A 47,640-nucleotide genomic window follows, 5' to 3' on the forward strand; every position below is an offset into this window, starting at 1 on the left:
GGTAATCGTATAGTGTTAGATCACGGTAAAGGCTATCAAACACTTTATGCTCACTTAAATGGCTTTGCGAACGGCCTCAAGGCTGGGACGCGAGTAAAGCAAGGCGATGTGATTGGTTATCTTGGTAATACCGGCCTGTCGCAGGCGCGTCACTTACATTATGAGGTGCATAAAGACGGAAAAGCCATCAATCCACTCACCCTAAAACAACCAAAAAACACTAAGCTAAGTGACACGCAATTTGATGAATTTAGCGCGCAGGTTGCACAAATTACCACACTGCTCGATAGCGAAAACACAAAGCTTGCTCACCATGATGGACAGTCGGGCCGCATAGGTAATGCCGATGACTAGTCCTGAAAGAAATCGTATTAACAGCCTCGACTTTATTCGCGGGATAGCAATCCTATGTATTTTACTTATCAACATCGAAAGCTTTGCCTATCCCAATCCATGGGGCAGTTACCAATATGGCTTTATGGCAGATATAGACAGTGAGGTAAGGTACTGGGTTTACGTGTTTGCTCAGGGCAAGTTTTACGGGCTGCTGGCGATGTTATTTGGCGCTGGCCTTACGATTATTCTTCAAAAACAGCCATTTGAATTTGCTATTAAATTAAGTGCGGCAAGGCTAGTGGCTTTATTTATACTCGGCCTTGTTCATGCCTATTGTATTTGGAGTGGCGACATTCTCTATCACTATGCCGTGATAGGAATGATTGCCACCACCGTCATATTACTTGGCATCCGGGCCATCAAAGTCAGCATAGCAATTTGTTTGGCGTTTATGTTAGTTGCAGGTTTTGGCAGAGCAGAACGCACCAACGCCCAATACGATGCTTACCAAGCAGCGCTCAATGTTGACGAAGCGTCTCGCACACGAGACCAGCAAAAAGCGATTAATCGGTGGCAGAATAAAACCGAACCACGGACACCCAGCCATCGTACTTTGGAAGAAACGCTAAACTTAACTGAGTATTGGCAGGAAAACTTTGACAGCCCGCAGGTCCATAAAGGTAAGCTGTTTTATTCAAGTATTTTTTGGTCCACGTTGATGATGATGCTGATAGGCTCACAGTTGTTTCAATGGGGATTGTTCTCAAAGACTAAACTTAGCCCTTTTGCGGTTGTGGCACTGCTTTGCTTGATTGCGGTGTCGTGTTATGCCACTCAAGCTCGCTATTTTCATTGGCTACACAGTTCACATATCCCAGTGTTATCTTACGCTAAACAAATGGTCATCGTACTTAACCGGGAGCTGCAAGCGATTGTTTACTTGGTTTTGTTATCTTTGCTATATAACCGTTGGTTGCATCGCTTCAAATCCCTTGAGGCGATAAATCAAGTGGGTCGATTTGCGCTTAGCAATTACATTGGACAGTCACTGTTATTGGTGGTGATATTTTATGGCTTTGGATTACATAATACGCTAAGTCGCAGTGAGCTCTTACTCTTATGGCTTGTGATTATGGCAGTGCAGCTGCTGTTAAATGTGATTTACGGGCGATTCTTTAAGGTGGGTCCCGTTGAACGAGTATGGCGCAAACTAACAATTAAGTTACACACATAATCAACTCGAATTTTTTACAAATTCGAACTTCATACCTAAGCTAATTTTGACCTAATATTGAAGTCGACACGTTAGCTTGAGGTAAGGTATGGAAATAGAAATAACACAAGGATGGGACATTGAGCATGCGCAAGCGGCTGCTGAGCTTTATGTTGACGCGTTTGGTAGCAAATTCAAAGCCGCAGTGCCGGATCGCAATAAGCTGATCACTATTATCGCGAAGAGCTTCATCTCAGAATACTCCTTTGCTGCCTTTGCAGACGGCAAGTTAGTGGGGGTTGCGGGCTTTCAATATGGCAAAAGCGGTTTTACATCAAATATGGGCTTTACTGGACTCATTGATGAATTAGGCTTGCTAGGCGGGGTTAAAGCCGCAGCGGTGTTTACCCTATTTGAGCGAAAGCCTGCGCCCAATGAAGTGGTGATGGACGGCATCGCAGTTGCAGAATCGGTCAGAGGACAAGGTGTTGGCACTGCGCTTTTAGTGGCACTGCAGCGCTATACCAAACAAAGCGGGTTTCACGCTTTACGACTTGATGTCATTGATTCTAATCCCCTGGCAAAAAAGCTTTATATGAGAATGGGCTTTGTTGCCTCCCATCATGAAGATTTTTCTTATCTAAATTGGTTAATCGGTTTTAGCGGGGCAACAACGATGTTGTGGCGTCCATAGGACCTGTTTTCTGTGCTGCAAAAAATAAACGTGAAAGATAAGCAGACCTTAGGCATTTGCTTTTGCTATGAAGTAACAAGTAAAATGCCGAACTTTACGCATAACCAGACACCGACATGACAGCAATAAACCCTGTATCGACCCTCCTTAATCATTTGCAAACCCAAGCCGTACCAAACGAGCTTAGGCGTCTATTTCATGGACGTGGTCGTTGCTATGAAGGGCTTGAACAAATCACAGTAGATTGGTTACAAGGTCAGCTTTTAGTCTCTTTATTCAAGGAGCACGACGTTGACTTGGTAGCGTCGTTAAAGCAGGCATTATTATCGCTTGTGGAGACCGAAGCGTTTAACGGAAAACTCTCTGCTATTTTGCTGCAACATCGTTATTTGCCTGACTCAGATCTTGAGGTTTTGTATGGTGAATTAACTGCTATGCCCATCGTCGAAGAAAATGGACTTAAATATGGCTTAAAGCTTGGCGTAAAGCAGAACATGGGACTGTTTTTAGATATGCGTTTGGGTCGTGAGTTTGTTAAAGCTCAGTCTTCGAGGGCTCGGGTACTTAATCTGTTCTCTTATACTTGTGGGTTTTCCGTCGCGGCGATTGCGGGCGGTGCTGCCCATGTTGTGAATCTAGATATGGCAAAAGCGGCGCTCAAGCAAGGCCGAGTCAACCATCAACTCAATGAACACGACCTCAGTAAGGTGTCTTTTTTAGGCCATGATTTATTCAAATCTTGGGGAAAAGTGCGTAAATATGGGCCGTACGACCTTATCGTAATTGATCCGCCAAGCTTTCAAAAAGGCAGCTTTGCATTGACCAAAGACTATCAACGTATTTTAAGAAAGCTTCCTGAGTTACTTACGCCAAATGCCCAAGTGTTGGCGTGTGTGAATTCTCCCGATGTTTCAAGCCAATTTCTGATTGATGAAATGACCAGAGAGGCACCAACGCTCACATTTGTTGAACGTTTACAAAACCCACCTGAATTTAAAGACATTGATGAGCAAAGCAGCCTCAAGTGTTTAAGATTTAAAGCAAGTTAATCTATTTTTTAGCACTTTAACTTGGATGTAAAAGTGTGGACTAATACAGATAACCATTTAGCATTGAAAAGCGACCATTCAGCAATATTCAGAGTGCTTTTCGACGCTAAATGCGTACCATGAACGTATTCAGTCACTATTTGTATTGATTATGGTCAATCTCACATTGCAGCGAAATGAACAATTCGCAATTTTAGCCATCGTTGCCGCAATAAGTTTTGCTATCAGTCTTACCGATTGGGTGCAGCGGGGCATGTTGTTGTCGGCAAATATCGCGCTTTCTTCTATTTTGGCGGTTGTGTTCCTCTACTGGTTACCTATGGTGATAAGTTACGTACTCATCATCCGTTTCAAGATAGGCAATTGGCCGCTGCAATATATCGGCTTTTATGGACTGATGGTAATGGGCTGTTTATGTTGGGGTGTACTCAGAAGTGGAATGTTAAATACCCATGCATTTTCACTGTTTGAGGCGCTAACCATCGCACTGCCTTGGTCTAGCGGTATTTTTGTGGTGATTAAGTTCTACCTTTCCCAAAAGTTGTTAAAACAAGAAAAACAGCTTCGCCAACTCGCTGAAATTAAGCTATTACACAGTCAGTTAAACCCGCACTTTATGTTCAACAGCCTCAACACAATAGCAGCCTTTGTACCAAATCAACCAGAAGCAGCACGGTCTTTGGTTCATAATCTCGCTGCGGTATTAAGATATTCATTAACGCATTCTGTGACAAGCGGAAAAATACCGAGCAAAGTGTCCGTTGCCGATGAGCTAATTGCACTAAATCAATGGTGCGAGATAGAGCAAAGCCGGTTTGGGGATGCGCTTATCATCGACTTTGATATCGACGATGCATTATTGAGCGAAGTAATACCGCCAATGATTTTACAGCCGCTTTTGGAAAATGCAGTGAAACATGGCAACAGAAGGCCGCTTCACATTGACGTATTAATCAAAAAGTTAGCGAACCAGTTAATGTTTAAAATCAGTGACAACGGGGTGGGCTTTAAGGAGCAGGACATATTGGGTTCGTCAGATGCGGGACTCGGTCTTTCGATCACGCGCTCACGGTTAAAGTTAGAAGAAAATGCTGAACTTAGGCTTGGTAACGACATGCACACAGGTGGTGCGGTTGTCAGCTTTTCACTCACACGAGGAGCAAAGGAATGTTGAACATTGCCATTGTGGAAGATGAGCAACCAGCCATTGATAAATTAACGGAACAACTTAGCCAGATCACCAAGCACAACTTGGTACTGACTTGTAACACGCCATTAGTATTTCTTGATACATATCGAGAACTGGCGATAGATATTGTCTTTGTCGATATTAACTTGCCAGAATGCAATGGTGTTACTCTCGTCGAGAAACTTCAAGGGGCGGGGTTTGCAGGTGCGATAATTTTTACCACGGCCTACAGTGAGTTTGCGGTTGAGGCCTTTACGCTCGGCGCGGTTGATTATTTGCTCAAACCGTATAGTACTGAACGCTTAGCCCTGGCACTATCAAGAGTTAATCGTGTTATCACGACAGGATTAGCAGCTACTTTAACGAGTAAGGTGGCGGGGAAAACCTCACTAATTGATGTCAGCAGTATCGAACTTATCAAGCTAGAATACGGTCAAGCCATTGCGTTTAGTAATGGACAGCAATATCCCATTGATGGCTCCCTTGAGGAGATCCAACAGCAATTGCCAACACATTTCGTAAGAGTTCACCGTAATGCCATTGTAAACCAAAGCGCGATAACTGCGTTTGAACGCTGGGTTACAGGGGGTTACCTTGTCAAGTTGCGAGATTGCAATTTACAAGTTGTGACTAGCCGGGGCGGTGCAAAACTACTCAAACAACAACTGAGCAACATAGGGCTCAGCTAACTCAAAAAGGTAATAAAATGATGAAAACTATAATGCCATTTTCTTTGGTAGGACTTCTTGCGGCCTGTTCAAACACGACTATACCAGATGTTAAACGTCAGTTTATCGATGATGGTCAGACTCATCCATTGGTTGTGGTGTTAGGTGGCAGCGAGGGGGGGAATACACTCGCTAATCCTCAGTGGAAACCATTTTTAGATGGGTTTAATGATATTGGTGTCTCAGTAGCGGCACTTGGTTATTATGGCACTGAAAATACATCGAGCAGTGCAGCTGAATTATCTTTGAATGATATAGCCAAACGGATAAAAGCATTGAGTGCAGATCCAAAGATAAACCCAAATTGCGTAGCGGTGTATGGTTTTTCTAAAGGAGCGGAGCTTGCGTTATTACTCGGTGCGCACTTTGATGAGATAAACCATGTAGTGTCCGTTATGCCTAGTCACGTAAGCTGGAATGCTGTTAAGACCTTGTCTTCTCGCTCGAGCTGGACACTTAGCGGCAATGCTCTGGACTACATTGATGCACCCCTGTTGTCATGGAAAATGCAAAAAGGGAACGTAACGGGAGAGTTTACACCTGCCTTTGAGGCTGCATTGGCAGAGGCAACGCCTGAAGCAATTGCAACCGCTCGCATCCCGGTTGAAAACACCAATGGGCCAGTGCTGCTGGTCTCTGCCAAACACGATGAAATTTGGCCATCGTACAAAATGGCCGGATATATTGAAGCTGATTTACGCGAAGCTAGTTTTTCTCATCCATTTAAACATATCGCACTTAACTCGGGTCACTACAGCTTTAACAAAAAAGTGCAAACTGAGGTAAATCAATTTTTAAGCGAAACCTTGGTAGCACGTTGCGCGAATAAATAGTAATGAATTCACCTTGCTTTTATATTCTTGGTCGTTGAAAAATTTACCGAGCTGCAGGTAACGTTGTGTCTGCAGCTTTTAGTCGCTTTGTGTATTTTGTCGGTGTGATCTGAAAGATAGTTTTAAACTCGCGAATAAGATGAGATTGATCAGCGTAGCCGCAATCTAGCGCGAGTTGAGCGATGTTAATGTCAGGCGTTTCTCTCAGTTTTTGTTTAGCCAATCGAACTCTATAAATGCGAGCTAAATGTTTAGGGGTGATCCCACAATGTGTTTTAACTTGTCTCTCTAATTGCCGTTTTCCGATCGGAGTTTGAGCATATGCTTGCTCTAAAGGGGTCATTGAAACAATATGCTCAAGGAGTATTTGGGTATGTAGAATAGAGTTCTGTCGAGGAATTGGCATATTCAATATCGGCTCTAGAAGTCGAAGTAATGCTGTCAGGTTGGCACTAGTTTGTAGCGTGTTCAACAAGGGCAATATATTATTGGGATTTGCTATAGGGTGTTGCAGCGTTTTCAGAAATGCCAGTCCCGCGGGTTTAAAGCGGATCCCGAAAAAACATGCCTGTTCAGAATAGTTGACTTTGCTAGACTGAATGGCAATTGGTTGCAGATAAAAGGGGGCTGTGAGCTGATTGTCATTGAAGCTAACGAGTCCACGAAGAGGGAAAATAAATCCAGTTGCCCCGTCGCTTGGAAGCCAAGTTTCTCCGCGCTTATGTGATTGTGCAAACCAGATAGCTTGCACATAGTTAGCGATTTCACCTGTTGGGTTTATTAATTCAAGCGTTAGTTCTGTGCTCATTGAACTCTACATTCGGCTTAAACATTTTCACGATCCGATTCCAGCTGTTGATGGCATTAATAGCGATAGTTAACGTGGTCAATTCTTTATCATCAAATTCTACATTAAGTGTTTGATAAAAAGCATCATCAATCACTTGTGCGTTTGTCAGCTTTTCACAAAGCGCTAATGCCAGTTTTTCTTTATTGGTGTATAACGGCATGTCTTGCCATGCACTTAATCCAATAATTCGATTAGTGGTTTCACCATACTCTAGTGCCTGTTTAGTGTGCATTGCAATACAAAAAGCGCATTGATTGATTTGTGATGCTCTAAGTTTAACGAGCTCCCATATTGTGACTCCAAAAGTTGCATGTGCCTGCTGTTTTAATAATTCCTCTTGTCCCAATAAGTGCTGAATAAGCTCAGGTGCCTGATTGAAGTAGTCTGCTCTTTTCATTTCTGGATCCTCATGTTTAGTAATACGTGTAGTGTAATGAGGTGTAAGCGGTAAAAATTGAAAAAAAACGTCTTTGTAATAAAATTTTAAGGAAGGAACACACAACTCTAATTTAAAGGATGGTTGTAAAATAATGTGCGATGTAAACCTTGCTCTAGCGCTTTATCATTTATCCACACTCAAAAAAATCTGGCTTCAGGCCAACGGCACTTTTACAAATAAACAGCAGCAGGTAGAGCCAGTTAGTTTCGAATTATATAAAGCGACTTTTGACATACTGGGTCTAAGTTTGTCTCAAGCACATCAATTACAGTTTCAATATGCTCATGATTACGATAGCTTTATTGATGCAATTGTAACAATTGCTCAGCCGAGTGGTGAAAAAATAGCATTGTTAAAACATGTCACCTGCCACTTACCTTGCCCCGACAGTTATCAAGAAAAAATAGCTGCTGTTCAGAATATGCCGGATGTACTCACTGAGGACGACCTGAAATGCTGGCAGGACAACGGCTATGTCATCGTTAAGAATGCAGTGAGTGCTGAAGGCTGCGCCAATGCGAGAAACGCCATCCAAGACTATTTGGAGATTGAGTTAGCAGACCCAAAGACTTGGTATAAGGTTAACCAAGAAAAAATGAGTCGCAGTATGGTGCATTTGGTACAACATAAAGCACTGGAAGACAATCGGAATTCAATGAGAATTCATAAGGCCTTTAGTCAGTTATGGCAAAGCGAACAACTGATAGTTTCAGCCGATCAGTGTGGGTTCAACCCGCCTGAAACTGCGCAATCTAGTTTTCAAGGTCCTGATCTACATTGGGATTTAGATTTCTCTAAGCAACTCAAGTTTGGTACGCAAGGGATTTTGTATCTATCAGACACTGAAGAAAAACAGGGTGCAACAACGGTTGTACCAGGATTTCACACAAAGCTAGAGTCATGGCTTGCAACAGCTCCATGGGATCCATGTGTTCCAAACACAGAATACTTACATCAACTGGGTTCCAAAGCACTTGCAGCCAATGCCGGAGATATGGTGATTTGGCACCAGTTTTTACCTCATGGTGGTAGCGCGAATACAGCAAACGCACCTCGTATAGTGCAATACATCAATATGCATCCATTCCCCGAAATGTAGAAGGTGAAAAAATCTCTATTTGGTTAAATCTTGTCTTAACTTGGCGGCGAGTAAACAGTAGTATGATTGTGAAGTTTGGGAGAATGTAGCAACTCACCACAAGGAAAAGCCGTCGATGCAATTAGCACAACTCAATATAGCCACCGCTAAATACCAAATGGATGCGCCAGAAATTCAATACTTTGTAGAAAGTTTAGACCGCATTAATTTACTCGCAGAGCAAAGCCCTGGCTTTATTTGGCGCTTAAAAGATGAAACCGGTAATGCAACAGAGATTAAGGCGTTTGATGATCCAAATATTATCGTGAACATGTCTGTATGGCAGTCGGAGCAAGCGCTCAAGGATTTTATGTTTAAAACCGCGCATAAGGAATTTTTGGCGCGTAAAAAGGAATGGTTTCACCGCGCTGAACAGGAAACCTACGTGTTATGGTGGGTTGAAGAGGGCCATATTCCGACGCTAGATGAGGCCAAAGAAAGACTCGATTACCTGCGTCGTTTTGGAGATTCGGCTTATGCCTTTACGTTTAGAAATAGTTTCACCGAACTAGACGTAAGGGAGAGGGAGGCTTGTGAAGAAGATTAATCTTGTGCACTGATGAAATGATAATCAACTGTAAAGGTGTAGAGCCGCGTGGAGTGGTGAATACTGATGATGTTGGTGGTACACTTATCGCAGATCATTATGTATGGATTTAACCAAAAATGCGCTCAGCACTAAGAAGCAAGATAATAGAAGTATGTGATAAAAAAATCGCACAAAAAGGGGATAACGTTGGCGTATCATTTTACGCTTTTTTTGCCAATAAAAACACGGACCCTGCACTACTTATGGAAGCGGCGACTTGGTGGATACAAACTCACGAACTAGACCACTTCGAAAAGGCGTTAAAGATAAAAGCAATGGTTGAAAGTGGAAAATAGGCCTTAAAGGACATGCTCTTGGGCCATCAATCGAGATGACCCAACTGGCAGTTACAGCGTGTAAAACGACACAAAAAATACTGCAACAGATGCAAGTGCAAACATAGTGTACTCGGTGATAGTTTGTTTGCGTTTCTCATCATCAGTTTTAGGGGCTGTTGCTATCATTAGCAGGCTGGTGACAAACATTGCTAATGAATATAAGCATAAGATTGATAAAGTAGCATCTGTAAACATATAAGCCTCGACTTGGTTCTACTCATTTTAACTACGTGCATCATGGTCACACAGATCAACCTCAATACACGTTTATTTAAGTTGTATTCGCTTCTAATTACAGTAAATTATACTGTGTTTTTAGGTGTTTCTGAAAGGAGTAAAAGATGCAAGTTGAGTATTTTGTGGTTGACGCATTTACGCGTAAACGTTTCGGTGGCAATAACGCTGCAATCGTTGAGGTTGAAAATTGGCTTAGCGACGCCCTAATGCAGCAGATAGCCACCGAAAATAACCTTTCCGAAACCGCCTTTTTGAAGCCAACTGGTAACAATCATTATGAGATCCGGTGGTTTTCTCCAATTACTGAAATTGACTTTTGTGGTCATGCCACGCTTGCCGCGGCGTATGTACTTCTTAATCACAAGGGAAAGTCCGGAGAGATAAAATTTCAAACCCAAGAAGTCGGGACACTCACTGTTAAGCAAGTGGCTGATGGTCGCATTGTGATGGAATTTCCGAAATTAGCCCCTGAGTTAACTAAAGCCCCCGACGCATTGCTGGAAGGGCTTAACGTAACACCGACGCGGGTACTTAAAAATCGCCAAGCGTACTTTGTGATTGTTGAGACTGAGCAGCAAGTACGCAGCTGTGAGTACGACAGCGATAAACTGAAAACCCTTGCGCCTTTTGATGTTGTGGTGACAGCAAAAGGCGATGACGTTGATTTTGTGTCTCGTTACTTTTGGCCTGCAAATGGGGGCGATGAAGATCCGGTTACCGGTTCAATTCATGCCGGGTTAGCGCCATATTGGGCAAAGGCGCTAAACAAACAAAAACTTCATGCACATCAGGCTTCAAAACGTGGCGGTGAGCTATTTTGTGAAGTGACGGATACGAATGTCATCGTATCTGGGTTTGGTGTACTTTACGCAAAAGGAATATTCGAAATTGAGGACGAATAAGATTCACTTCATACCGGCAAAAGAAAGTGACTTTGATTACCTAGTGGCACTGCGTAAAGCGACCATGGTGCCGCACTTAGAAAGTGCCGGACTGTTTTTGACTGAAGCTGAGCATAAAGCCCGAGTATTATACGAATACCCAAGCTCACATTTGATATACGTGAACGAAAAGTGTGTTGGCTTGGCTAAGTTTAAACAACGTGAACATGACTATTACCTGTTTCAACTGCAAATAGAGCCCCAGCAACAAGGAAAGGGGCTCGGTGCGCAAGTCATCAAAAGCTTGATAGAATCCTACTCAACATTGCCTTGGGTATTGACGGTGCTTAAAGCGAATCCCGCGAAGCGTTTATACGAAAAGTTGGGATTTGTGCAGTTTGCTGACGATGAATATGAGTTTCATTTTAGGCGTGAACCTAATCCCTAAATTTAGTATTCTCTAGCCAATTTAAATTTAAAAGAGTTGTTATGGCAAAACAAATATGGGTAGATGCCGATGCCTGTCCCGTGGTGATAAAAGAAATGCTGTTTCGCGCTGCAGTGCGTACTTCTACCACGGTTACATTGGTTGCAAATCAATATCTAAAAACGCCTCCGTCTCCTTTTATTCAAAAGCTTCAAGTCCCAAAGGGATTTGATATTGCGGATAACGAAATCGTGAAGCGCGTGAATGAAGGTGATTTGGTTATTACGGGCGACATTCCACTTGCAGATGAAGTCATTGAGAAAAAGTGCACCGCACTCAACACGCGCGGTGAATTGCTGACAAAAGAAAATATAAAATCTCGCTTAAATATTCGTGACTTTATGGACACGATGCGTGCCAGCGGCGTACAAACTCAAGGGCCACCGCCTTTGTCTCAAGCTGATAAGCAAAATTTCGCAAATCAATTGGATACTTGGATCACCAGAAACACAAAGGGGTAGGTATGGCTTATAAGGCAAGTTGTTTGTGTAAAGCGATTCAAGTTGAGATCCGTGGACCAATCAGCGATATCATTCACTGTCATTGCTCCTTGTGTCGTAAGTCTACAGGCACAGCTTATGCGACTAATGGCTTTGTGCTGTGGAGTGATTTTGTGATTCTCAGTGGCGAAGAGGCACTAAACATCTTCGAGTTTAAACCTGGAAGAAAGCGCCATTTTTGCAAACATTGTGCAAGTCCAATTTTTAGTTCGAACGAAAGCGAGCCAAAGCGGGTGAGGTTAAGACTTGGCATTTTGGACTCGGATATCAAAGAGCGGCCAATATCACATAATTTTGTCTCTTCAAAAGCCAATTGGGACGACTTAGACGCGCCGCTTCCTCGTTACGATGCATTTGAGCCTAGTCGCGATTTATCAACAACATCGGGAGGTAACTTGTGACGGGTATTAGTGATTTATCGCAATTATTAAAAGACATTTCCCCGACGCTTGATGAAACACCTTATGTATTTTGTACAGTGCAAAAAAGCCTTGCTGAGTGCGTAATTTTCAATCCAATTGCGACCCTTATGGAGCGCGAGGGGTTAACGCTGGTAGTCACCAAGCAAATGGCAGACGAGCATGGATTGGATTACAGCTGTGTGATGAATAAAATTACTTTGCAAGTGCATTCGAGCTTAGAAGCCGTAGGGTTAACTGCTGCATTTTCCAATGCGCTAAAAGGTGCAGATATTAGCGCGAATGTAATTGCGGGCTTCTATCATGATCATATTTTTGTGCCCGTAAATGATGCTAAGCGGGCGGTACTCGCGATACAAACGTTGGCAAAATGACATTGATAAATCTCGAAGGTTATTAGGTAGCATGAAAGTTTACTTTAAAAGAATGGCCTCTAAAGGTGTGTGTCCTCCGAGAAAACCGCTTAAGAAAATCCTTTGGTCATGGGTTGGTGCAATGGTGGGGATCTTGTTGATTACGGTGATTTCTAACCTCGCTTTACCATATGGTGTTGGCAGCGCATTGCTCATTGGCTCTTTTGGTGCAACTGCTGTTTTACTCTATGGCGCTCCTATGGCAGAGTTCTCTCAACCGAGGAATTTACTGGGCGGGCATTTCTTTTCAGCTTTACTCGGCGTCAGCATTTTTATTTTGCTTGGAGAAGAGAGTCTGTTTGCAGCACCGCTTGCGGTATCGCTCTCAATTGTTGTAATGCACTTTACTCGAACCTTGCATCCACCCGGTGGAGCGACCGCGCTAATCGCCATTATTGGTGGTGAGTCGGTTCATAACTTGGGATATATGTATGCATTTTATCCCGTGTTGATGGGGGCTCTGCTGATGTTATTGGTCGCGCTGTCTGTGAACAATATATCGCGCAACCCCAAGCGGCATTACCCAGTTTATTGGTTCTAACTATTTTATATAAAAATTTAAAAGGACAGGCATGTCAAAAATTGAATTCGTCCCTTACCAATTAGTCCCAGCTAGCTTTAATCCATGGCGTGAAATATTTGTTGAAGTGGCAGAAGAAGTGATGGTGGCATTAGCACACCCTGAGCTTGAATTTCTACACTTTGGTTCTAGCTCTTTTAAGGTTGCCGGCAAAGGGATCATCGATATATCTGTGTTATACAAACCTGGGAAACTAACGCAAGCTGTTGAACATCTTAAAAATGTAGGCTTTAAAGATCAGCACAGCGATAATCCATTTCCTGATACTCGTCCTAGAAAAGACATCGCGGTGATGTATCAAGGTGAGTTGTTTCAAGTGCATGCTCATGCTATTGAAAAAGGGAGTGAAGAACATATCAAGCAAGAAAAGTTTAAAGCTTTTATGCTCAGTAATCCTGACGCGCGTGCGGAGTATGAAACTCAGAAACAATTAGTAATAGCGCAAGGTATAGCCTCCCAAGATGAGTATGGAAAAGCTAAAGCGCCATTTGTAAAGCGCACTTTAAAGGACATCCACTTTAATTAACTAAAGCCTGATTAATCATATCTTTATAGCTGTTAGTGTTAGGACAACGACTAAGACCTAACGCTAACAGCTTGCCATTTACTTTATTTAGATACCGTAGTCATTGCAGGATGTGAAATTGGTGTTTATCTAGTTATAAGTTTTAAGGGACAGGGACTTAAGCTTAACCTATGTCGTTTTAGATAATTGCATAATCTTTCGTCGTTTGATTCTAGATATCTGTTTTTATATACAGTATTATTTTGTTTTGCTTGTACACCAACATTAAACCGTAAAATAAAGGAATAGCAGATATGATCCCAACGATTGAAACGAATCGATTAAGATTGGTCGCACCCAATAAAGACGCTTTTGAAACCTATAAAAAATTTTATACAGACGGATCTGCTTCGAAAATGTATGGTGGTCCAATAGGCATAGAGCAAACTTGGGCTAGGCTTAAAGCTGATGTAGGCTCTTGGTATTTACTTGGTTTTGGTGTGTGGGTTATTCAACTAAAGTCGAATGATAGCTATGTTGGTACATGTGGTTTTTGGCAAGGCAAAGAATGGCCAAAAGAATTAACATGGTGGGTGCTACCCGAGGCGAGAGGCCAAGGAGTTGCAACGGAAGCTTCGCTCGCTGTATTAAAACACGCTTACAATGTATTTAATTGGGAAGCTGTCGAGACTTACATGAATGATGATAATGGAGTTGCTCGAGCTTTGGTTGAAAAGCTAGGTGGCGTTAAGGTAAGACGGCAACAATTTAACGATGGCCTGAGCCGAGATATTTATTTTCTTCCAAAACCTTAGCGGTAAATCGTGGTGTTGAGCACAGCTCTGAAAGTTGCAGATTCACCCCATTTTTCGGAATAAAAAGTAACGAATAACTATGGACAGGTACATTTATGTTGATGTTTACAAATTGAAGGTATGTGCCTAAGCTTTAATTTCTTCAATTAGTATTTGCATGTTCAAGGAGTGAACAATGGGATTAGCAAGGAAGTATCAAATCAACTTGTCAAATACACATTATTATCATTGTGTGTCACGTTGCGTCCGCCGCGCCTTTTTGTGCGGTGAAGACATGCTGACTGGCAAGTCTTATGAGCATCGACGGGCCTGGGTTGAAGTGCGATTACTTTTTCTATCCAAAATATTTTGCTTGGATGTTTGCGCTTACGCGGTAATGCCTAATCACACCCATGTGGTGTTGTATATCGATGATAAAAAAGCACAAAGACTCAATGATAAAGCCATTTTACTGCGCTGGAGCAAGCTTTATAAGATATCTTCGCGCGCTCGGCAGTTCCTCCAAGGTGACTGCTTAAATGAGGGGCAAAAAGGTGTGTTGAGCAAAGAAATAAATGAATATAGAAGCCGCTTAGCGAGTATTAGCTGGTTTATGAGAGGGCTCAATGAGCACATCGCTCGACGCGCCAATCAAGAGGATGAATGTACCGGACACTTTTGGGAAGGGAGATTTAAATCTCAGGCCTTGCTTGATGCTTCAGCCTTGTTGGCATGTATGGCTTACGTGGACTTAAACCCCATTCGTGCAAAATTAGCTAGTAACCCCGAAGATTCAGAACACACTAGTATAAAACTTAGGTGTGAGTTTGCAAAAAGATGCAAACAGCCAAAGTATCTAGCGCGGTTTTTAGGAAATACCAAAAAACATATGCACAAAGGTATATCCTTTGAATTACGGTCATATCTAGACTTAGTTGATTCTACTGGAAGATGCATTCGTGCTGATAAAGCGGGATTTATCGATCCGCGTCAAAAACCCATTTTGGAACAATTAGGTCTAGAAGCATGTAATTGGTTTAAACTTACTACCCAGCTTGAGCAAACTTTTCACGGCGCGATCGGTAGAGCAGATTCGATCGAGTCTTATTGTGAGCAACGCAATTTAAGGCGACGCAGTAATATTTCGCAAAGCCAGCGACTTTTTACGTAATATAAACTAACGTAAATGGCCAATTTAATATGGATTGTAAGTGTCTAACTGCTCACTCAGGTTGAGGGAGCAGTTAGTCGTGTATGTTGTATAAAACACTCAATCTTATTTGCACAAAACCGTCGTTTCTACTTTATTTGGCTTTGCAGATTTCCAATTAATTGTTTCTACAAATTGACTATTTTAACCAGCCTAATTGGTTCCCCATCAACGTCAAACTCACCCTTAATCTCAAGTAATCCATTTTTTAATCCTTGTAACTTATCTATTTCAATTACTTGTGTTTGATAAGGTAAGAAAGTAACAGGCCGCTGCCAAAGTGAACCTTCATTTTGAAATGATTGAAATGGAGTAAAATCGACGCGTAATATGCCACTCGATGCACCTGAATAGGGACCGGTTAGCGTAATGGTTATATTGTCTCGAATAGTTACTTCCATTTTTACCCCATCAAAAGGTTTCTCTGGCGTTCGAAGAGGCTTTTGTTGTGTTAATCCGTTCCAACTAATCACTAAGTTCTGAAAGGTATGTTTTGGCAATAGAACACGGTGTTCACCTGAAGCTAGAATTTTTTTGTAGTTACCGTAAGTTAGCGCAATATCATGGATACTGGGATTGTTGACGTAAAGATAGTGCAATCCATCAGAAAAGTAGTCCTGGATGTTGATACCACTTAGCGTAAAGAGCGCATCGTCGCCAAGGGTTGATTGCCATTGCTGCATCAAGCGCTTGAGGGTTTTATTCTCAGTTTGAGTGACTGTCCTTGATTTCTGCTTGCTAAATATTTCGCGAAGTGGGGTCATACAGTCACTTAACTGAGCACTATATTCCACACAGGTGTTAAAGGCTCTGCGAAGTAGCGATGCACCTTTAAAGTGCCAAGGATTAGCGGTTTGTTCATTCGTGATCAAGTAATCATGCGCGGCAAAGTAGGGCGCTACTCTGTGATTATTATTTCGGCCAAGAAGACTTATTTTTTGCAAGCTAAGCGCTGAAATGTCGATTTGGCTCAATTGTAACCTAGCCAGTTGCTCATGGTGTTGTGTTTTCATTTTAATAACTAGCGCATCGTCCTGCTTTGAAAGCGTGAGCGCAAGTTGATGATATTGCTTGATATCCATGCGTAATTGCGGCAGCAATGCGATAGATTTTGCGGAAAACAATGCTTGATTGCTTGAGACCGTTAACTTTACTCCTTCTTGAAGGGTAAATTGCAGTAAGTTGTCTTTACTAAAGTCAACTTCTTCAACTTCAGAGCGTCCAAGACGCGCATCTAAGCTTTGGTTTGTTAAATCAGCGATTAACGCAAAGCCAATTTCCCCACGTCTAATCTGCTCCGGCTCGAAGTCGATTAGTGCTGCAACACTATTCTCATCAAGTGAGTTGATTAGAGGTGTTTTATCTGATGCGGGAAAATCCATCACGACATGTGTAGAAGAAAAGTTTGGATGAATGTCAAGACGATTAAGTGCTTTGCTTTCGGTATTTCTGAGCCAATATGCAGCACCGTTTTGCTCCCAAGGCCCATCGACAATATAAAAACTTGGCGTGGCAGAGCGCACAAACGCTGCAAACTGCTGTTCAAGCTGGGGCCAATTGGGGAAGGTCTGTTTTAAGAGTGCATTGGCAGTTGGCAAGGTGTTTTCAGAGTGCGGGTTTGCGTCCATTAATTTGCCGATAAAGCGTTCAAAATATTGATATCGCTCAGGGTCGCTCAATAAAAAATGTACGATAAAAAAGTTGAGCCCGCGTTTGAGTGATGGATCATCATTGATTGCTTCGAAAGATGGCTGTCCATTTTGGTGATATTGCTGTAAACCTAAGTACAGATAATTCATTGGAGCGCGGTCGAAAACCATCACAGTTAGCTGCTTTTTATTTGGATCATATACGTGGCTTGCAATGGCATCTGCCATCCCCTCAGTGATCCAATTGGGTGCCCAAGTTGAGTGACCGTTCAGAGCCATATGAAACGCATGCATGGTTTCATGGATCACGATGTAGCGCTGGTGATGCTGACGATGACTCGGAAAGTTGTACCCTGCGCGGTTATAAAACATGGTTTCGCCACCAGCCGTTTTATGTACGCCTCGCAAAAAGCCGTCGTCCAGCATGGCTTCTTTTGTACGTTGGCGTGAACTGCCATAAACGACAGCAATTCTCTTTTTATCAATCGCTGCGGGCGCCATACCAAACAATTCAACATAGTGAGGGTAAGACATTTCTAGTAATTCTAAATAGAGTTTTACTTTGTCCTCAGGAAAGTCACTTTTTAGCGCAAAATGCTTACTCACCCACCAGTCATAGCCCCGCGAATTAGCTATTTTTCCATCGCTATAAGTCAGCGGAATTTGTTTACCAACATGTTGGATATCAATGTGTCTCAACGTGCTGACTCGACCATTAACGCTTATTTCAGAGCGCATATCAGCGGGGCTTGGAATAGCGGCAATATCGCTTCTCGTAGTTTTACATCCGCTGAGTAAAGCAAGTATTGCAATTAGAGGAGCAAATACTAGCCGGGGCTTTTGCATAGAGGGTATTCGCCAATAAAAGGTATGGAATAGATAAAATAAAGACATGATACTTTTCTCTCGTTATTATTTGTGTATATTGTATGCAATATAAAATAACAAAGATAACAGGTATTGTCATTATGCAAAATCAGCAGCAGTGGTGTGAACCAGATCTCAATGAGGCAAATCGGTCAACGTCGCCGTCTGGGTTTGGTCGAACTTTTTACATTGCGAATATCATGGAAATATTTGAGCGGCTCGCTTGGTATGGCTTCTTCGCCGTGTCATCAATTTATATGACAACACCGAAGTTGCAAGGTGGTATTGGCTTTACTGATATAGAGCGTGGCGCGGTACAGGGTATTATTCCCTTCTTTTTATATCTTTTGCCGGTTGTAACTGGTGCGCTAGGAGATCGCGTTGGGTATAAAAGGATGTTCTTTTTTGCATTTTTGATCATGACGCCAAGCTATTATTTATTGGGACAGGCACAGAGTTTTTGGCCGTTCTTTACCGCGCTGAGCTTTGTTGCCCTAGGTGCCGCCTGCTTTAAACCTGTGGTCGTTGGCACCGTAAGCCACAGCACAAACGATGGTAATCGTGGTCTTGGGTTTGGGATCTTTTATACCATGGTGAATATTGGTGGATTTTTAGGTCCATTGGTTGCGGGATATATGCGAGCCATTAGCTGGGATGCGGTATTTATGATGTCGGCGATTTGGATTGCCATAAACTTTATTCCCTTGATGTTATTTTACAAAGATCCGCAAACATTACCTAAAACCAAGCAATCTTTTACTCAAGTATTAAAAACCGCGCAGTCGGTGCTGGGTAATACGCGTTTAGCACTTACGCTGTTTGTCGCACTGGCGCTATTGATGTCAGCAGGAGTTGGATTTTCTAACTACAGTCAAGCGTTTACTTGGATTGCAATATGGTTAGTAGCTAACTGGGTGTGGGACAGAGTGCTCATAAATCGAGCACCGACTAAAGCATGGTGGCAACAACCGATGAAGGTGAGTAACCTGCCGTTTGCGTTATATTTGCTGATCCTTGCAGGCTTTTGGACTGTTTATAATCAGCTTTTTTATACTTTACCTGTGTATATCCGTGATTATGCAGATACCCGAGATATATTGGCGTGGTTTGGCGATTCTGGCGTCGCGTTTTTAGCACATGTTGATATTGATAAGTTAACTGCTGCCATTTTTGCGCTGTTCAACGAGCTTAAGGAAAGCGGCGCAGTATCCATTGAAACCATTAGGCTTGAATGGGTTCATCTCAAAGTGAATGTCCCGCATGAGCAAATACAGTTGATATTACAAACGCTAAATGCGCTTCACGATAATGGACAGGCACTTTCACAGCACCAAGCGCAAGCCCTTGCTGAACAACTCGTACAATATCGTCAAATCAACCCTGAGTATCTCATTAATTTAGACTTTGCAGCGATCGTAGTCGCACAAATTTTGGTGAGCTTTCTCTGTCAGCGATTTAGACCATTTTATGTGTTAGTCACTGGCTTACTGGTGATGGCGGTTGCGTTTATCGCATTACTTAGCGATAGCGACTGGTTAAGCGGTCAGCTCATTGTCACTGTCATATTGCTTATCGCGCTTGGTGAAATGCTTGCCTCTCCTAAAAGCCAAGAGTATGTCGCGAGTATCGCGCCTCAATCTCAAGCTGCGTTGTATATGGGATACTACTTTGTTTCTATGGCGCTGGGCTTCTTATTTGCTGGATTTTTATCTGGTTGGAGCTATAAAGTGTTGGTGCAAGAAATGGCGGCACCAGAGTTAATGTGGGGGCTATTTGCCGCTATCGCACTTATAACCGCCATTGCATTATTCTGGTTTAACAAAGTGATAATAGACAGAAAAACATAGTTTTTTGAAATGGGAACAGTTATTGGTCGCGATCGGTTTGTTTGCAAGCCATATTCTTTCTACACTCAAGCAAAAAATGAGGAAGTAACATGAATAAAAAAATATGGATGAGTACGGCACTCTTTGTTTCAAGTAGTGTGTACGCGCAAACGTATGTTTTAAATGCTGACTCTGCGATTGATGTGGTGTCAGGCAAGCTTATCTCACCTGCAACTGTGGTCGTTGAAGACAATAAGATTATCTCAGTCGGAAAATCAAATCGTAAAGCCTATCCAAAAGGTGCTGAGGTGATAGACCTAAGTGGCCACACATTATTACCCGGTCTATTTGATATGCATGTCCACTTAACTTCAGACGCACATGTTCATGGCTACAAAAGGTTGCAACGCACTGCACCTCGTGCGGCAATTACTGGTGTTAGAAACGCCAAGCGCACACTAGATGCGGGCTTTACGTCAGTTCGTAACCTTGGTGCTGCTGGCTATGCTGACATCGCGCTGCGCGATGCCATTATTGATGGTGACGTATCAGGCCCACGTGTAAACGCAGCAGGTCCTTCACTTGGGATCACTGGCGGCCATTGTGACAACAACCTCCTAACCCATGAGCATAAAGTATTTTCAGAAGGGGTGGCTGATGGACCTTGGGCAGTAAGGCAAAAGGTACGTGAAAATATTAAATATGGCGCTAACTTAATCAAGTTCTGTGCAACGGGTGGCGTACTATCTAAAGGCACTAAAGTGGGTGCTCAGCAATATTCCCAAGAGGAAATGACAGCGATTGTGACCGAAGCACACTTACGCGGTTTAACGGTTGCTGCCCACGCGCACGGCACGGATGGTATCAAGTCTGCAATTAAAGCAGGAGTGAACTCAGTAGAGCATGTAAGTTTTGTGGATGATGAAGCCATTCAGCTAGCCAAAGACAAAGGCACGTACTTCTCTATGGATATCTACAATACGGAATATATCCTTGGTGAGGGCGAAAAGGCAGGAATTTTACCAGAGAGTTTAGATAAAGAGCGTAAAGTGGGTGCTACTCAGCGTACCAGTTTCACAAAAGCGGTAAAAGCAGGCGTGAATATGGTGTTTGGCTCTGACGCTGGCGTTTATCCTCACGGTGACAATGGTAAGCAGTTTAGCCGCATGGTGAAATTTGGCATGACTGAACTACAAGCCTTACAGGCTGCCACTATTAACTCGGCGACGTTACTCAAGCAAAATACACAATTAGGCTCGCTTGAGGCGGGGAAACTTGCTGATATTATTGCGGTTAAAGGCAACCCACTAAAAGACATTAGTGTGATGGAAAACGTCACCTTTGTGATGAAAGACGGCAAAGTAGAAAAGCAATAATTTAGCGTATACGCAGAACTTGCTCTAAGTTCTGCGTAGACGCGATGAGAAGCTGGTTGGAATTTTTTTTAGCTTCACTCTAGCATGCTAGGCTGCCTTAGAGGTTATAAGGAAGCTTTCCTGCACTGCCCATAGTTTTTCCTTGCATTGACTCGGGGAATAGGGCGTGTTTGTTACTATCTGTAAATTTTCATAGCAACCATTGATGCTGCGGTATCCACATTCATTAGGGTATTCACTCCCTGTGTCAAAGCCGCTTGAGCAGTGACATTGTTATTTTGTTGCCCATTGATAGCGTTATGTGCGGCGTTTGACAATGCTTGGCTCACGGCAAGCATGAGCTTACTTGTTGCTAATGCTGGTGAGTCTCCAAGCACTTTAGCGTTTGTTTGAGACACTGAATCGGTAACTTGACTATTTACTGCAGTTGGAAATGCCATGTATATCTCCTTTAAATAGCTAATACAAAAAGACACATAACCCGTGAAGTGCAGAGATACTATTCTCGGCTCAGAGTATGCTTACATTCAGTCTAGTCTCTATATTAGAAAGTGCATTCAACCTTGAAGGTTAGTACAACAATTATCTAGAACTGAATGTAAAATTGAGCGGCAGGGGGGTTACCTTCGCGGTTATACGAACCGCATTTTTTGGCTCTGAGCGTCCTTGGACTTGGGAAAACTGTTGAATAATTTTGACGTTATCCGCTGACAAATGAGCTAAAAAGGCGCACAATAGTAGGCGTTGCCAGACAAGGTATTTCATGATGGATTTGAAATACCTAAGTGCTTTTTCAAGACCCTAGAGTACTTAAGTATTATACTTTTAAGGGCAACATGATGAATACGCAACTTCCTAAAATCGTGATAGTCGGTGGTGGTGCTGGTGGCTTAGAGCTGGCAACACAATTAGGGCATAAACTCGGAAAAAAACGCCAAGCGGAAATCTTATTAATTGATAAAAATCGCAGTCATATTTGGAAACCGCTGCTTCATGAAGTCGCGACAGGGTCTATTGACGCTGACTTAGATGGAGTGGTTTATTCTGCTCATGCAGCAAAGCATTATTATCAGTTTCAACTCGGCAGTTTTAGCCACGTAGACTCAACCAATAACACCATCACGCTGAGCGAGCTAAAAGACGAACTCGGTCATCGTATTCTCCCAAAGCGACAAGTTAGCTATGACTATTTAGTGCTTGCCATTGGTAGTATTAGCAATGATTTTAATACGCCGGGGGTCAAGGATCATTGCTTCTTTCTCGATTCAAATCAGCAAGCTGAGCGATTTCAGCATGCACTCCTCGATAACTTTACACGCTTACACCAAGACGATGACCCGAAGCACTCGTTAACCATTGGCATTGTTGGTGGTGGCGCTACTGGCGTTGAGCTTTCTGCTGAGCTGTATCATGTATCAGACATGTTGAAAATGTACGGGCTGAGTAAAATGACAGCCAAACGCCTTCGTATTGATTTAATAGAAGCAGGTCCTCGAATATTACCTGCATTACCTGAGCGTATTGCTAATTCAGCCAAACGGGAGCTTGTGAAGCTCGGTGTCACGGTGCGAGAAGGCACCCAGGTAAAGCAGGCAACTGAAGACAGTTTTATTACTAAAGAAGATGAACAGCTAAAGGCAGACATCAAGGTGTGGGCTGCGGGGGTAAAAGCTCCTGACTTTATTAAAGATATTGGGCTGTTCGAGCTTACTCGCAATAATCAAATTAAGGTAAATCAATACTTACAAAGCAGTGTAGATGAGCATATTTATGTCATCGGTGATTGCTGCGCATTTACCCAAGCGGATGGTACTCAAGTGCCGCCGCGTGCTCAGTCGGCCCATCAAATGGCGCAATGTGTAGAGAAAAATCTAATCGCAACACTAAAAAATCAGCCTTTATACGAGTTTACCTATAGTGATCACGGCTCTTTAGTGAATTTATCTCGTTATAGCACCGTTGGTAGTTTAATGGGAAACCTAACCAGCAATAGCTTTTTTATTGAAGGCAAGATAGCGCGATTCATGTACATCTCATTGTATAGAATGCATCAGCGCGCAATCCATGGTATCGCAAAAACCTTTGCACTATGGATAAGCGAAAAGGTGCTTAGAGTGGTGCGGCCAAAAATGAAACTGCACTAAGTTAATCTGACTTCAGATAATTAATGTCTTTCTAGCAGCTAGTTTTAGCGCTAGCTGCGTTGAAATCGCTTCCAGCTATTGGTGCGTAAATACGCCTTGCCTACAGGATGTAGGTACCAGCGTGATAGCAGGGCACGAGAGCAGAGTTATCCTCAAAACTCTCTGGCTAAGTGAAGCAATTTTTAGCATTTCAAAAGCCGATGAAATTCGGCCTTTTTGCTTTGTTGACTTCGCTATTTGAATATCAACTATTAAGTGACTGTCCATGATAACGGCCTATGAAATTCGGCTTTTTGCTTTGTTGGCTTCGCTGTTTGAATATCAACTGTTAAGTGACTGTCCACGATAATGGCCTTGTAATCACGTCATAACTTACTCAATTTGTGTGCCTGTCCATGAAAAGGTCCATGAAAAGGTCAGATAACCAATGAAAGCTTGATGTAGATTAGTGATTAATCATTTCCTCTTTTTTGATTAACGAAAGCTGTCGTGAAGCTTGCACATTTGTCCTAGTATATTAATCAAGTGATTAATGGAGTTGAAACATGACAAATAAGCTAACGGAAGCCGCTGTTACCCCGAGAGAAAAGCTCATCACCGCTGGTAAATGTTTGTTTATTAACCGCGGATATAATCGAGTCACGACCAGAGCAATTGCGGACCTTGCAGAGGTAAACATTGCTTTGATTAAGTACTACTTCGGCGATAAAGCGGGGCTGTTTGAAGCGGTATTTCGCGAAGTTGCAGCACCTCTACTGAGCTTGCTTGAAGGGATTAAAAAATCACAGTTACGCGAACTCTCACCGCTCATTTTAACTCAGTTTATAGAGCGCTACTTTCAGGTGATGAGCCAATACCCAACGCTACCTAAGATCATTTTTATGGCACTACATGATACGCACTCTAAAGAGCATGAAATCATAAAAAAGATTTTCTTTGAGCATGTAGAGAACGGTGTCAGTACCTTAAATTCGACCTTTCAAACGCTTTCGCCTGCAGAGCCCATTCGAGCTGAATGGTTACTTTTAACCTGTCTTGGCTTGTCGGCATTTCCTTTTTTGGTGCCACCTGTGATGCAGCCGCTACTTGGTATCGAAAACTCGGATACTGAGCAGTGGCGCTCCCTTGGCAAACATCAGCAAGCTATTTTTAACGTGTTTCTATCCCAGCATATTGAACGGAAAACATCATGAAAACACCGTTTTACATCATTAGTTTTGTGTTATTGACGCTTTTGGTTGGTTGCTCTAAACCCGAGCGTAAAATCTTCGGCATTATCGAACGACCGCAGGTGCAGATCAGCAGCCCAACCGGAGAGTTATTAGTTGAGTTGCTGGTCGAGCGCGGCGATAAAGTGGTAAAAGGGCAGCCACTGGCGAAAATCGATGACGTAGTGCAGCAACAACAGGTTAATGCTATTGAACAGCAAATCGCGCGCTTGCAAGCGCAATATAGATTGTTACTCTCTGGCACCCGAGTTGAACAAGTCAAACAAGCCAAAGCAAGGGCCCATGCAGCACAGGCCGCTTGGGAAGAAGCTCAGCGGCAACTTGTTCGACAGAGGCAGTTAATCAAAGACAAGTTGACCTCTCAAGATAGGGTTGATGCCGCCTCAGCCAATGTCGAGTCGACACTTGGTATTTTGCAAGAGGCCCAAGCGCGTTTGAAAGAGCTTGAAAATGGCACGAGAGAGGAGACAATCGAACAAGCAAAAATCGCAATTACAGAAGCACAAACACAGCTAATTATTGCCAACAAGCAGCTCGCTGATCTTACCCTTAAAGCACCCGCTTCCGGCATTGTCGAGGATTTACCTTGGCTTGTTGGTGAGCGTCCCATTAAAGGTGCACCGATTATTTTGCTGGCTGCTGACGACAAAACATTCGCTCGACTTTATCTGCCGCAAACCCAGCTTGCTAAAGTCTCTTTGGGAAGTGTGCTAAATGTGCATTTCGATGGCAGTGATAAAAGTCTACAAGGCACCGTCAGCTACATTAGCCAAAGCGCGAGCTTCACGCCTTATTTTGCACTTTCACAAGAGGAAAGAGCACGTTTGATGTATGTGGTGGAAGTGCTGCTCACTGATAAAGTGACTGTCCCGTCAGGCACGCCGGTTTGGGTGGAGCTGCAATAATGACCAAGGAAATCGTGATCCAAAGTAAAGGTTTGGGTAAGCAGTTTAACGACTATTGGGCGGTTTCAGACCTAGACCTTACCGTAAAACAGGGCGAAATTTACGGTTTTCTGGGGCCAAATGGCTGTGGAAAATCAACCACTATCCGGATGTTGACTGGACTGTTAACGCCAACCACAGGTCATGTCAGTATTATGGGAAAGGATGTGCAGGCACATGGTGAAAGCTTGCGTAATCGACTAGGCTACATGACACAAAAATTCTCCCTATACGAGTCGCTAAGTGTGCTGGAGAATCTCGAGTTTGTGGCGAAAATTTATGGTTTATCACGCAATGATGTTAAGCGTAGAGTGGCTGAGCTGCTACAGGAATACCAATTACAAGATAAAAAATCGGTGCAGTCCGGTGCATTGAGTGGTGGACAAAAACAACGCCTCGCGCTTGCCGCCGCTGTTATTCATAAACCAGAGTTGCTCTTTTTAGATGAGCCGACGTCAGCGGTTGACCCGGAAAATCGTCGTGCATTTTGGGAGCAGTTATTTAGTTTAAGTGCGCAGGGCACGACCATTTTAGTGTCTACCCATTATATGGACGAGGCAGAGCGTTGTCACAGGCTTGCTATCTTAGAGCAAGGTGTAAAGCGTGCGGATGATAGTCCCATCGCGCTGATGGAACAGTTAAAGGTTTCGGTGTGCGAAGTTGTGGGTGACGACGTTGCGGCATTAAAAACACGTTTAGCTTCATTACCGAGTGTGATTTCCGTCTCCCAAATAGGTGCTCGCCTAAGGGTGTTGATAAACAAAAAAGAATCACAACCTCTGGCATTATTGCGAGCTGAATCTGGAGGTGGTTACGAAGTGGATTTCACTCGCGCTAACCTCGAGGATGTGTTTGTAACGAGCACAGGGAGGGGCTATGCTGAGCTTGCGTAGGTTAAATGCCATCGTCAGTAAAGAGTTTATGCAGCTGGCACGCGACCGTATTACCTTTGCGATGATTGTGATGTTGCCATTGGCGCAGCTGTTGCTATTTGGTTATGCAATTAATACTGATGTCAGACATGTTTCCGCAGGTATTGTTGATTTTAGTCAGACTTATCAATCCAGACAGTTGATCCAAACCGCAGCCAACACTCAAGTTGTTGACTTTATCGGCTATTACGATTCAATTGCGGCGGCCGAGCAGGCCATTACCAGAGGAAAGGTGAATACCGTGTTGGTTATTCCTGCTGATTTTGTGCGTCGGCAGCTCAATCGTGATTATCGACTGAGTGGCTATAAAGTGGGAAATAGTACAGCGCAACATAGCGTTGCACAGTGGTTGATTGATGGTTCCGATCCGTTATTAAGTGGTGCCGTGGCAGGGCTCAGTAAGTTGCCTATTAGCATCAAGAGGTTACCTATGCCTGCACTGCCAGATCCAGCTTTTGCGCTGCAAAATTACTTTAATCCAGAGAAACGTTCGTCGGTTAATATTATTCCCGGTTTGATTGCTATTATATTAACGATGACGATGATCCTATTTACCTCATCAGCGCTGGTTAGAGAGCGTGAGCAGGGTAATATGGAATTTCTTATCACCACACCGGTTCGGCCAACCGAACTAATGTTAGGTAAAATTCTACCTTACATTCTTGTTGGCTTTATTCAAATGGCGATAATACTATTTTTAGGACATTGGCTATTTGATGTACCGCTCAATTTTGATATGCCAAGTCTACTTATCGTGACGTTGTTGTTTATCACCGCGAGCCTTACCTTAGGGCTGCTAATCTCCACTAAAGCCAAAAACCAATTGCAGGCAATGCAAATGACGGTTTTTGTGTTACTGCCTGCAATATTGCTATCTGGGTTTATGTTCCCATTTGCCGCGATGCCAAGAGCGGCGCAATACCTTGCAGAGATCTTACCTGCCACACATTACGTAAGGTCGATCCGAGCTGTGGTGCTTCGAGGCGCGCACTTTAGCGATTTGTATTTTGATTTACTCTGTTTGGTCGCCTTTAGTGTGATTGGCTTTATGATTGCGACGATGCGCTTTAAAAAGCGATTAGATTAGTTGTGTAAATATGTAGGTACTGATAACTTACAGCGAAGTGTTGTTTTAAAAGGAAAATTTTGATGGACTTGCAATCTCTCGCCGTGTTTGCGGTAGCGTGTCTCGCGATTAACCTCATCCCTGGCCCCGATGTGATCTATATTGTGTCCAACACAATGAAAGGCAAAATGTCAGCAGGGCTAAAGGCTGCGCTGGGTTTAGGCACCGGTTATTTCGTTCATACTATTGCCGCTTGTTTAGGATTATCAGCGATTATTTTGAGCTCAGCTTTCGCGTTTAGTGTGGTGAAATGGCTCGGCGCTGTTTACCTAGTTTATTTGGGTGTTCAGTCGTTATTATCAATGTGGCGTGGCGATAGCCAACTGCAGGTAAAGCAAACCGAGGTTGCAGCAGGCAACGTCTTTATGCAGGGGGTATTAGTGAGTGTTTTAAACCCTAAAGTGGCGCTGTTTTTCCTATCTTTTTTACCACAATTTGTTGACCTTTCAGCACAGTCCACCTCGCTGCAAATTTTAATGCTCGGCATGTTGTTTAGTGCCTTGGCGACAGTTTGTAACTTGATCTACGCGGTAGCCGGAAGCTGGCTATTCAATCGTCCTAATGCTAAGCGGTACTCTCGTGCACTTGAAGGTGTCTCGGGCGTATTGCTGCTGGGATTGGCTGGAAAAGTTATCGCGAGCGAGAAGTAGAGTAGTCAAGGGTGACCAAACAAGGTAAATCAATGTAGTAGAGTTACACGTGGAAAAGTCTAAAATCTGGAAAGACAAGTCTGTTGAGGGTGTCGAGCTTTTATCAGCACAATATACTAAGTTTGAGTTTGCTAAACATTGGCATGATGAGCTGGCCATTGGCGTGATAGAAGAAGGTGCTGAAGGTATTCTCTATGGCGGGCAAAAGTTAATTGTGCCTAAACATCACGTTGTTGCTATCAACCCTTCTGAAGTGCACACCGGATTCCCTGGTGTGCCAAGTGGGTGGCGCTATCGAATGTTTTATTTTGATCTCGCATTTCTACAGCGACTTTTTGACAATATGAGTGTGCACTTAGAGCCCATTGTTAATCGCACCATCATTGATGATAATCGTCTATTTTTAGGTTTATTGCAGCTTCATCAAGCCATGGAGCAAGCCAGTTTCACACTGACAAAAGAGTCGTTGTTGCTGATGACTTTAGAAAAGGTGTTTACTCAGTATGGCTCAGTGACAAACCCTGAAAACACTGCTTTTATTGATACTCACAGCGTGTTTCGTGCAAGAGATTACCTTTTTGATAACTGGCAAGAAAATATTTCACTCGATGAGTTAGAGTGTTTAACGGACAGCACCCGGTTTCAATTAATTAAAGGCTTTAATTCTGCATTTGGCCTGACTCCACACCAATTCCTCCTGCAAATTAAAATCCAAAAAGCCAAGCTGCTGCTTGCTAAGGGCATGACGTGTGTAGACACGGCGCTAACCTGTGGCTTTTATGATCAAAGCCATTTTAGTCGAAACTTTAAGCGGGCATATGGGGTATCACCGTCTAATTACAGGTGCTGATATCTAGGCCTTTGGCTTATTTCAATTTTGTACAAGAACATGCCTTGCAATTTCTGTACTTTGTGTGCTTTCACAAAGGAGAAGTTTCAAGCATGAGTTTGTTTATCATTTGGTTTAGTGCCATGTTCCCGTTAGTTTTTAGTCCAGGACCTGCAAATATCGTATTTGCTGCATCAGGTGCCAATGTCGGAGTGAGGCGATCATTAGGACTCTTGGCCGGAGTTGACATTGTGTATATTCTAAAGTCGCTGCTGGTGGGGTATGGTCTTGGCAAAGTCGTTGAGTCTTACCCCATGGCTTTGAATATTATGCAATTGATAGGTGCTATATACCTTATTTATCTGGCAACGAAGTTTTTTGCCGCGACTAAGAACATCTCTGCAAATGATAACAAAAAATTAGGTTTTATAGATGGGGCGTTGCTGCAAATCTTGAATAGCAAAGGATGGGTATTAGTCTTTATTATGTTTACGCTTTTTAGTGAACAAGCAAATGATACCTTCGGCGCGTTGGGCAATTTAATTCTGGTGTTATGGCTTGCGATACTCAACATTTTGGTGCATTTGGTGTGGATTAAAGCTGGTGATTTGTTGGCGCGAGTGTCGAATGACCCAAATTATAATAAATGGTTGAATCGGTTTTACGGCGGCTGTTTGTATCTGGTCGCGGCTTGGTTAATTTTCGATAATGAAATTTGGCACGAAGGTTTGATCTGAGCAAAAATAAAGGCTTCTAAATAGAAGCCTTTATTTGTATACAAGTAATAGGGTGATTACATCACTCGCATGCCAGGCTGTGAGCCATCGTCTGGGTTCAAGATGTAAATTTCTTTACCACCTGGGCCTGCAGCTAACACCATGCCTTCTGACATACCAAAACGCATCTTGCGAGGTTTTAGGTTTGCAACCATTACTGTTAACTTGCCGATAAGATCTTCAGGTGCATAAGCCGACTTAATGCCTGCAAACACTTGGCGCGTTTCACCACCTAAATCAAGCGTAAGTTTAAGCAGTTTATCTGCACCTTCAACATGCTCTGCGTTGGCAATTTTTGCGACACGCAGATCAACTTTGGCAAAATCATCGAATTCGATTTCCGCAGCGATTGGCTCTTTGGCAAGCGGGCTATTCGGATCTGCTGCTACAGATTGACCACCCACTTTCTTTTCAAGACTTTCTTTAGACGACTCGATCATCGCATTCACTTTATCAAGTTCAACACGCTGCATTAGTGCCTTGAACTTATTGATTTCATGATCAACAAGGGCGTTGTCAACGCTTTCCCAACTTAGTTCAGTGTTTAAGAAAGCTTCTACATTTTTCGCCATACCTGGAAGGATAGGTTTTAAATAAGTCAGTAGTACGCGGAATAGGTTAAGACCCATAGAGCACACTTGATGTGCACGCTCAAGTGTCTCTTCATTCTTTGCAAGCACCCAAGGCGCTTCGGCATCAATAAACTGGTTTGCTTTGTCAGCAAGGGTCATGATTTCACGCACTGCGCGGCTGTATTCGCGGTTTTCAAAATGTGTCGCGATTGAATCCTTTGCAGCAACAAAGCTAGTTAGTAGCGCTTCGTCCATAATAGAGCCGCTTAGCTTGCCGTCAAATTTCTTAGTAATAAAGCCTGCGCAGCGACTCGCGATGTTTACCACTTTGCCCACTAAGTCTGAGTTTACGCGTGCCGCGAAATCTTCTAAGTTGAGGTCTAAATCCGTAACGCCGCTGTTTAGTTTAGCCGCGTAGTAATAACGTAAATATTCAGGGTCTAAGTGTTCAAGGTAGGTACGAGCCTTTACAAAAGTGCCTTTTGACTTAGACATCTTAGCGCCATTCACGGTGACAAAACCGTGAGCGAATACGTTATTTGGTTTACGGAAATTAGCGCCATCAAGCATTGCAGGCCAAAATAGGCTGTGGAAGTAGATGATGTCTTTACCGATAAAGTGATAAAGCTCGGCGTCAGAGCCTTCGCCCCAAAACTCGTCAAAGTTTAGGCCTTGTTTCTCGCAAAGGTTTTTGAAGCTTGCCATGTAACCGATTGGTGCATCCAACCAAACATAGAAATATTTGCCAGGCGCGCCTGGGATTTCAAAACCAAAATAGGGGGCGTCACGGCTGATATCCCACTGCTGCAAGCCGTCTGCAAACCATTCGTCTAGCTTGTTCGCCATTTCAGATTGCAGACTACCTGAGCGTAGCCATGTTTTTAGCATGTCTTCGAATGCAGGTAAGTCAAAGAAGTAATGCTCTGAATCTTTCAAGATGGGTGTCGCACCAGACATCACCGATTTTGGCTCAATCAACTCTGTTGGGCTGTAGGTTGCACCGCAGGCATCACAGCTGTCGCCATTTTGATCTTCAGACTTACAAGTCGGGCAAGTACCAGTAACAAAACGATCTGGTAGGAAAATGCCTTTCTCTGGGTCAAATAACTGTGAAATCGTGCGCTTTTTGATATAGCCTTTTTCGTCTAAACGAGTGTAGATTAGCTCGCTTAGTTCACGGTTTTCGTCACTGTGTGTGCTGTGATAGTTATCAAACTCGATATTGAAGTCTGCAAAGTCACGCTGACGCTCAATACTCACCTGCTTAACCATTTCTTCAGGCGTGATACCTTGCTTCTGTGCATTGAGCATGATTGGCGTGCCGTGCGCATCGTCCGCACATACATAATAGGCTTCATGGCCTTGTAGCTTTTGGAAGCGAGCCCAAATATCGGTTTGAATATATTCCAGCAAGTGGCCTAAGTGTGTGGGGCCATTTGCGTATGGTAATGCACTGGTAATGAGAATTTTTCTCTTCGTCATAACGATTCCATGAATTTAGCGCGATCTTTCTAATTGATGGTGTTGAATTGGTTGATTATTCACCGAGTTAACACTTGAATGGACAAGTGTGCTTAGTGACTCACCTTAGTTCAGACCATGAACCGCGAATTGACTGGTTTTAATGAGTTGAATGTTACATAATTCCGTGGCTATTTTCATCACCCAGAGGAGTTTAATTTGTATGTTTGGACTGGAAAAATGGTTTGCCAAGGGAAAAAACACCAAACAGGCAATCATTGAGCTTTTAAATGGCTATCGTAGTGCCGCATTACCAGTGGGAATTGATGCAAATTGGGTGATCAAAACACAAGAATCAAAGGCGCAAATTCAAGTACAAATTAATTTTCCATTTGCCATCCAATGCGACCAAGATGTTGCTAGTTATCTACAGCAACACTTAGGCAAGCCCGTTGAGGTGACATCGAAAGTCGTCGTTGTCGGCAGACCAAAATTTAAAGCTATTAAACATATTATCCTTGTTGCCTCAGGTAAGGGCGGGGTGGGTAAGTCTACCACTGCGATTAATCTGGCGTATGCGCTACGTGCTCAAGGCGCGAAAGTCGGTGTGCTAGATGCTGATATTTATGGCCCTTCACTACCTAGCTTATTGGCTCTTGAGGATGAAAAACCTCAGGCGAAAGATGATAAAACCCTACTACCAATTGAAAAGTCGGGCATTAAAGCCATGTCTATCGGCTTTTTGGTCCCAGCAGAGGACGCCACTGTTTGGCGAGGACCAATGGCTTCTCAAGCGCTTACTCAATTGTTAAATGAAACGGATTGGGGTGAGCTGGATTATCTGATTGTTGATATGCCACCAGGCACCGGAGATATCCAACTGACCATGACGCAAAAAGTGCCAGCCAGTGGTGCGGTGATTGTCACTACACCGCAGACCTTGGCGCTAGCAGATGCACAGAAGGGCATCGCAATGTTTGAAAAAGTGCAGCTCCCGATTTTAGGTTTGGTCGAAAATATGAGTTACTTCAATTGTGAGCAATGTGGTAGTCGCAACCATATTTTTGGTCACTCTGGTGGCACCACGTTGGCGAGTCGCTATGGTGTGCCTCTGCTCGCGGAAGTACCGCTTAACGAACAGATCAGAGCAGCAACGGAGCAGGGCGAAGATATCATTGCCACAGACCGTGAGCCTAATTCAGAAAGTAAGACTGACAATCATGGTATAGCAGATCACTATGTTGATTGTGCCCAACTGGTTGCCAGTATGTTATATTACCAATCAGACTCAACATCGGGTGTTGAGATTGTGATGACGGAAGACTAAGAATGAGATTATCGGATACCCATATTCGAGAAGCGATTGAACAACAACGCATAATCATCGAACCTACACCTAAGCCAGATATGATTTCAGGCGTTACCGTGGATTTAAGACTGGGTAACAAGTTTAGAGTGTTTCAGGACCATGCCGCGCCTTACGTTGATCTCAGTGGTCCTAAAGATCAGATCAATGCCGCGATGGAATCCATCATGAGTGACGAAATTGTGTTAGAAGATGGCCAAGCGTTTTTCTTGCACCCCGGTGAGCTGGCGCTGGCAATGACGTATGAAAAGGTAACGCTACCTGCCGACCTTGTTGGTTGGTTAGATGGCCGCTCGTCGCTGGCGAGGTTAGGTTTAATGGTTCATGTTACTGCGCATCGTATCGATCCCGGTTGGTCTGGAAACATCGTATTAGAGTTCTATAACTCAGGTAAGTTGCCTTTGGCACTTAGGCCAAACATGAAAATAGGTGCGATGAGCTTTGAAACGATGACAAGTGCTGCGCAATTCCCTTATAACGAGCGTAAAGACGCCAAATATAAGGATCAAAATAGTGCGGTTGCTTCGCGTATAAGTGACGACAGTTAATTGAATAGGTGGGCGAGAGGATTTGTGTGTAAATAGTTGGCCTATTACAAACAAATCTGACGCTTAGCTTGGGAATAACAGCGGCTAGAGTACCAGTTGTTATTCCGAGTTTAGACTAGTCCCTCAACTTACCTAAACGGCATGCCATCTTTACATTTTTGACTCCCCATCAAATAGCCATAACGATTTAAATTCAATAATATTTTTGCATTTGCTTCGATCCAAACCATACTTATTGTAATGCGTTTTTTATGTTGTCGGCGAAAGCGTCATGCGAATGACAGCAGTAGACAAAGTGAAATAGGTATTATACCAATTGAATTAATTCTCTAATCAATTTGAAGGGTGAAATAGCATATTAGCTTAGTTAAAAATTTCTCATTTAGATCAACTAAATAGCAAAATTTTTGCCTTGCTACTAAAGCTATTTCCTTGCTTCAAAATAGATCATTTACTTAATACAACTGGTATTAGTGCGCGAATGACGTTGCTTCCTGATTTGCAAAGAGAAGCTTAAGGCCAATATTTTCGAGTTGGTGTTTTTCTTGAACGTTAACGCTTGGTTCTTTGCATAACGAATAGGCTGATAAATCACCGTCAAAGTGACTCAAGGAGAATGGGTATGTGGCTTAGCGCTGCTAGGTATGCCACGCTGGTGTTTACGATAATTGTGTGTTGCATCTTTGCGATGTGTGCTACTGCTGAAACGCAGCTGGCAGCAGAAACTGTAGAAGCAAGACCTTTAATTTCAGTAGGCTATGGTGACTTTTCCGAGGCCCAGTTTAGTGTATCGCAAGAAACGGTAATTATTCCAAAGGGCGTTGCGGTTTGGCTTCGAATCACAAGCCTCGTTCGCGATGATCTGTCAGACCAAGTGCTAACAGTCGCACGTCCATCCATGGGTAGTGTGGAGTTTTTTACCACAGACCCTATTGGAAAATTAACTCAAATCCCCGAAAGTAACAATCATACATCGTTATCCCATTTTTCACCCCATTTGGTAATTGATGCAAATAGCCATATTGAGCCGATCATTGTTAAAGTTCAATCACCCTATGTTTCCTTGTCCAGAGTGAGTATTGAACCTTATGAAGTTTATATAGAAGATACCAATGCTCATCTATTTTTAACTGGGTTGTTTCTGGGGGTAATGTTTTTATTGAGTATTTTCATGCTCAGTACCGGTATTATTTCGAAACGCGCAAGCCTGCTTTCGGTTGGTGGCTATTTGCTGTCATTAGCCTGCCTTTACGTCACCCATAAAGGACTCGCTGATATCTTTTTCAGCTACCAAAATAGCATTCATTTTTTACATTACAGTGGCAGCTTTGTGTGTTTTGCACTTGGCTTTAGCCTTTTGTTTTTTCATCATTTCCTTACTAAAAATAGGCTTGATAGAAAGATAAAGCTAACCATCAAGACGACCGCATATATCTACTTACTAAGCGGTGTCGTTGTGGCGTTTGCGAAAGTGGATTTACCGTTTGCACTTCAGTCCATAATGGTTATTGGTGCAATTGTATTAAGCACGATGATTTTGGTAAATCAAGATAAAGACAGTCGTAAAGAAGTCTATTTCTGCTGCGCAATTTGGTCTCCTATGGTGGCGGTACTAATTGGCTTTGCTGGGAGTCAATTAATACAACCAAGTGAGCAAATATCAATCGTAAACCATGTGTTGATCAGCCTACATTTAATGCTCTTACTACTGTTTGTGGTTTGGCATGATGCGGAAAAGCGGCGTATGTATATTCATTATGCTGAGTTTGATAAAGAGACAGCACTGCCCAATAAATTCGCCCTGTTTGGTTCGCTCGCTAAGCTTGAGGAGCAAAATAAAGCGCATACATTGTTGCTTTTTAAACCACTGATCCTGCCATCAATAAGACTGAGTTTTGGCTTAACCTTTGCAAATCAGCACATCAATAAGTTATTCAAAGAGGTCTCTGAGCAAATCAATACTTATGGTAGCGCTGCCGTTGCAAATAAAGGAAACACACCTATTTACCGCCTAGAAGACCAAGTGTTTGCCATCGTGCTTGATGGTAAAATAGAGGTCAGTCAAGTTGAGCAATATGTATGTATTTTATCAGCTGTATTCGAAGAAGGGGTTGGGTATAAAGACACGCAGATTGTCGATAGTCTAGAGGTTGGGGTTGCGAATTATCCAATGCATGCAAAATCCACAGAGAAGCTTATCCAGCGTGCGCTGCAGGCTCTTAATACTAAGTCACACAATGGTCAACGTTGGCATCTATTTGATGTTGAAAGCTCTATTTCGACTGAGCGACAATTGAAGCTCACCTCGTTTCTTAAAAGTGCGATAGAACATGAACAGTTCAGTTTATTCTTTCAGCCGCAGGTAGACCTCAGGACTGGCAGGGTATTTGGCTCGGAAGTGCTACTGCGCTGGCTTCACCCTGAGCTTGGTTACATACCACCTGACGAATTTATTCCGATTGCTGAGTCTTCAGGGCAAATTTACGAGATCACAGAATGGGTGATTGAGCATGCGCTTCATTATCAAGCCGAGATAACCAAGTTATTGCCTGAGCACGTTATTTCAATCAACGTATCTGGTCGTGACTTGAGTAGAAGAGAGTTGTCGGTACAGCTCATTACGCTTATCAATGAATTATCACTCGCACCTTCTCAAATAATGATAGAGATCACGGAATCTGTAACAATAGGAAAAGAAGCTGAACTTAAAGGGGTGTTAGATGATTATCGTTCAATCGGCGTAAAAGTGGCGATTGATGATTTTGGTACTGGATATTCGTCACTTGCATATTTGAGTAAACTTGGATTTGATGAACTTAAAATTGATAAAAGTTTTGTGATGGATATTGAGACATCTAAGAGCAACCAAACAATATGTAAAGCGACGTGTGATATGGCGCACAGTTTAGGCTCAAGGGTGGTGGCTGAAGGGGTTGAGGATATCAATAGCTACATTCGTTTGCAGGCCTATGGCTGCGACTTTGCACAGGGCTATTTTATTTCACGTCCGTTGCCGTTCACGGAGTTTAAGAGTTGGCTAGGTAAAGTCACCTATGCCGGCGATATAAAATCTTTCCTAGTTCGCTGAAGTAGTGAAAAATGGGCTCAGCGCATCGTTTTCTATGTTCATGCTTTGGGTAAACCCCCAGTTTTTCTTGTTCTGAACCTTTAATTCCCGCGGCCAAAAATGAATTTGATATATCGCTGTGGTAGGCAATAATGGCCTCGAACATCCGAGCTGTTAGCTCCTCGGGCAGTGCGTAATAAATCTGTTTGTTTGCGCTATCAGCAATCTTGGCGGTATGAAAATACCGATTTGGTTGTTGATGTTCTTCATCTAGAAAGGTATGCGCAAAAAACGTTGCTAAAGCATTGTTCAGAGGGTGTATTACGGTTTCAGTAGAAAGTAACCAAGCTGATGATGCAAAAGGCTTTTTTGGCTGAGTTATTAAATGCTGGCAAATATAGTGATCAAATGCATGCCACCACTCGTGGGCAAGTGCGCCACCACCGGCATTTTTTGCCAAGGCGAGTGTTCTAGTATTTGCTGCGTAATGCGCTTGAACACCTTGTTGACCGCCTGTGCCAAAATCAAAATTAAGTGTTCCCCGAAGGCCAATGACCTGTGGCGGTACTTGTAGTATTTGGGCTAGATCTGCGAGGGCATCATAAATTAAATTGGCGGATAAACGGGTTTCTTCAGGCGTAACCCAATGACCAATGGTCATGGTTTTAAAGCCAAAGGTCTGTTTGATTTCACTGAAATCAACTTGATCGCCGAATCGATAATCGGGTCCTCGGCGAGTGTATCCGCGCTGTAGTCTCGACCTTGGCATTCTCTTCCTTTAATACCGAGCCTTAACATCATCAGGCATTCGCTTCATCTGCTCTTTCACCATACCAGCTTGAAGTTTGTAGAGAACCGAAGTTTCGCATTGATCTACAATCTCGAGAAATTGAGCTGCCGCTTCAAGTGTTGATAAACTGTATTCATGTCTAGATTTACGAATAGTATATTCACTTGCATTGACCGAATCGAACTGGAAACTGGGCAACTGGCTTAGCCACGGATTGAGGTTATAAAGCTTAGTGGCTTTCTTCCAAGTACCGTCCAATAAGATGATGGCATCAAGCTTTTGAGCGTGATTATACTCTGTAGTTAAGGTCTTAGCGTGGCTGTTTGGGTAGAGCAGTGCTACATGGTTTTCGTTGCAGAAGTTAATCAACTCTTCAAAGTCAGTGGTATTTTCTCCAACATACAGCGCAAAACTGCCTAACTGCAAGGCGAGGAGCTTTGCGGTATTTTTGGCGACTTTTACTTCGCTCGGATGCTGCATGATAATAACTTGAGTCGCATTTGGTATCACGTTACCAATATAGGAGCATACGCAAGTTTTTGTGGGAAACTGGCAGACTGGACAGGTATTACGTTTCATGTTTGATGAGGTGTTTCTTAATATAAGTCATATTTTATCATATCTTGCCCGCATTTACTTTGCACAAGAAACCAGATTTGGCTAGCATAAGTAATAGAATATTAAATTTAAGGAAAATTATGAGCATCGTAATAGATGAAGGTGCCCTAGAGAACATGCAAATGTTACTGGGCGAGCAATTCGAAGATACGGTTCATTTTTGTTGTTCTGAATTCGAGCGGTTAGAATCGGAGTTGATGCTGAATTTGAATCAGGATCAAGAAGCTGCCATTCGTCATGCTCACAGTTTAAAATCTAATGCTGCCCAGTTTGGGGCTGCTAGTTTGAGCGATTTGGCAAAGACGATTGAGCATGCCCTCATGCAAGGGGAGCAGGATATTGTTGATGACTCTATTGAGAAGCTGGCAGCACAAGTTGCAGGTTCAAAAGCGAAATTGCAGCAGTGGGTGAGTGCTCAATCTTAAATCCAGCATCAGCCAAAGAGCGGAAATGAGGTCGTTTATACGGCCTTTTTTATTGATATTGCTCTTATTCATCCCACTCCAACCACTTCACTTTGTAAGTTGCTTTTTTGAAGCATAAAAAGTTATCACAAGCATAGAATTTAGACGGCATTGTGATATATGCTTGAGCAAAATGAGGGGGTTATAGATGCTACAAATAACAAAAAGTAATAAGCTCAACGGGGTGAGTTACGATATTCGTGGTCCAGTATTGGATCAAGCAAGAAAAATGGAAGACGAGGGCATGAAAGTCCTCAAATTAAATATTGGCAATCCGGCGGCATTTGGCTTTGATATGCCAGAAGATATGCACCGAGACATCATAAAAAACTTATATTCTGCACAGGGCTATTGCGACTCAAAAGGATTGTATTCTGCCCGAGTTGCCGTGTATCAATATTATCAGCAAAAAAGTTTTCCTAATATTAGTGTCGATAACATCTTCATTGGCAATGGCGTCAGTGAATTGATCCAAATGACCGCACAAGCCTTACTCAATGATGGTGACGAAGTGTTGATCCCCGCACCGGATTATCCGCTATGGACTGCCGCTGTTAAATTATCAGGCGGTAATCCAGTGCATTACCTTTGTGATGAAGAGCAAGACTGGTTTCCAGATATCGAAGATATCAAGCGTAAAATCACGAGTCGCACAAAGGCATTGGTGCTGATCAACCCAAATAATCCGACCGGTGCTGTATATGACAAAGCATTGCTCGAAGCATTAATTAACGTTGCCAGAGAACACAAGCTATTAATACTGAGTGATGAGATCTACGAAAAGATTTTATATGACGATGCGGAGCATTTTTCAATTGCGAGTCTTTGCGATGATATCCCGGTTATTACTTTTAATGGTTTAGCGAAAACCTATCGTGCGGCCGGGATCCGCATGGGCTGGATGGTGATCAGTGGTAAGCATTCAGTGATGCGGGATTTGATCACAGGCTTAGAAATGCTTGCGTCTATGCGATTATGCGCCAATGTTCCTGCACAGTTTGCCATTCAACAAGCGCTTGGAGGCATACAATCCATCGACCAACTCATTGAACCGGGTGGGCGTTTGTATGAGCAGCGTGATATTGCGTTTAAAGGTTTAAACGATATCGAAGGGATAAGCTGTGTAAAGCCAAAGGGCGCGCTTTATGCGTTTCCAAAAGTCGACGTAAAGCGGTTTAATATTAAGAATGATGAGCGCATGGTGCTGGATTTGCTCAAAGAAGAAAAAATTCTACTTGTCCACGGACGTGCTTTTAATTGGCCTAGTGCGGATCATTTTAGATTAGTGTTTTTACCACATAAAGATGATTTACAGCCTGCAATGGATAGAGTAAAGCGCTTTTTTGCGCATTACAGTCAGTAACATCTGTATTAAAAAATAAAAAAGCTCGGAAGTTTCCGAGCTTTTTTGTGGGCTAGTAATGTGTTACTTAGTGAGTATTAGAATTTAGCTCCGGTGTCGTTTGTTGGCTATCAGCCGAGCCTTTACCTTTAAACCATTTGCGGCCAACGCGTTTAACATCTTCAAGTGCCACATATTGACAAGGGATAAGTACGAGGGTGATCACCGTGGCAAACAACACACCAAACGCAAGCGATACTGCCATTGGAATGACAATTTTAGCTTGCAGGCTGGTTTCCATAATGATTGGTACAAGTCCGATAAAGGTGGTCAACGAAGTGAGCAAGATTGCTCTAAAGCGTTTACATCCGGCCTCGACGGCCGCGGCTTTTAAATCGATACCTTCTTCGCGTGCTTTATTGACAAAATCCACCATAACCAAAGAGTCGTTTACCACAACCCCTGCCACGGCAATAATTCCAAAGAACGACAAACTACTCATTGTCATTCCCAATATCATATGACCGAATACCGCGCCGACCACACCAAATGGGATCACAGACATGATGATGACAGGCTGAGAATAAGAACGTAGTGGAATTGCCAGTAGTGCGAAGATAATCATTAATGACAGGGCAAAGTCACGAATTTGCTCAGCAACACTGTCCATTTCTTCTTGTACGCGACCCGCCACTGCACTCTGAACGCCAGGGTAGTTCTTTAATAGACTAGGAAGATATTCGTCACGAACCTGTTTTGCTATCTCAAATGGTTGTGCGATTTCTGTATCAACTGATGCCCAAACATTAATCGTGCGTTTGGCGTTTTCGCGGCGAATTCGGTTCACACCATCAACCAATTTTACATCAGCCACTTCTACCAACGGCACTTCTGCACCTTGAGGCGTTAAAATACGCACGTCCTGAATGTCACTAATGGCATCACGATGTTCTTTAGGGTAACGGATCATTACTTTGATCTCCTCACCATCACGTAAAATACGCTGTGCTTCAAGGCCGTAGTAACTGAAGTTTACTTGAGATGCAACATCCGCCAATGTCAGTCCAAGGCTATACGCTAATGGTTTAAGCTCAAGCTGCACTTCATCGGTTGCTGATTGCATAGAGTCATTGATATCACCAACACCTTCAATAGTTGCTAGCTTGTCTTTTAGTTTCTGTGCGACTTCGCGAAGCTCTTCTTTGTGTTTACCTTCTAATCTAAAGCTAATATCTCCGTCATCACGACCACCATTCATGATGCTATCTTGAATGTTTAGCGATTTAACACCAGGCAGTGCAGGCATTGCATCACGCCAGCGGGCGCTGAGTGCAAAGGTATCGATTGGGCGTGCATCTGGTTCAACCAAGATCACCATAATATTTGCGCTTGTGCGGCCATTCATATTCACCATGTAATCACGGATCATTTTCTTGCCATACTCAGCCTCAATTTCTTTGTCGACATTCAGTACCATTTGCTCAATTTTTTGAATTGACTCAAGCGTCGCGTTTTCTGACGAAGATAAGTTCATATCAATCGAGATACGTGGAAAATCATGTGGGATTTTTGGGTTAGCAACAAACTTCACTAAGCCACCAGCAAACATCCCCGCGCTGACAATTAAAATGGTTAAAAAGCCAACGATAACGGTATAACGGTAGTGAATACAGCGTACAATGAATGGGCGGTACGTGTTTTCAATGAAAGATTGAAGGCCGCTATCCATTTTTTCCCTGAGGCGGTGGAACGGATTTTTAGGGTTGCTTGGTTTGTCTTTCATTGCTGCTAAATGCGCAGGTAAAACCAGCTTAGATTCAACCAAAGAGAATAGTAAGCAAAGAATTATTACGCCACCAATTGCTTTAGAAAATGCTGCCGTTGGGCCAGTTGCTAATGTTTGCGGCAAGAAAGCAGCAACAGTAGTAAGCACACCAAAAGTGGCTGGGATAGCAACACGTTTTACGCCACGAACGACATTATCTAGGCTATGACCATGTTTTTCTATTTCAGCATGGGCGGATTCACCGACGACTATCGCGTCATCAACGACAATCCCCAACACCAAAATAAAGGCAAACAGTGAGGCTAAGTTAATCGTTACGTCTAAATAGCCCATTGGCATCATTAAAAATGCACCTAAGAAGCTAACTGGCAACCCCATCATTACCCAAAATGCTAAACGCACACGTAAAAATAGAGCAAGCATTAGCATAACTAATACCCCACCTAACGCCATATTTTCCAGCATCATGTTAAGGCGGCCATTGAGGTAATAGGTCAAGTCAATAAAAGGTTCAAGTTCTACGCCTTGTGGCAGTGAGCCTTTCTTGGCCTCAAGATAGTTCTTAATGATATCTGCAACTTTGGTGATGTCTTGGTCTTTTGACGCGCTAACTTCATACACCAGTGAGTTCTTACCATTGTATTTAGAGTATTGCAGTCCTTCTTCAAAGCCATCGTTAATGGTGGCGACATCGCCTAAGCTAACCTGTGCGCCGTCTGGTAGAGTTAGTAAGGGGAGCTTTCTAAACTCGTCACCGCGATAGGCTTGGTTTTCAACTCGCATTGAAATATAGCCATTTTCGGAGCGAATTTGGCCAGCAGACATGTTCGCTGAGAAGCTCTTTACTGCATCCGAAATTGCTCTAAAACTTAGGCCGTATTCGCGCATTTTATCAGGGCTTATCTCAATAGAGATTTCATAGTTCAGGCCACCATCAAAGCGTACAAGGTTAACGCCAGGTAACGACAGCATTTCTTCATGAATGCGATTACCAAGCTCTTTAAGATCATGGGGACTCAAGTCGCCATTGAGCGACAACCACATCACTTCTTGGGTTGCCTTGTCGTGACGTACAATAGGGCGTTCCATTCCTGATGGGAAAGTTGAGACGGAGTCTACTTGCATCTTGACTTCGTCGAGTACCTCTTTGGTGTTGTACTGCTCGTCTACTTCTATCCAAGTTTGCGAGTAACCGCGATTAGAGTAGGTGATCAAGCGTTTGATCCCTTCGAGACCTTCCATGGATTCCTCGATCTTAATCGTGATCCCTTCCTCGACCTCTTGAGGTGCCGCGCCCGGATACACAGCTTGAACACTTATCCAGTTACTGTCGTATTGTGGAAACATTTGCTTGCGGATCGAAAACGCGGTAAGCAAGCCGCCCACAATAATAAATATCATCAATAAGTTTGCTGCGACTGGGTTACGTGCAAACCAAGCAATTAAGCCTTTTTCTGTGCTTTGACTCTGCATAAACCTTACTCCTCTTTGAGCGCCAATTGGGTGTTTGCGCTTTGCGAAGGAGTATCGTCTGTACGTAGTTGCATCCCTTCAGAAGGATAGTCTAGCGCTGAAGTAATGAGCTGTTGGCCTGACTCAACACCGTTATCAACGACGACCATGCCATTGTACTCTCTAATAATATTGACCTTTTTGTAACTCAGCTTGTTATCGTCATCCAATGTTGCAACGCGACCTTCTTTCACTAAGTGATGAGGAAGCATAGTGGCATTTTGCACTAACAAACCTTGAATATCAGCATTGATATAAGCGCCAAAACGTAGTGGTTTTACGTTGTTGTGATAAGGCTGTTCGACTTGAGCAACAAGGTAGGTCATGCGACTTTTGTTATCGATAACGCCTTCACTGCGGACAATCTCGCCTTTCCAACTCATCGGTTGACCAGCGACTTCTGCTGTGATCACGACATCGGTGCCAACGCCTTGTTGCGGTAAGTATTTCAATTCATTATCGGCAACAGGGAGGCGTACTTCTGCAACAGATGTCGCATTGAGTTTACCAAAGCCATTACCGGGATTAACTACACTACCAAGGCTTACGGTACGAGACTCTATAATCGCATCGTAAGGCGCTTTGATATAAGTACGCTCTAAATTTCGGTTCGCTCTTTTCACTGCAGCCTGCGCCGCTTTAAAGCTTGCTAACTTTTCAGCGAGCTGAGGTTTTCTTAAATAGAGATCGGAAGGTATTTTTTCGTTAGCGTTTGCTTTAATCCTTTGCCATTCTGCTTTTGCTACTTGCACCTGAGCTTGTTCTATTTCTAGCGCTGAGCTGGCTTGTGCTAAAGCCGCTTCAGCTTCAATCAGCGACGCTTCATAGTCATTCGGGTCGATGCGAGCAAGCACGTCGCCTTCTTTGACAAAGCCACCTTTGACAAACTTGTCAGACAATGAAATGACTTGACCACTGACCTGAGCAACAAGCTCAGTACTGTATTTTGGCATCACGATACCGTATGACGATACGTTAAGCTTAACTTGGTCAATATGAATAGGTTGAACCTGTACGAGAGGATGTACTATTTCTTCTTTCTTCTCTTCTGGAGGTTGTTTCATTGCAGACATGGCAACGGCCGCTGCAATTCCCACCGTAAGAACGGCAATTGGTAGAATTATTTGTTTTTTACTAGCCACGTTAAAATCCTTCCTGTTGAATGATTTTTAATGACCCAGATTAACGGCTCTAGATCATCGATAAGCTTAAGAATACGCGAATAGTTATGTCGAGGTGTTTAAATCCAGACTGAATATGTAACAAAGCTTTGCGTACCTAAATTTATCGTTACATTCTTAAAAGCGATTGGTGCTTTTACGTGTAGTCGATTTTTCGATAAAATGCACCACTTATTGTCAAAATTGCGAGAAACAGAATGGATTGTAGGCTTGGTTGTGGCGCTATCCTTAGAAGTTTATAGCCTCATGCCACTCAGTTTTGTTAATGATGTTACCGTCAGAGTTGGAAAAATAAATAGAAGTCAAAGCTTCGATGAACCTTTGTCTTTCTCAAGTAACTTCAGAATAGTGAAAGTCCCTCTTTTTCATGGTTTTGATGAAAGACTCATCTTTTTAGTTAATAATTTCATTGTATTAAAAGCTTGTAGGGGTTGTAGAGATTTATCTACGACAGCAAAGGCGCTTTACACGTGGATGACGTGGTTTTCAGACAACAATGTTCAAGCACTGGATGAAGGAAAATACAAGATTGTTAGCCCTACATATGGTTTCAGGCAGTTCTTACTCGATAGAGTTATTGAACAGAAAACACTGAGTTCAACTACTGCAAACTCATACATATTAGTTATCAAAAGTTTCTACCAAATGCTTGATGAAGAGAAGCTTATTAAGCAAGAGCTTTTTTTTAAACGCCGGTTAAGTGTTATTGATGGTTTTCGTAAAATTACTGCTAGTGATTTAACGATTCCAACCCCCAGAAGTAATCCATTAAATCCGCTAACAAAGTCTGAATTTTCTCATTTTATTCAGTTGATTGAGCTTGAATCGCTACCTTTCAGGCTTGCAATAAAGTTGATGCTTTTCTCAGGGTTAAGACTGGGCGAGGCTTTATCCTTTCCCTGTGTACTTATTACTGAGAGCTCTTTAGCCTAATGTGAAGGCAAATATCTTGTACGTGGATTGAGAATAGGGCCAGCAAACGGCACGAAAACGAAGTTTTCAAAAGAAAGATATCTATTCCGTACGACACGCCTTGCAAATGAAATACTGAACTTTGAGATAGGAAAAAAAACCTTTTCGAGGTCGACTTTTCCAGTCAAATCTCGGAAGACCTTACACTAAGTGTGCATTTTACTCTTCTTGGTATCGATTAAAAAAGAAGTACCTTGATTGCTTCAGGGCTAACTTCAACCATAAGCCTCATGATCTAAGAGCAACCTTTGCCACTTCATTGCTTAATATTGCCATCAATGAAGTTGGTGTAAGTGTAGAGATTGCTTTGGATGTCACTAGAAACTTCATGGGGGCCAACAAGAAAAAGCAATCAGACATATTGTATGCCTATGCGTATTTTAAATGATTATTGGAGTTCATATATGAATTTTTTTGATCATTTTAATGTTGAGGAAAGTAATTGGTCTAAGATTTGTGAAATTATTTTTGATTTTGATAAGTACGTTAAGAAGAAAGGAGTAAAAAAACTAGTCGAAATTGGGCTATGTACTTGGATAAATACTACCAAGAGAGTCTGGCTAAAATTTATGATGATAAACATTGTGCTAAGAGCAGTATGGTAATTCGAAGAACAGCTGAAGAGCTAAAACAGTTTTTTAATCGTACTGATGCAGGGTGCAATGCCTATCCAGATATTATCTCAAAGTAGAAGTGGTTGATTGATTTTACAATAACTTAGTGCGAATTGGTTGTGAAGCAATTCAGGCTATGACTGGTATGAGAGTATCAGAATCAAATTGTCTGAAGTTTGGCTCATTGATTGAAGAAAATTCTTGGGTAGGTGCAAAAACAAGGCTGTTTAAAAATGCCCCAGAGGGTGGTTCTATCGAAATCTGGGCAGCAGGTCCTTATATAAAAAAGATTTTCATAAAGATTAGACCAATTGCAGAGAAGTTTTTTGGTGTCTCTGGCAGGGAACTAGATGAAATTTACTTAAAATCTGACCCAAGGAAATATAGGTCTTCAAAGGTAGTTAAGCACATGAAGACCCAGCGGAAAGTAGATTCATATCTTAATTGGAGTGATGTAAATGACATCACTCTAGATGAAAAGGATGTGCATGAATTTTGGGTTTTAAATCCTAATATTTCTAATAGAGTAATAGTTGAAAAAGTGATTTATGTTGGAGGTAAATGGTCAATTCGTTCCCATCAATATAGAAGAAGTATTGCTGTGCATTTAAATCGACTAGAACTCGTTTCTACGAGATATTTGGTAGTACAATTTAAACACATGTATAAAACAGTCACTGACTGGTATTGCAGTGGTACTCCAGCAAATAGTAAGTCGTTAGGAAACCTTGCAAGGGCTTTTATATCTGAGCTTGATAAAGCAGGTTTGGAGAGGTCTGCTTCTCTTGCTATAGCTTTCCAAGAAAGTGAACAACTATTTGGAGGTGGTGGACAAGCATTGATGAAGCAAAAGAATTTGGCTCCTAATAAAAAACTTTACCACTACAGGCTTTATCTATGGCTAAAAGAGGGAGTTCGAGAATTATGTCGCTTGGAAATGGCATGTATTGTATGAACGGTACTAAATGCGAGTTCAATGGTGTGATCCAGTCATCTAAATGTAATGTTAACTGCGAAAACTTGGTGGCAGATCGACAATCAATTACAATCTGGAAAGTAGATTTAAGAGGTACAAAGAATTACTGGAACAAGCAAAATTGAAAAAATTACCAGATGCAAGTATTGAATTCTTAAGGCTGGAGTTAGAGGTATATAGGCAGGCATTAGAGTTCTTTGGGGAAGAAGTCGACTATGATTGAGGAAAACTTGAAGCTTGCTCGTCAGGCTCTGAAAGAGCTAATTGAAGAGGGAAAAAGGGTCAACGTTAGTGCTTTAGAAAAAAGAGCTGAGCTATCAAACGGTACCTTAAACTATTCACATCCCTTATACGAAACTTTTAAAGAGAAAATTTGTGAATTGAAACGAGCTGAATGTCTTCCTTCCAGTAAAGATATCTATAGACTCAGAGGTAAGCTCAATCATGAAATTGCCCTCAAAGAAAAATATCGAGTCGAGAGAGATAAACTGAAAGAGGATATCAGCTATTTCTTGCATTGTGTAACGGTAGACTTAGATTGGAGACCTGTTTAGAGGTATTATTCAATACAACTAAAGAGGTTACAAATGCCAAGAAGAAT

47 protein-coding genes (1 of these 47 cut by a window edge) are annotated in these 47,640 nt (G+C 42.7%); 37 read left to right on the forward strand and 10 right to left on the reverse strand.

Annotated features, from left to right (window positions below; all coding sequences use genetic code 11):
• From EXT48_RS06130 to EXT48_RS06160, 7 genes are all read left to right on the forward strand, one after another.
• Positions 1–354 carry the 3' portion of a peptidoglycan DD-metalloendopeptidase family protein gene (locus EXT48_RS06130; protein WP_130163883.1) on the forward strand. Its footprint begins 996 nt before the window's first position, so 354 of the gene's 1,350 nt are visible here — the last part of the coding sequence; its start codon lies beyond the left edge, outside the window; its stop codon occupies positions 352–354.
• Positions 347–1,570 (forward strand): DUF418 domain-containing protein, encoded by a 1,224-nt coding sequence (locus tag EXT48_RS06135; RefSeq protein WP_130163884.1) that lies wholly within the window; start codon positions 347–349, stop codon positions 1,568–1,570. Before EXT48_RS06130 ends, EXT48_RS06135 begins: the two co-directional genes overlap by 8 nt.
• A gap of 88 nt (positions 1,571–1,658) precedes the next feature.
• Positions 1,659–2,243: a GNAT family N-acetyltransferase gene (locus tag EXT48_RS06140; protein WP_130163885.1), complete on the forward strand. Its 585-nt coding sequence runs from the start codon at positions 1,659–1,661 to the stop codon at positions 2,241–2,243.
• A 116-nt stretch (positions 2,244–2,359) separates the two neighbouring features.
• The gene (locus tag EXT48_RS06145; protein ID WP_130163886.1) at positions 2,360–3,292 is read left to right on the forward strand and encodes a class I SAM-dependent methyltransferase; all 933 of its coding nucleotides are present in this window, start codon (positions 2,360–2,362) and stop codon (positions 3,290–3,292) included.
• Positions 3,293–3,443: 151 nt separating this feature from the next.
• Positions 3,444–4,466: a sensor histidine kinase gene (locus EXT48_RS06150; RefSeq protein ID WP_130163887.1), complete on the forward strand. Its 1,023-nt coding sequence runs from the start codon at positions 3,444–3,446 to the stop codon at positions 4,464–4,466.
• On the forward strand, positions 4,460–5,170 hold the full coding sequence (locus tag EXT48_RS06155; RefSeq protein WP_130163888.1) for a LytTR family DNA-binding domain-containing protein: 711 nt from the start codon (positions 4,460–4,462) through the stop codon (positions 5,168–5,170). The genes EXT48_RS06150 and EXT48_RS06155 overlap by 7 nt, the downstream gene beginning before the upstream one ends.
• A gap of 17 nt (positions 5,171–5,187) precedes the next feature.
• Positions 5,188–6,042, forward strand: a complete 855-nt coding sequence (locus EXT48_RS06160; protein WP_130163889.1) for an acyl-CoA thioester hydrolase/BAAT C-terminal domain-containing protein — start codon at positions 5,188–5,190, stop codon at positions 6,040–6,042.
• A 43-nt stretch (positions 6,043–6,085) separates the two neighbouring features.
• Here the strand turns inward: EXT48_RS06160 and EXT48_RS06165 are convergent, their stop codons facing one another.
• Both EXT48_RS06165 and EXT48_RS06170 read right to left on the reverse strand, forming a co-directional pair.
• Positions 6,086–6,850, reverse strand: a complete 765-nt coding sequence (locus EXT48_RS06165) for a helix-turn-helix domain-containing protein (protein WP_130163890.1) — start codon at positions 6,848–6,850, stop codon at positions 6,086–6,088.
• On the reverse strand, positions 6,828–7,289 hold the full coding sequence (locus tag EXT48_RS06170; protein ID WP_130163891.1) for a carboxymuconolactone decarboxylase family protein: 462 nt from the start codon (positions 7,287–7,289) through the stop codon (positions 6,828–6,830). Before EXT48_RS06170 ends, EXT48_RS06165 begins: the two co-directional genes overlap by 23 nt.
• A gap of 133 nt (positions 7,290–7,422) precedes the next feature.
• Here EXT48_RS06170 and EXT48_RS06175 point away from each other — a divergent pair, with 133 nt between their 5' ends.
• From EXT48_RS06175 to EXT48_RS06185, 3 genes are all read left to right on the forward strand, one after another.
• Entirely contained in the window at positions 7,423–8,430 is a 1,008-nt protein-coding gene (locus tag EXT48_RS06175) for a phytanoyl-CoA dioxygenase family protein (RefSeq protein ID WP_130163892.1), read from the forward strand.
• A 115-nt stretch (positions 8,431–8,545) separates the two neighbouring features.
• On the forward strand, positions 8,546–9,016 hold the full coding sequence (locus tag EXT48_RS06180) for a DUF3291 domain-containing protein (protein ID WP_130163893.1): 471 nt from the start codon (positions 8,546–8,548) through the stop codon (positions 9,014–9,016).
• 119 nt (positions 9,017–9,135) lie between these two features.
• On the forward strand, positions 9,136–9,354 hold the full coding sequence (locus EXT48_RS06185) for a DUF6500 family protein (protein WP_069019013.1): 219 nt from the start codon (positions 9,136–9,138) through the stop codon (positions 9,352–9,354).
• 51 nt (positions 9,355–9,405) lie between these two features.
• On the opposite strand, the gene EXT48_RS06190 is transcribed toward EXT48_RS06185, so the two are convergent.
• A complete protein-coding gene (locus EXT48_RS06190; protein ID WP_010604566.1) occupies positions 9,406–9,591 on the reverse strand; it encodes a hypothetical protein in 186 nt (61 codons plus the stop codon).
• Positions 9,592–9,737: 146 nt separating this feature from the next.
• On the opposite strand from EXT48_RS06190, the gene EXT48_RS06195 reads away from it, so the two are divergent.
• The 9 genes from EXT48_RS06195 to EXT48_RS06235 all read left to right on the forward strand — a co-directional run bounded on the left by EXT48_RS06195 (position 9,738) and on the right by EXT48_RS06235 (position 15,383).
• Entirely contained in the window at positions 9,738–10,535 is a 798-nt protein-coding gene (locus tag EXT48_RS06195; protein WP_130163894.1) for a PhzF family phenazine biosynthesis protein, read from the forward strand.
• Entirely contained in the window at positions 10,522–10,962 is a 441-nt protein-coding gene (locus EXT48_RS06200) for a GNAT family N-acetyltransferase (protein WP_130163895.1), read from the forward strand. Before EXT48_RS06195 ends, EXT48_RS06200 begins: the two co-directional genes overlap by 14 nt.
• Before the next feature lie 41 nt (positions 10,963–11,003).
• A complete protein-coding gene (locus EXT48_RS06205) occupies positions 11,004–11,462 on the forward strand; it encodes a YaiI/YqxD family protein (RefSeq protein ID WP_010371749.1) in 459 nt (152 codons plus the stop codon).
• Between the two features lie 2 nt (positions 11,463–11,464).
• Complete coding sequence (locus tag EXT48_RS06210; protein WP_130163896.1) at positions 11,465–11,902, forward strand: GFA family protein; 438 nt, start codon at positions 11,465–11,467, stop codon at positions 11,900–11,902.
• The gene (locus tag EXT48_RS06215; protein WP_130163897.1) at positions 11,899–12,294 is read left to right on the forward strand and encodes an ACT domain-containing protein; all 396 of its coding nucleotides are present in this window, start codon (positions 11,899–11,901) and stop codon (positions 12,292–12,294) included. The genes EXT48_RS06210 and EXT48_RS06215 overlap by 4 nt, the downstream gene beginning before the upstream one ends.
• Positions 12,295–12,325: 31 nt before the next feature.
• Positions 12,326–12,874 (forward strand): HPP family protein, encoded by a 549-nt coding sequence (locus tag EXT48_RS06220; RefSeq protein WP_130163898.1) that lies wholly within the window; start codon positions 12,326–12,328, stop codon positions 12,872–12,874.
• 31 nt (positions 12,875–12,905) lie between these two features.
• Positions 12,906–13,439, forward strand: coding sequence for a GrpB family protein (locus tag EXT48_RS06225; RefSeq protein WP_130163899.1), 534 nt, complete (start codon positions 12,906–12,908; stop codon positions 13,437–13,439).
• A gap of 293 nt (positions 13,440–13,732) precedes the next feature.
• A complete protein-coding gene (locus EXT48_RS06230; protein WP_130163900.1) occupies positions 13,733–14,233 on the forward strand; it encodes a GNAT family N-acetyltransferase in 501 nt (166 codons plus the stop codon).
• A 175-nt stretch (positions 14,234–14,408) separates the two neighbouring features.
• A complete protein-coding gene (locus EXT48_RS06235) occupies positions 14,409–15,383 on the forward strand; it encodes a transposase (protein ID WP_130163901.1) in 975 nt (324 codons plus the stop codon).
• Positions 15,384–15,550: 167 nt separating this feature from the next.
• Here EXT48_RS06235 and EXT48_RS06240 read toward each other — a convergent pair whose 3' ends face one another.
• A complete protein-coding gene (locus EXT48_RS06240) occupies positions 15,551–17,965 on the reverse strand; it encodes a hypothetical protein (protein ID WP_130163902.1) in 2,415 nt (804 codons plus the stop codon).
• Positions 17,966–18,039: 74 nt separating this feature from the next.
• On the opposite strand from EXT48_RS06240, the gene EXT48_RS06245 reads away from it, so the two are divergent.
• Positions 18,040–19,785 (forward strand): MFS transporter, encoded by a 1,746-nt coding sequence (locus tag EXT48_RS06245; RefSeq protein ID WP_130163903.1) that lies wholly within the window; start codon positions 18,040–18,042, stop codon positions 19,783–19,785.
• A gap of 89 nt (positions 19,786–19,874) precedes the next feature.
• On the forward strand, positions 19,875–21,140 hold the full coding sequence (locus tag EXT48_RS06250) for an amidohydrolase family protein (RefSeq protein WP_130163904.1): 1,266 nt from the start codon (positions 19,875–19,877) through the stop codon (positions 21,138–21,140).
• Between the two features lie 176 nt (positions 21,141–21,316).
• On the opposite strand, the gene EXT48_RS06255 is transcribed toward EXT48_RS06250, so the two are convergent.
• A complete protein-coding gene (locus EXT48_RS06255) occupies positions 21,317–21,580 on the reverse strand; it encodes a RebB family R body protein (RefSeq protein ID WP_130163905.1) in 264 nt (87 codons plus the stop codon).
• Positions 21,581–21,979: 399 nt separating this feature from the next.
• Here EXT48_RS06255 and EXT48_RS06260 point away from each other — a divergent pair, with 399 nt between their 5' ends.
• The 8 genes from EXT48_RS06260 (at position 21,980) to EXT48_RS06295 (ending at position 29,731) form a co-directional block, all read left to right on the forward strand.
• A complete protein-coding gene (locus EXT48_RS06260; RefSeq protein WP_130163926.1) occupies positions 21,980–23,284 on the forward strand; it encodes an NAD(P)/FAD-dependent oxidoreductase in 1,305 nt (434 codons plus the stop codon).
• 545 nt (positions 23,285–23,829) lie between these two features.
• Positions 23,830–24,477: a TetR/AcrR family transcriptional regulator gene (locus tag EXT48_RS06265; protein ID WP_045988222.1), complete on the forward strand. Its 648-nt coding sequence runs from the start codon at positions 23,830–23,832 to the stop codon at positions 24,475–24,477.
• Positions 24,474–25,418 (forward strand): HlyD family secretion protein, encoded by a 945-nt coding sequence (locus EXT48_RS06270; protein WP_130163906.1) that lies wholly within the window; start codon positions 24,474–24,476, stop codon positions 25,416–25,418. The genes EXT48_RS06265 and EXT48_RS06270 overlap by 4 nt, the downstream gene beginning before the upstream one ends.
• A complete protein-coding gene (locus EXT48_RS06275; protein WP_130163907.1) occupies positions 25,418–26,350 on the forward strand; it encodes an ABC transporter ATP-binding protein in 933 nt (310 codons plus the stop codon). Before EXT48_RS06270 ends, EXT48_RS06275 begins: the two co-directional genes overlap by 1 nt.
• The gene (locus EXT48_RS06280) at positions 26,334–27,476 is read left to right on the forward strand and encodes an ABC transporter permease (protein ID WP_130163908.1); all 1,143 of its coding nucleotides are present in this window, start codon (positions 26,334–26,336) and stop codon (positions 27,474–27,476) included. Before EXT48_RS06275 ends, EXT48_RS06280 begins: the two co-directional genes overlap by 17 nt.
• Positions 27,477–27,538: 62 nt before the next feature.
• Positions 27,539–28,165, forward strand: coding sequence for a LysE family translocator (locus tag EXT48_RS06285; protein WP_130163909.1), 627 nt, complete (start codon positions 27,539–27,541; stop codon positions 28,163–28,165).
• Between the two features lie 49 nt (positions 28,166–28,214).
• Positions 28,215–29,015 carry an AraC family transcriptional regulator gene (locus EXT48_RS06290; protein ID WP_130163910.1) on the forward strand — a complete coding sequence of 267 codons (801 nt, stop codon included), beginning with the start codon at positions 28,215–28,217 and terminating at the stop codon, positions 29,013–29,015.
• Positions 29,016–29,107: 92 nt separating this feature from the next.
• Positions 29,108–29,731, forward strand: a complete 624-nt coding sequence (locus EXT48_RS06295; RefSeq protein WP_130163911.1) for a LysE family translocator — start codon at positions 29,108–29,110, stop codon at positions 29,729–29,731.
• 56 nt (positions 29,732–29,787) lie between these two features.
• Here the strand turns inward: EXT48_RS06295 and metG are convergent, their stop codons facing one another.
• Positions 29,788–31,824 carry a methionine--tRNA ligase gene (gene metG, locus EXT48_RS06300; RefSeq protein ID WP_130163912.1) on the reverse strand — a complete coding sequence of 679 codons (2,037 nt, stop codon included), beginning with the start codon at positions 31,822–31,824 and terminating at the stop codon, positions 29,788–29,790.
• Between the two features lie 202 nt (positions 31,825–32,026).
• Between metG and apbC the strand changes: the two genes are divergently transcribed.
• From apbC to EXT48_RS06315, 3 genes are all read left to right on the forward strand, one after another.
• Positions 32,027–33,130 (forward strand): iron-sulfur cluster carrier protein ApbC, encoded by a 1,104-nt coding sequence (gene apbC / locus EXT48_RS06305; RefSeq protein ID WP_130163913.1) that lies wholly within the window; start codon positions 32,027–32,029, stop codon positions 33,128–33,130.
• A 2-nt stretch (positions 33,131–33,132) separates the two neighbouring features.
• A complete protein-coding gene (dcd, locus tag EXT48_RS06310) occupies positions 33,133–33,717 on the forward strand; it encodes a dCTP deaminase (protein ID WP_010371648.1) in 585 nt (194 codons plus the stop codon).
• A 622-nt stretch (positions 33,718–34,339) separates the two neighbouring features.
• A complete protein-coding gene (locus EXT48_RS06315; RefSeq protein ID WP_130163914.1) occupies positions 34,340–36,805 on the forward strand; it encodes an EAL domain-containing protein in 2,466 nt (821 codons plus the stop codon).
• Here EXT48_RS06315 and EXT48_RS06320 read toward each other — a convergent pair.
• On the reverse strand, positions 36,765–37,553 hold the full coding sequence (locus tag EXT48_RS06320; protein ID WP_130163915.1) for a CLCA_X family protein: 789 nt from the start codon (positions 37,551–37,553) through the stop codon (positions 36,765–36,767). The genes EXT48_RS06315 and EXT48_RS06320 overlap by 41 nt on opposite strands.
• A gap of 9 nt (positions 37,554–37,562) precedes the next feature.
• On the reverse strand, positions 37,563–38,153 hold the full coding sequence (locus tag EXT48_RS06325; protein ID WP_130163916.1) for a tRNA-uridine aminocarboxypropyltransferase: 591 nt from the start codon (positions 38,151–38,153) through the stop codon (positions 37,563–37,565).
• Between the two features lie 119 nt (positions 38,154–38,272).
• Between EXT48_RS06325 and EXT48_RS06330 the strand changes: the two genes are divergently transcribed.
• Both EXT48_RS06330 and EXT48_RS06335 read left to right on the forward strand, forming a co-directional pair.
• Positions 38,273–38,617, forward strand: a complete 345-nt coding sequence (locus EXT48_RS06330) for an Hpt domain-containing protein (RefSeq protein ID WP_039495682.1) — start codon at positions 38,273–38,275, stop codon at positions 38,615–38,617.
• A gap of 187 nt (positions 38,618–38,804) precedes the next feature.
• Positions 38,805–40,019, forward strand: coding sequence for a pyridoxal phosphate-dependent aminotransferase (locus EXT48_RS06335; protein WP_069019047.1), 1,215 nt, complete (start codon positions 38,805–38,807; stop codon positions 40,017–40,019).
• A 67-nt stretch (positions 40,020–40,086) separates the two neighbouring features.
• Here EXT48_RS06335 and EXT48_RS06340 read toward each other — a convergent pair whose 3' ends face one another.
• Both EXT48_RS06340 and EXT48_RS06345 read right to left on the reverse strand, forming a co-directional pair.
• Positions 40,087–43,257: an efflux RND transporter permease subunit gene (locus EXT48_RS06340; protein ID WP_130163917.1), complete on the reverse strand. Its 3,171-nt coding sequence runs from the start codon at positions 43,255–43,257 to the stop codon at positions 40,087–40,089.
• Positions 43,258–43,262: 5 nt separating this feature from the next.
• Positions 43,263–44,438, reverse strand: coding sequence for an efflux RND transporter periplasmic adaptor subunit (locus EXT48_RS06345; protein ID WP_130163918.1), 1,176 nt, complete (start codon positions 44,436–44,438; stop codon positions 43,263–43,265).
• Between the two features lie 213 nt (positions 44,439–44,651).
• On the opposite strand from EXT48_RS06345, the gene EXT48_RS06350 reads away from it, so the two are divergent.
• From EXT48_RS06350 to EXT48_RS06360, 3 genes are all read left to right on the forward strand, one after another.
• On the forward strand, positions 44,652–45,410 hold the full coding sequence (locus tag EXT48_RS06350; protein WP_130163919.1) for a hypothetical protein: 759 nt from the start codon (positions 44,652–44,654) through the stop codon (positions 45,408–45,410).
• 789 nt (positions 45,411–46,199) lie between these two features.
• Positions 46,200–47,018 (forward strand): hypothetical protein, encoded by an 819-nt coding sequence (locus tag EXT48_RS06355; protein WP_130163920.1) that lies wholly within the window; start codon positions 46,200–46,202, stop codon positions 47,016–47,018.
• Between the two features lie 236 nt (positions 47,019–47,254).
• Complete coding sequence (locus EXT48_RS06360) at positions 47,255–47,593, forward strand: hypothetical protein (RefSeq protein ID WP_130163921.1); 339 nt, start codon at positions 47,255–47,257, stop codon at positions 47,591–47,593.
• The last annotated feature ends 47 nt before the right edge of the window (positions 47,594–47,640 follow it).

Source organism: Pseudoalteromonas sp. CO348 (assembly GCF_004208845.1).
Lineage (GTDB): Bacteria > Pseudomonadota > Gammaproteobacteria > Enterobacterales > Alteromonadaceae > Pseudoalteromonas > Pseudoalteromonas maricaloris.

Excerpts from the sequence above, each read along its gene's own strand:
- EXT48_RS06295 (WP_130163911.1), top strand. The coding sequence starts at position 29,108 with ATGAGTTTGTTTATCATTTGGTTTAGTGCCATGTTCCCGTTAGTTTTT.
- EXT48_RS06165 (WP_130163890.1), bottom strand. The coding sequence starts at position 6,850 with ATGAGCACAGAACTAACGCTTGAATTAATAAACCCAACAGGTGAAATC.
- EXT48_RS06315 (WP_130163914.1), top strand. The coding sequence starts at position 34,340 with ATGTGGCTTAGCGCTGCTAGGTATGCCACGCTGGTGTTTACGATAATT.
- EXT48_RS06180 (WP_130163893.1), top strand. The coding sequence starts at position 8,546 with ATGCAATTAGCACAACTCAATATAGCCACCGCTAAATACCAAATGGAT.
- EXT48_RS06190 (WP_010604566.1), bottom strand. The coding sequence starts at position 9,591 with ATGTTTACAGATGCTACTTTATCAATCTTATGCTTATATTCATTAGCA.
- EXT48_RS06145 (WP_130163886.1), top strand. The coding sequence starts at position 2,360 with ATGACAGCAATAAACCCTGTATCGACCCTCCTTAATCATTTGCAAACC.
- EXT48_RS06355 (WP_130163920.1), top strand. The coding sequence starts at position 46,200 with ATGACTGGTATGAGAGTATCAGAATCAAATTGTCTGAAGTTTGGCTCA.
- EXT48_RS06205 (WP_010371749.1), top strand. The coding sequence starts at position 11,004 with ATGGCAAAACAAATATGGGTAGATGCCGATGCCTGTCCCGTGGTGATA.
- EXT48_RS06140 (WP_130163885.1), top strand. The coding sequence starts at position 1,659 with ATGGAAATAGAAATAACACAAGGATGGGACATTGAGCATGCGCAAGCG.
- EXT48_RS06185 (WP_069019013.1), top strand. The coding sequence starts at position 9,136 with ATGCGCTCAGCACTAAGAAGCAAGATAATAGAAGTATGTGATAAAAAA.
- EXT48_RS06255 (WP_130163905.1), bottom strand. The coding sequence starts at position 21,580 with ATGGCATTTCCAACTGCAGTAAATAGTCAAGTTACCGATTCAGTGTCT.
- EXT48_RS06335 (WP_069019047.1), top strand. The coding sequence starts at position 38,805 with ATGCTACAAATAACAAAAAGTAATAAGCTCAACGGGGTGAGTTACGAT.
- apbC (WP_130163913.1), top strand. The coding sequence starts at position 32,027 with ATGTTTGGACTGGAAAAATGGTTTGCCAAGGGAAAAAACACCAAACAG.
- EXT48_RS06360 (WP_130163921.1), top strand. The coding sequence starts at position 47,255 with ATGATTGAGGAAAACTTGAAGCTTGCTCGTCAGGCTCTGAAAGAGCTA.
- dcd (WP_010371648.1), top strand. The coding sequence starts at position 33,133 with ATGAGATTATCGGATACCCATATTCGAGAAGCGATTGAACAACAACGC.
- EXT48_RS06235 (WP_130163901.1), top strand. The coding sequence starts at position 14,409 with ATGGGATTAGCAAGGAAGTATCAAATCAACTTGTCAAATACACATTAT.
- EXT48_RS06160 (WP_130163889.1), top strand. The coding sequence starts at position 5,188 with ATGATGAAAACTATAATGCCATTTTCTTTGGTAGGACTTCTTGCGGCC.
- EXT48_RS06245 (WP_130163903.1), top strand. The coding sequence starts at position 18,040 with ATGCAAAATCAGCAGCAGTGGTGTGAACCAGATCTCAATGAGGCAAAT.
- EXT48_RS06330 (WP_039495682.1), top strand. The coding sequence starts at position 38,273 with ATGAGCATCGTAATAGATGAAGGTGCCCTAGAGAACATGCAAATGTTA.
- EXT48_RS06225 (WP_130163899.1), top strand. The coding sequence starts at position 12,906 with ATGTCAAAAATTGAATTCGTCCCTTACCAATTAGTCCCAGCTAGCTTT.
- EXT48_RS06240 (WP_130163902.1), bottom strand. The coding sequence starts at position 17,965 with ATGTCTTTATTTTATCTATTCCATACCTTTTATTGGCGAATACCCTCT.
- EXT48_RS06220 (WP_130163898.1), top strand. The coding sequence starts at position 12,326 with ATGAAAGTTTACTTTAAAAGAATGGCCTCTAAAGGTGTGTGTCCTCCG.
- EXT48_RS06175 (WP_130163892.1), top strand. The coding sequence starts at position 7,423 with ATGTGCGATGTAAACCTTGCTCTAGCGCTTTATCATTTATCCACACTC.
- EXT48_RS06250 (WP_130163904.1), top strand. The coding sequence starts at position 19,875 with ATGAATAAAAAAATATGGATGAGTACGGCACTCTTTGTTTCAAGTAGT.
- EXT48_RS06135 (WP_130163884.1), top strand. The coding sequence starts at position 347 with ATGACTAGTCCTGAAAGAAATCGTATTAACAGCCTCGACTTTATTCGC.
- EXT48_RS06275 (WP_130163907.1), top strand. The coding sequence starts at position 25,418 with ATGACCAAGGAAATCGTGATCCAAAGTAAAGGTTTGGGTAAGCAGTTT.
- EXT48_RS06260 (WP_130163926.1), top strand. The coding sequence starts at position 21,980 with ATGAATACGCAACTTCCTAAAATCGTGATAGTCGGTGGTGGTGCTGGT.
- EXT48_RS06270 (WP_130163906.1), top strand. The coding sequence starts at position 24,474 with ATGAAAACACCGTTTTACATCATTAGTTTTGTGTTATTGACGCTTTTG.
- EXT48_RS06210 (WP_130163896.1), top strand. The coding sequence starts at position 11,465 with ATGGCTTATAAGGCAAGTTGTTTGTGTAAAGCGATTCAAGTTGAGATC.
- EXT48_RS06280 (WP_130163908.1), top strand. The coding sequence starts at position 26,334 with ATGCTGAGCTTGCGTAGGTTAAATGCCATCGTCAGTAAAGAGTTTATG.
- EXT48_RS06325 (WP_130163916.1), bottom strand. The coding sequence starts at position 38,153 with ATGAAACGTAATACCTGTCCAGTCTGCCAGTTTCCCACAAAAACTTGC.
- EXT48_RS06285 (WP_130163909.1), top strand. The coding sequence starts at position 27,539 with ATGGACTTGCAATCTCTCGCCGTGTTTGCGGTAGCGTGTCTCGCGATT.
- EXT48_RS06340 (WP_130163917.1), bottom strand. The coding sequence starts at position 43,257 with ATGCAGAGTCAAAGCACAGAAAAAGGCTTAATTGCTTGGTTTGCACGT.
- EXT48_RS06230 (WP_130163900.1), top strand. The coding sequence starts at position 13,733 with ATGATCCCAACGATTGAAACGAATCGATTAAGATTGGTCGCACCCAAT.
- EXT48_RS06150 (WP_130163887.1), top strand. The coding sequence starts at position 3,444 with ATGGTCAATCTCACATTGCAGCGAAATGAACAATTCGCAATTTTAGCC.
- EXT48_RS06195 (WP_130163894.1), top strand. The coding sequence starts at position 9,738 with ATGCAAGTTGAGTATTTTGTGGTTGACGCATTTACGCGTAAACGTTTC.
- metG (WP_130163912.1), bottom strand. The coding sequence starts at position 31,824 with ATGACGAAGAGAAAAATTCTCATTACCAGTGCATTACCATACGCAAAT.
- EXT48_RS06320 (WP_130163915.1), bottom strand. The coding sequence starts at position 37,553 with ATGCCAAGGTCGAGACTACAGCGCGGATACACTCGCCGAGGACCCGAT.
- EXT48_RS06170 (WP_130163891.1), bottom strand. The coding sequence starts at position 7,289 with ATGAAAAGAGCAGACTACTTCAATCAGGCACCTGAGCTTATTCAGCAC.
- EXT48_RS06155 (WP_130163888.1), top strand. The coding sequence starts at position 4,460 with ATGTTGAACATTGCCATTGTGGAAGATGAGCAACCAGCCATTGATAAA.
- EXT48_RS06265 (WP_045988222.1), top strand. The coding sequence starts at position 23,830 with ATGACAAATAAGCTAACGGAAGCCGCTGTTACCCCGAGAGAAAAGCTC.